General features: G+C 66.3%; 55 protein-coding genes, 2 tRNA genes and 1 pseudogene (2 of these 58 running past the window's edge). 25 read left to right on the plus strand and 33 right to left on the minus strand.

Features of this window, described 5'->3' with window-relative positions; translation table 11 throughout:
* A protein-coding gene (locus ACSQ3M_RS19075; RefSeq protein WP_436151653.1) for an ABC transporter substrate-binding protein crosses the window boundary here: on the plus strand, positions 1-727 show its end. The gene continues 917 nt to the left of window position 1, outside the view; the window shows 727 of its 1,644 coding nt (coding positions 918-1,644); its start codon lies off the left edge, out of view; its stop codon occupies positions 725-727.
* Positions 728-775: 48 nt separating this feature from the next.
* On the opposite strand, the gene ACSQ3M_RS19080 is transcribed toward ACSQ3M_RS19075, so the two are convergent.
* Complete coding sequence (locus ACSQ3M_RS19080; protein WP_436151654.1) at positions 776-1,045, minus strand: hypothetical protein; 270 nt, start codon at positions 1,043-1,045, stop codon at positions 776-778.
* A gap of 298 nt (positions 1,046-1,343) precedes the next feature.
* A tRNA-Gly gene (locus tag ACSQ3M_RS19085) sits at positions 1,344-1,418 on the minus strand.
* A 179-nt stretch (positions 1,419-1,597) separates the two neighbouring features.
* On the opposite strand from ACSQ3M_RS19085, the gene ACSQ3M_RS19090 reads away from it, so the two are divergent.
* From ACSQ3M_RS19090 to ACSQ3M_RS19115, 6 genes are all read left to right on the plus strand, one after another.
* Positions 1,598-2,317, plus strand: coding sequence for a TIGR02117 family protein (locus ACSQ3M_RS19090; protein WP_436151655.1), 720 nt, complete (start codon positions 1,598-1,600; stop codon positions 2,315-2,317).
* Between the two features lie 22 nt (positions 2,318-2,339).
* Positions 2,340-2,891 (plus strand): prolyl-tRNA synthetase associated domain-containing protein, encoded by a 552-nt coding sequence (locus ACSQ3M_RS19095; protein ID WP_436151656.1) that lies wholly within the window; start codon positions 2,340-2,342, stop codon positions 2,889-2,891.
* Positions 2,892-2,970: 79 nt separating this feature from the next.
* Positions 2,971-3,870: a thioredoxin gene (gene trxA, locus ACSQ3M_RS19100; RefSeq protein WP_436151657.1), complete on the plus strand. Its 900-nt coding sequence runs from the start codon at positions 2,971-2,973 to the stop codon at positions 3,868-3,870.
* Between the two features lie 22 nt (positions 3,871-3,892).
* Positions 3,893-4,564, plus strand: a complete 672-nt coding sequence (locus tag ACSQ3M_RS19105; RefSeq protein WP_436151658.1) for an LON peptidase substrate-binding domain-containing protein — start codon at positions 3,893-3,895, stop codon at positions 4,562-4,564.
* Positions 4,561-5,958: an MFS transporter gene (locus ACSQ3M_RS19110; RefSeq protein WP_436151659.1), complete on the plus strand. Its 1,398-nt coding sequence runs from the start codon at positions 4,561-4,563 to the stop codon at positions 5,956-5,958. The genes ACSQ3M_RS19105 and ACSQ3M_RS19110 overlap by 4 nt, the downstream gene beginning before the upstream one ends.
* A 126-nt stretch (positions 5,959-6,084) precedes the next feature.
* Positions 6,085-6,546 (plus strand): hypothetical protein, encoded by a 462-nt coding sequence (locus ACSQ3M_RS19115; RefSeq protein ID WP_436151660.1) that lies wholly within the window; start codon positions 6,085-6,087, stop codon positions 6,544-6,546.
* Positions 6,547-6,562: 16 nt separating this feature from the next.
* On the opposite strand, the gene ACSQ3M_RS19120 is transcribed toward ACSQ3M_RS19115, so the two are convergent.
* Positions 6,563-8,956, minus strand: a complete 2,394-nt coding sequence (locus ACSQ3M_RS19120; protein WP_436151661.1) for a transketolase-like TK C-terminal-containing protein — start codon at positions 8,954-8,956, stop codon at positions 6,563-6,565.
* A 121-nt stretch (positions 8,957-9,077) separates the two neighbouring features.
* Here ACSQ3M_RS19120 and ACSQ3M_RS19125 point away from each other — a divergent pair, with 121 nt between their 5' ends.
* Positions 9,078-9,560: an Lrp/AsnC family transcriptional regulator gene (locus ACSQ3M_RS19125; RefSeq protein ID WP_057191519.1), complete on the plus strand. Its 483-nt coding sequence runs from the start codon at positions 9,078-9,080 to the stop codon at positions 9,558-9,560.
* A 96-nt stretch (positions 9,561-9,656) separates the two neighbouring features.
* On the opposite strand, the gene ACSQ3M_RS19130 is transcribed toward ACSQ3M_RS19125, so the two are convergent.
* Positions 9,657-10,700, minus strand: a complete 1,044-nt coding sequence (locus ACSQ3M_RS19130; protein ID WP_436151662.1) for a GlxA family transcriptional regulator — start codon at positions 10,698-10,700, stop codon at positions 9,657-9,659.
* Positions 10,701-10,761: 61 nt separating this feature from the next.
* On the opposite strand from ACSQ3M_RS19130, the gene ACSQ3M_RS19135 reads away from it, so the two are divergent.
* The gene (locus ACSQ3M_RS19135; RefSeq protein ID WP_436151663.1) at positions 10,762-11,073 is read left to right on the plus strand and encodes a DUF1272 domain-containing protein; all 312 of its coding nucleotides are present in this window, start codon (positions 10,762-10,764) and stop codon (positions 11,071-11,073) included.
* Between the two features lie 15 nt (positions 11,074-11,088).
* Here the strand turns inward: ACSQ3M_RS19135 and ACSQ3M_RS19140 are convergent, their stop codons facing one another.
* A complete protein-coding gene (locus tag ACSQ3M_RS19140; protein ID WP_436151664.1) occupies positions 11,089-12,258 on the minus strand; it encodes a patatin-like phospholipase family protein in 1,170 nt (389 codons plus the stop codon).
* A gap of 218 nt (positions 12,259-12,476) precedes the next feature.
* On the opposite strand from ACSQ3M_RS19140, the gene ACSQ3M_RS19145 reads away from it, so the two are divergent.
* Together ACSQ3M_RS19145 and ACSQ3M_RS19150 are read left to right on the plus strand one after the other, a co-directional pair.
* Positions 12,477-13,259 (plus strand): 3-hydroxybutyrate dehydrogenase, encoded by a 783-nt coding sequence (locus tag ACSQ3M_RS19145; protein WP_436151665.1) that lies wholly within the window; start codon positions 12,477-12,479, stop codon positions 13,257-13,259.
* A gap of 10 nt (positions 13,260-13,269) precedes the next feature.
* On the plus strand, positions 13,270-14,016 hold the full coding sequence (locus tag ACSQ3M_RS19150; protein ID WP_436151666.1) for an acetoacetate decarboxylase: 747 nt from the start codon (positions 13,270-13,272) through the stop codon (positions 14,014-14,016).
* A gap of 113 nt (positions 14,017-14,129) precedes the next feature.
* Here the strand turns inward: ACSQ3M_RS19150 and ACSQ3M_RS19155 are convergent, their stop codons facing one another.
* The 14 genes from ACSQ3M_RS19155 to ACSQ3M_RS19220 form a co-directional block, all read right to left on the minus strand.
* Entirely contained in the window at positions 14,130-15,170 is a 1,041-nt protein-coding gene (locus ACSQ3M_RS19155) for an amino acid ABC transporter permease (protein ID WP_436151667.1), read from the minus strand.
* Positions 15,167-16,330 (minus strand): amino acid ABC transporter permease, encoded by a 1,164-nt coding sequence (locus tag ACSQ3M_RS19160; RefSeq protein ID WP_436151668.1) that lies wholly within the window; start codon positions 16,328-16,330, stop codon positions 15,167-15,169. The genes ACSQ3M_RS19155 and ACSQ3M_RS19160 overlap by 4 nt, the downstream gene beginning before the upstream one ends.
* 200 nt (positions 16,331-16,530) lie before the next feature.
* A complete protein-coding gene (locus ACSQ3M_RS19165) occupies positions 16,531-17,559 on the minus strand; it encodes an amino acid ABC transporter substrate-binding protein (protein ID WP_436151669.1) in 1,029 nt (342 codons plus the stop codon).
* A 127-nt stretch (positions 17,560-17,686) separates the two neighbouring features.
* Entirely contained in the window at positions 17,687-18,013 is a 327-nt protein-coding gene (locus tag ACSQ3M_RS19170; RefSeq protein WP_436151670.1) for a hypothetical protein, read from the minus strand.
* A gap of 17 nt (positions 18,014-18,030) precedes the next feature.
* Positions 18,031-19,569 (minus strand): serine hydrolase, encoded by a 1,539-nt coding sequence (locus tag ACSQ3M_RS19175; protein WP_436151671.1) that lies wholly within the window; start codon positions 19,567-19,569, stop codon positions 18,031-18,033.
* 168 nt (positions 19,570-19,737) lie between these two features.
* The gene (locus tag ACSQ3M_RS19180; protein WP_436151672.1) at positions 19,738-20,502 is read right to left on the minus strand and encodes an ABC transporter ATP-binding protein; all 765 of its coding nucleotides are present in this window, start codon (positions 20,500-20,502) and stop codon (positions 19,738-19,740) included.
* A complete protein-coding gene (locus ACSQ3M_RS19185) occupies positions 20,499-21,509 on the minus strand; it encodes a FecCD family ABC transporter permease (RefSeq protein WP_436151673.1) in 1,011 nt (336 codons plus the stop codon). Before ACSQ3M_RS19185 ends, ACSQ3M_RS19180 begins: the two co-directional genes overlap by 4 nt.
* Before the next feature lie 51 nt (positions 21,510-21,560).
* Positions 21,561-22,595 (minus strand): iron ABC transporter substrate-binding protein, encoded by a 1,035-nt coding sequence (locus ACSQ3M_RS19190; RefSeq protein ID WP_436151674.1) that lies wholly within the window; start codon positions 22,593-22,595, stop codon positions 21,561-21,563.
* Positions 22,582-23,058, minus strand: a complete 477-nt coding sequence (tsaA, locus tag ACSQ3M_RS19195; protein ID WP_436151675.1) for a tRNA (N6-threonylcarbamoyladenosine(37)-N6)-methyltransferase TrmO — start codon at positions 23,056-23,058, stop codon at positions 22,582-22,584. The genes ACSQ3M_RS19190 and tsaA overlap by 14 nt, the downstream gene beginning before the upstream one ends.
* A gap of 15 nt (positions 23,059-23,073) precedes the next feature.
* On the minus strand, positions 23,074-23,832 hold the full coding sequence (locus tag ACSQ3M_RS19200; protein ID WP_436151676.1) for a molybdate ABC transporter substrate-binding protein: 759 nt from the start codon (positions 23,830-23,832) through the stop codon (positions 23,074-23,076).
* A 4-nt stretch (positions 23,833-23,836) separates the two neighbouring features.
* The gene (locus tag ACSQ3M_RS19205; RefSeq protein WP_436151677.1) at positions 23,837-24,658 is read right to left on the minus strand and encodes a molybdate ABC transporter substrate-binding protein; all 822 of its coding nucleotides are present in this window, start codon (positions 24,656-24,658) and stop codon (positions 23,837-23,839) included.
* Between the two features lies 1 nt (position 24,659).
* Positions 24,660-25,514 (minus strand): extracellular solute-binding protein, encoded by an 855-nt coding sequence (locus ACSQ3M_RS19210; protein ID WP_436151678.1) that lies wholly within the window; start codon positions 25,512-25,514, stop codon positions 24,660-24,662.
* Between the two features lie 31 nt (positions 25,515-25,545).
* Positions 25,546-26,268, minus strand: coding sequence for an ATP-binding cassette domain-containing protein (locus ACSQ3M_RS19215; protein WP_436151679.1), 723 nt, complete (start codon positions 26,266-26,268; stop codon positions 25,546-25,548).
* Positions 26,269-26,274: 6 nt separating this feature from the next.
* On the minus strand, positions 26,275-26,976 hold the full coding sequence (locus tag ACSQ3M_RS19220; RefSeq protein ID WP_436151680.1) for an ABC transporter permease: 702 nt from the start codon (positions 26,974-26,976) through the stop codon (positions 26,275-26,277).
* Positions 26,977-27,193: 217 nt separating this feature from the next.
* Between ACSQ3M_RS19220 and ACSQ3M_RS19225 the strand changes: the two genes are divergently transcribed.
* The 3 genes from ACSQ3M_RS19225 (at position 27,194) to ACSQ3M_RS19235 (ending at position 30,077) form a co-directional block, all read left to right on the plus strand.
* A complete protein-coding gene (locus tag ACSQ3M_RS19225; protein WP_436151681.1) occupies positions 27,194-28,084 on the plus strand; it encodes a substrate-binding domain-containing protein in 891 nt (296 codons plus the stop codon).
* Positions 28,085-28,226: 142 nt separating this feature from the next.
* Positions 28,227-28,625, plus strand: coding sequence for a cyclic nucleotide-binding domain-containing protein (locus ACSQ3M_RS19230; protein WP_436151682.1), 399 nt, complete (start codon positions 28,227-28,229; stop codon positions 28,623-28,625).
* A 294-nt stretch (positions 28,626-28,919) separates the two neighbouring features.
* A complete protein-coding gene (locus ACSQ3M_RS19235; protein ID WP_436151683.1) occupies positions 28,920-30,077 on the plus strand; it encodes an amidohydrolase in 1,158 nt (385 codons plus the stop codon).
* Between the two features lie 627 nt (positions 30,078-30,704).
* Here the strand turns inward: ACSQ3M_RS19235 and ACSQ3M_RS19240 are convergent.
* On the minus strand, positions 30,705-31,442 hold the full coding sequence (locus tag ACSQ3M_RS19240) for a hypothetical protein (RefSeq protein WP_436151684.1): 738 nt from the start codon (positions 31,440-31,442) through the stop codon (positions 30,705-30,707).
* A gap of 103 nt (positions 31,443-31,545) precedes the next feature.
* Positions 31,546-32,682 (minus strand): DSD1 family PLP-dependent enzyme, encoded by a 1,137-nt coding sequence (locus ACSQ3M_RS19245; protein WP_436151685.1) that lies wholly within the window; start codon positions 32,680-32,682, stop codon positions 31,546-31,548.
* A 107-nt stretch (positions 32,683-32,789) separates the two neighbouring features.
* Between ACSQ3M_RS19245 and ACSQ3M_RS19250 the strand changes: the two genes are divergently transcribed.
* The 3 genes from ACSQ3M_RS19250 (at position 32,790) to ACSQ3M_RS19260 (ending at position 36,787) form a co-directional block, all read left to right on the plus strand.
* Complete coding sequence (locus tag ACSQ3M_RS19250) at positions 32,790-34,610, plus strand: ABC transporter ATP-binding protein (protein WP_436151686.1); 1,821 nt, start codon at positions 32,790-32,792, stop codon at positions 34,608-34,610.
* Positions 34,573-35,130 (plus strand): GNAT family N-acetyltransferase, encoded by a 558-nt coding sequence (locus ACSQ3M_RS19255; protein WP_436151687.1) that lies wholly within the window; start codon positions 34,573-34,575, stop codon positions 35,128-35,130. The genes ACSQ3M_RS19250 and ACSQ3M_RS19255 overlap by 38 nt, the downstream gene beginning before the upstream one ends.
* A gap of 112 nt (positions 35,131-35,242) precedes the next feature.
* On the plus strand, positions 35,243-36,787 hold the full coding sequence (locus ACSQ3M_RS19260) for an MFS transporter (protein WP_436151688.1): 1,545 nt from the start codon (positions 35,243-35,245) through the stop codon (positions 36,785-36,787).
* 119 nt (positions 36,788-36,906) lie between these two features.
* On the opposite strand, the gene ACSQ3M_RS19265 is transcribed toward ACSQ3M_RS19260, so the two are convergent.
* Both ACSQ3M_RS19265 and obgE read right to left on the minus strand, forming a co-directional pair.
* Positions 36,907-37,509, minus strand: coding sequence for an invasion associated locus B family protein (locus ACSQ3M_RS19265; RefSeq protein WP_436151689.1), 603 nt, complete (start codon positions 37,507-37,509; stop codon positions 36,907-36,909).
* Between the two features lie 82 nt (positions 37,510-37,591).
* Entirely contained in the window at positions 37,592-38,635 is a 1,044-nt protein-coding gene (obgE, locus tag ACSQ3M_RS19270; RefSeq protein WP_436151944.1) for a GTPase ObgE, read from the minus strand.
* A 173-nt stretch (positions 38,636-38,808) separates the two neighbouring features.
* Here obgE and ACSQ3M_RS19275 point away from each other — a divergent pair, with 173 nt between their 5' ends.
* Positions 38,809-39,960, plus strand: coding sequence for an extracellular catalytic domain type 1 short-chain-length polyhydroxyalkanoate depolymerase (locus tag ACSQ3M_RS19275; protein ID WP_436151690.1), 1,152 nt, complete (start codon positions 38,809-38,811; stop codon positions 39,958-39,960).
* 30 nt (positions 39,961-39,990) lie between these two features.
* Here ACSQ3M_RS19275 and ACSQ3M_RS19280 read toward each other — a convergent pair whose 3' ends face one another.
* The 3 genes from ACSQ3M_RS19280 to ACSQ3M_RS19290 all read right to left on the minus strand — a co-directional run bounded on the left by ACSQ3M_RS19280 (position 39,991) and on the right by ACSQ3M_RS19290 (position 41,865).
* A complete protein-coding gene (locus tag ACSQ3M_RS19280) occupies positions 39,991-40,647 on the minus strand; it encodes a GNAT family N-acetyltransferase (protein WP_436151691.1) in 657 nt (218 codons plus the stop codon).
* A 156-nt stretch (positions 40,648-40,803) separates the two neighbouring features.
* Positions 40,804-41,070, minus strand: coding sequence for a 50S ribosomal protein L27 (rpmA, locus tag ACSQ3M_RS19285; RefSeq protein WP_436151692.1), 267 nt, complete (start codon positions 41,068-41,070; stop codon positions 40,804-40,806).
* 99 nt (positions 41,071-41,169) lie between these two features.
* Complete coding sequence (locus tag ACSQ3M_RS19290) at positions 41,170-41,865, minus strand: 50S ribosomal protein L21 (RefSeq protein WP_436151693.1); 696 nt, start codon at positions 41,863-41,865, stop codon at positions 41,170-41,172.
* A gap of 345 nt (positions 41,866-42,210) precedes the next feature.
* Between ACSQ3M_RS19290 and ACSQ3M_RS19295 the strand changes: the two genes are divergently transcribed.
* Together ACSQ3M_RS19295 and ACSQ3M_RS19300 are read left to right on the plus strand one after the other, a co-directional pair.
* Positions 42,211-42,300, plus strand: a tRNA-Ser gene (locus ACSQ3M_RS19295).
* Positions 42,301-42,454: 154 nt separating this feature from the next.
* A pseudogene (locus ACSQ3M_RS19300) lies at positions 42,455-42,700 on the plus strand (exodeoxyribonuclease III); the annotation flags it as partial.
* Between the two features lie 391 nt (positions 42,701-43,091).
* On the opposite strand, the gene ACSQ3M_RS19305 reads toward ACSQ3M_RS19300, so the two are convergent.
* A complete protein-coding gene (locus ACSQ3M_RS19305; RefSeq protein WP_436151694.1) occupies positions 43,092-44,348 on the minus strand; it encodes an NAD(P)/FAD-dependent oxidoreductase in 1,257 nt (418 codons plus the stop codon).
* Positions 44,349-44,489: 141 nt separating this feature from the next.
* On the opposite strand from ACSQ3M_RS19305, the gene ACSQ3M_RS19310 reads away from it, so the two are divergent.
* The 5 genes from ACSQ3M_RS19310 to ACSQ3M_RS19330 are packed head-to-tail and all read left to right on the plus strand — an operon-like array spanning position 44,490 to position 50,306.
* The gene (locus ACSQ3M_RS19310; protein WP_436151695.1) at positions 44,490-45,368 is read left to right on the plus strand and encodes a MurR/RpiR family transcriptional regulator; all 879 of its coding nucleotides are present in this window, start codon (positions 44,490-44,492) and stop codon (positions 45,366-45,368) included.
* A 47-nt stretch (positions 45,369-45,415) separates the two neighbouring features.
* On the plus strand, positions 45,416-46,984 hold the full coding sequence (locus tag ACSQ3M_RS19315; RefSeq protein WP_436151696.1) for an ABC transporter substrate-binding protein: 1,569 nt from the start codon (positions 45,416-45,418) through the stop codon (positions 46,982-46,984).
* Between the two features lie 30 nt (positions 46,985-47,014).
* Entirely contained in the window at positions 47,015-47,947 is a 933-nt protein-coding gene (locus ACSQ3M_RS19320) for an ABC transporter permease (protein WP_436151697.1), read from the plus strand.
* Positions 47,944-48,789, plus strand: coding sequence for an ABC transporter permease (locus ACSQ3M_RS19325; protein ID WP_436151698.1), 846 nt, complete (start codon positions 47,944-47,946; stop codon positions 48,787-48,789). Before ACSQ3M_RS19320 ends, ACSQ3M_RS19325 begins: the two co-directional genes overlap by 4 nt.
* Before the next feature lie 35 nt (positions 48,790-48,824).
* Entirely contained in the window at positions 48,825-50,306 is a 1,482-nt protein-coding gene (locus tag ACSQ3M_RS19330) for a M81 family metallopeptidase (RefSeq protein WP_436151699.1), read from the plus strand.
* 184 nt (positions 50,307-50,490) lie between these two features.
* On the opposite strand, the gene ACSQ3M_RS19335 is transcribed toward ACSQ3M_RS19330, so the two are convergent.
* The 6 genes from ACSQ3M_RS19335 to ACSQ3M_RS19360 all read right to left on the minus strand — a co-directional run.
* Positions 50,491-50,757 carry a hypothetical protein gene (locus ACSQ3M_RS19335; RefSeq protein WP_436151700.1) on the minus strand — a complete coding sequence of 89 codons (267 nt, stop codon included), beginning with the start codon at positions 50,755-50,757 and terminating at the stop codon, positions 50,491-50,493.
* Positions 50,758-50,848: 91 nt separating this feature from the next.
* Positions 50,849-51,409 carry a PRC-barrel domain-containing protein gene (locus tag ACSQ3M_RS19340; RefSeq protein ID WP_436151701.1) on the minus strand — a complete coding sequence of 187 codons (561 nt, stop codon included), beginning with the start codon at positions 51,407-51,409 and terminating at the stop codon, positions 50,849-50,851.
* A 174-nt stretch (positions 51,410-51,583) separates the two neighbouring features.
* Complete coding sequence (locus tag ACSQ3M_RS19345) at positions 51,584-51,919, minus strand: cytochrome C oxidase subunit IV family protein (protein ID WP_436151702.1); 336 nt, start codon at positions 51,917-51,919, stop codon at positions 51,584-51,586.
* A gap of 11 nt (positions 51,920-51,930) precedes the next feature.
* Positions 51,931-52,653 (minus strand): heme-copper oxidase subunit III family protein, encoded by a 723-nt coding sequence (locus ACSQ3M_RS19350; protein WP_436151703.1) that lies wholly within the window; start codon positions 52,651-52,653, stop codon positions 51,931-51,933.
* 23 nt (positions 52,654-52,676) lie between these two features.
* A complete protein-coding gene (locus tag ACSQ3M_RS19355; protein WP_436151704.1) occupies positions 52,677-53,399 on the minus strand; it encodes a cytochrome c oxidase subunit 3 in 723 nt (240 codons plus the stop codon).
* Positions 53,400-53,411: 12 nt separating this feature from the next.
* On the minus strand, positions 53,412-54,655 hold the 3' portion of the coding sequence (locus ACSQ3M_RS19360; RefSeq protein WP_436151705.1) for a cbb3-type cytochrome c oxidase subunit I. It continues 517 nt past the right edge of the window; 1,244 of the gene's 1,761 nt are visible here — the last part of the coding sequence; its start codon lies off the right edge, out of view — the gene reads right to left on this strand; it ends in the stop codon at positions 53,412-53,414.

A 54,655-nucleotide genomic window follows, 5' to 3' on the forward strand; every position in this document is an offset into this window, starting at 1 on the left:
GCGCATGAACACTCTGCAAGCGCCATTCGACAATCCCGCCGTACGGCGTGCGGTCCTGATGGCGATCAAGCAGGAGGATTTTCTGCGCGGCTATGTTGGCGACGACAACAACATGCTCAAGGAATGTCTCAGTCTGTTTCCGTGCGGCACCCCCCTCGCCGACGAGACCGCCGGCAAGACGCTGATGCGTGGCGACATGGTGGAAGCTAAGCGCCTCCTGGCTGCCTCCGGTTACAAAGGCGAGAAGGCGGTGGTGTTGACCGCAAGCGACCTGCCAGTAGTCAATGCCTTCGCCCAGGTTGCCTTCGCCGTCCTCAAGGAACTCGGTATGAATGTCGACCTTGTCGCCAGCGATTGGGGCACGCTCGTGCAGCGCCGTGCCTCGCGCGAAACGGTCGAGAAAGGCGGCTGGAGCATCTTTACGACGGCAGGCCCGGCAGTCAGCTATGCCGATCCGGCGATCTCGCCATTGGTGCGCGGACAGGGCGACGCCGGCTGGTTTGGCTGGTGGAAGAACGCAGCGGTCGAAGAGAAGGTCCAAGCCTATCTCTACGCCTCGACCGAGGCCGAGCAGAAACGCTTGGCCGTCGAGATTAACGCGATCGCGCTGCAGGAGGTGGCGACCGTCCCGCTCGGCCAGTATTTCGTCAAAACTGCCTTCACCAAGCGGATCACCGGAGTTCTCGAAGGCATCTCGCCCTATCCTTGGAACGTGCGAGCGGCCTGAGAGCCCGACCCGAAAAGAATTGAGCGGTTTCGGTAGGTTGTGGTTCCATCAGGTTGCAAAACTTGATGGAGACCACGATGCCCTGGGCCGAAACCGCTCGGCGAGATCATGCACGCCGAGGGTTGCAGCAGCGTGGGTCTGCGAGATTGCAACCGCGAGGTAACTGCGGATTTCTCCGGTCTCACTCAAATCCGATTGCGGCGGCACCCTGCAGGCGACTCGTCTGCTGCCATCGGCATCGACATGACTTCCAACCTGACCCGCCGCCAGCTCTATGACCTGATCGGGTCGCATGAAATGCCGCAGGTTGCCGCGCATCTCGGCATCTCCGAATGGCAGATACGACAAATCTGCGAGAACTACCGCGTGCCTTTGCCGACAGCCGCGTTCTGGCGCGACGGAGCAGCTGGCCGACGGGCGAGCGGGCAATCTTCGCATCGACGATGGCGGGAGCACGCCCGAGAGGACCTATGTGCTCCCGAAGCGTCCCTGTAACCGCAATGTAACCACGGGCTTTCGGAGCCCTTCAGAAATCGCCCCCAATCGCTCAGGCCCAGAAAAGCAAAAAGCGCCGGGAAACCCGACGCTTACGTGCCTCTCAAGCCTTGAGATTGTCTGGAGCGGGCGAAGGGATTCGAACCCTCGACCCCAACCTTGGCAAGGTTGTGCTCTACCCCTGAGCTACACCCGCATCCGAGACAGTCGCGCCACCGGCGCGGCCGGGTTATTGCCCCAAAGCGGCGGGAAGCGCAAGCGCCTTGTTGCAGGAATTTCACACAGACCTGCCGGGCGGCCAATTCCGGCCGTTAAAACCTGGACTTCCCACCCCCTCTTTCCGATCCTCTGGCTTGAGCGAGAAGCAGGACCGGCATGGCGAAGGCAGCGGTGAGAAGCAGGATCGAGCGATTCGGGCGGGGGACGCTCCGCGTTGCGTTGAGTTTGGCGACACTAGTCCTCCTCTCCACGCTGGCGATTATCGCCGGTGCCGTCCCGCTCGGTTTCGGGCCGGCGCAGCCCGGCGAGCGAAGCGTCACGATCTATGTAGCGAGCAACGGCTTCCACAGCGACATCGTGCTGCCGACGGTGAGCGCGAGTAAGGATTGGCGGCCGCTGCTGGCGGCTTCGCCTTTGACCGAGCCCTATCGCGATGCGCCCTGGGTCGCCCTCGGCTGGGGGGCCGAGACGGCCTATACCGAGCTCGGCACCCTGGCCGATCTGTCGCTGGGCTTGATTCTGAAAGCCACCGCCTTCGATCGCTCGGTCGTGCATGTCCAGCCGGTGGCTGCGGTCCGGACGGGAACGGATTTGCGCAGCTTCACGGTGAGCGAGGCGGGATATCGCGCGCTCGTCGGTCATATCGAGGTCAGCCTCCAATTGGACGAGGCGGGCGGGCCGGTGATCCTGCCCGGGGTCAGCCATGGCGCGGGCGACGCTTTCTTACGCGGGCGCGATCGCTTCTGGCTGTTGCGCAGCTGCAATGTCTGGGTCGGGGAGGGCTTGCGCAGGGCCGGCCTGCCGATCGGGCTCTGGACGCCGCTGGCGCAATCGCTCATGTGGTCGCTCGGCCCCGGCGATGCTGGGGAGCGCTGACCAGAAAGCCTGAGTTGCCCGGATGAATTTCGCTCTGCCGATCGATGTACCAAAGCCGGCGACGCCCGCCGATCTGATCGCCACGCTCGAGGCGCTCGGTCTTGCGACCACGCGTATCGACCATGTCGCGGTCTTCACCGTCGCCGAATCGAAGGAGTTGCGCGGCAAGGTTCCCGGCCACCACACCAAGAACCTGTTCCTCAAGGACAAGAAGGGGAAGCTCTTCCTGGTCTCGGCACTGGAGAGCACGAGGATCGACCTGAAGCGGCTGCACGAGACGCTGGGCGCCAGCGGTCGGCTCTCCTTCGGCTCGGCCGAGCTCCTGATGGAGACGCTGGGCGTGACGCCGGGCTCGGTCACCGCCTTTGCCGTGATCAACGATCGCGGCGGGCGCGTCACCATGGTGCTCGACGCCGCCCTGATGAGCGGTGAGCGCATGAACTTCCATCCGCTGGTCAATACGGCGACGCTCGGCATCGCGCGCGACGACATGCTCGCCTTCCTGCGGGCCGTTGGGCACGAGCCGCGGATCGTTGAACTTCCAGTACCGCCGGACGATGGACAGAACGGCTGAAGCCACCCATCTATGGGACGGCCCGCTACGGTGGGCATCCGGATTTCAAGTCGACAGATTGCTAAGCGAAGGACGAGCCATGCTGATCAATGGCGATGCCGCCCCGGACAAGGGGCTGATCAAGGATACGACGACACAGGGCTTCCGCCAGGATGTCATCGCCGAATCGATGAACCAGCCGGTGCTGGTCGACTTCTGGGCGCCGTGGTGCGGGCCCTGCAAGCAACTCACTCCGGTGATCGAGAAGGTGGTCAACGAGGCCGGCGGCAAGGTCAAGCTGGTCAAGATGAACATCGATGAGCACCCGGCCATCTCCGGCCAGCTCGGCATCCAGTCAATTCCGGCGGTGATCGCCTTCCAGCGCGGCCAACCGGTCGACGGCTTCATGGGCGCTCAGCCCGAGAGCCAGGTGAAGGCCTTCATCGAGAAGCTGGTGGGGCCGATGGGTCCCGGGCCGATCGAGGAGGTGCTGGCGGCTGCGGCGGAGGCTCTGGAGGCGGGAGACGCGGCGGGCGCAAGCGAGCTCTATGCCGAGGTCCTGGCCGCCGAACCGGATAACGTCGCGGCGATCGCCGGCCTGGCACGCCTGCATCTCGATGGCGGCGACATCGAGGGCGCCAAGGGCTTCCTTGCCATGGTTCCCGAAGCGAAGGCGCAGGATCCGGCGGTGGCTGCGGTCAGGGCTGCGATCGAGCTCGCCGAGCAGGCCGCCTCGCTCGGCGACACGGCCGAGCTCGAGGCCAGGCTTGCGGCGAACCCGAAAGATCATCAGGCGCGTTTCGACCTGGCGCTGGCGTTGAACGCCCGCGACAGGCGCGAGGAGGCGGTCGACCATCTGATCGCGCTCATCAAGGCCGACCGCAAATGGAACGATGACGGCGCCCGCAAGCAGTTGCTGCAGTTGTTCGAGGCCTGGGGGCCGATGGACGAGCACAGCGTCGCCGGCCGTCGCAAGCTGTCGGTCCTGCTGTTTTCGTGAGGTGGAAGAGGAGCGCGAGCCGATGGGCATGAACGCGGTCTATTCCGGGCCGGAAGACTGCCCGGCGGTGATCCCGCTGTTTCCGCTCGCCGGCGCGCTGCTGCTGCCGCGCGGCCAGATGCCGCTCAACATCTTCGAGCCGCGCTATCTTGCCATGATCGATGACGCGCTGCGCACGCACCGCGTCATCGGCATGATCCAGCCGGAGCCTGAAAACGGGCGGCAGTCGCAAGTGCCGGCGCTGCTCCAGGTCGGCTGCCTCGGGCGCATCACCCAGTTCGCCGAGACCGGGGACGACCGCTACGTGATCACGCTCACCGGCGTCGCGCGCTTCCGGCTGGAGGAGGAGCTTTCCGTCACCACGCCCTATCGCCAGGCCCGTATCGCCTATGATGGCTTTACGCTCGATTTTCAGGCGCGCGCCGGTGAGGAGGAGGTCGATCGCCCTGGTCTCATCAAGGCGCTGCGCCGCTTCGCCAAGGCGAACGAGCTCAAGATCGATTGGAAGGGCGTCAACGAGGCGCCGAACGAGGCGCTGGTCAACGCGCTCTCGATGATGTGCCCGTTCGGCCCGCCCGAGAAGCAGGCGCTGCTGGAGGCGCCGAGCCTGAAGAGCCGGGCCGAGGTGCTGGTCGCGATCACCGAGATCGAGCTGGCGCGGGGCGGTTCCGACCCGGAAACGACTCTGCAGTGAGCGTCGTTTCCCTGCCTGCTTCCGACGAAGTGCCGGCGGTCTACCCGCCGCGGCGCTCGATCGTTGCCTGGATCTTTTTCGACTGGTCGGCGCAGCCCTTTTTCACGCTGGTCACCACCTTCGTCTTCGCGCCTTTCTTCGCGTCGGCGCTGGCGAGCGATCCGGCCGAGGGCCAGGCACTCTGGGGCTATGCGACGGGTCTAGCCGGGCTCGCCATCGCACTGGTCTCGCCCCTGCTCGGCGGCATTGCCGACAAGACCGGGCCGCGCAAACCCTGGATCGCGGTGTTCGGCGCCATGCTCGTCATCGGTTCTGGGATGCTCTGGTTCGCCAGGCCCGGTTCGCCCTGGGCGGTGCCTATCGCACTCACCGGTTTTATCATCGGTACGATCGGCGCCGAGTTCGCGACGACCTTCAACAATGCGATGATGACGCGGCTGGTGCCGCCGGAGAAGCTCGGGCGGCTCTCGGGCACCGGCTGGGCGGTCGGTTATCTCGGCGGGCTGATCTCGCTGGCGCTGACGCTCGGATTTCTCGCCGCCGATCCGCAGACTGGCAAGACCCTGGTGGGCCTGTCGCCCCTGTTCGGGCTTGATGCCACAGCCCGCGAGGGCGATCGCTTCTCGGGGCCGCTGACGGCGCTCTGGTTCGTGATCTTCGTCACGCCGATGTTCCTGCTGACGCCGGATACGCCGCGCAGCGGCATCCCGCTGAAGGAAGCTGCGGCCGGTGGCTTTGCGCGGCTCAAGGCGACGGTGGCGGAACTGCCGTCGCTGCCCGGACTCGGCCGCTTCCTCCTCGCTAACATGATCTATCAGGACGGGCTGGTCGCGCTCTTCGCCTTCGGCGGCATCTACGGTGCCGGTGTGTTCGGCTGGCAGACGATCGAGCTCGGCGTCTTCGGTATCCTCCTGACCGTCACCGGCACGTTCGGCGCCTGGCTTGGCGGCAAGCTCGACGATCGCCTGGGCGGCAAGCCGGTGATCCTCGGCGCCATCGCCTGCCTGCTCTTCGCCTGTATCGGCATCCTCTCGCTCGGGCCGGGACAGGTCGCCTTCGTGATCGAGGCCGCGCCCGCGACACCCGGCGACGGCCTCTTCGCCTCGCTGCCGGAGAAGGTCTATCTTGGCTTGGGCCTGCTCATCGGCCTCGTCGCCGGCCCCTTGCAGGCTTCCTCGCGCAGCCTGCTCGCCCGGATCGCGCCGCCGGCCCGGATCGGCGAGTTCTTCGGCCTGTTCGCGCTGGCCGGCAAGGTGACCTCATTCCTGGGACCGACGCTGGTCGCACTGGCAACGACGATCTTCGCGAGCCAGCGCGCGGGCCTGGCAGTGCTGATCGCATTCTTCCTGCTCGGCGGCTGGCTGCTGGCCGGGGTGAAGGTCAGGCGGCCCTAGCCTAGCGCTGAGCGCAGGCCCAGCATCGCTACCGACTCCCGCTGGCAGCAGGCCCGCTATCGTGATCCGCAGGCAACTTCAAAGCCTGACTGCGCAGGAGGGAGGGTTGCGGTGCGGATCGTGGAAATGGACGCGCCCGCGGGGCAGGGCGCTCAGCCGAAGCAGGTCAAGGCCGGCGACAATCTCGTCGCTCCGCAGGCCGTGCTGAAATGGTACGAGATCGCCGAGGCCGGCATCGACGCCGCGACCGTCGTGCTGGCGCGGCAAGCGGCGGAGGGGTTTGCGGCCGGCCGGCACGGCGAGGTCGGCTTCGCCATCCTGCACCGCTGCGGCGAGCATTTCCATTTCCTGCTGCTCTGCACCTGGCGCGGCACCAACGAGCTCTGGGAAACCGTGCAGTTCATCGACGAGGGCATGGCGGCGTTCGCGCCGTTCGACGCCCCTCATGCCCATCGCGGCACGTTCTGCATCTGGGAGATGACCGCGGTCTCGCACGAGACCGCGGCATGGCGGAGATTCCTGCTCTCGCCGCGCCGCGACGCCGATCTCGAGGCCTATCTGAGCAGCGGCTACACCGGCGAGGCGTGAGCGATGACGGCGCGCCTTACGGCAGCGCCTTCAGGTACCTGACCGGCCGGCCTGGCGCGGCGGCGTTTGCCGCGTGCACGATCGCGTTCGCGTCGATGCCGAAATGGCGGTAGAGGTCGGCGACCGTGCCGGTCTGGCCGAAATGCTCGACGCCGAGCGCCTTCTGCCTGTGGCCGTGGACGCTGCCGAGCCAGGCGAGCGTCGCCGGATGTCCGTCCAGCACCGAGACGATGCCGCAGTCGCGCGAGAACTCGCCGAGCAGGCGCTCGACATGGCTGGTGGCGGCATGGTTGCCGCGCTGGCGCGCCCTCTCAGCCGCCTGCCAGCCGGCATTGAGCCGGTCGGCCGAGGTGATGGCGAGCAGGCCGACATCGCGGCGGTCCTCGCCGAGCAGGCCGACGGCCTCGATCGCTTCGGGCGCGACGGCGCCGGTATAGGCGATCACAACGGAGGCGTTTGGGCCGGGCTTACGCAGCCAGTAGGCGCCGTCGATGATGTCGCGCTCCAGCTCCGACGTCATGGCGCGCTTGGGCTGCTCGACCTGGCGGGTCGACAGGCGCAGATAGACCGAGCCGCCGGTCTCGTCGCGCAGCCAGGTGCGCTCGTCCGGATCGCCTTCGCCATCCTTCTGCAGGTACTCGAACGACCAGCGCATCATCACCGCAAGCTCGTCGACGAAGGCCGGCTCGAAGGCGCAAAGCCCGTCCTGGCTCATGCCGATCAATGGCGTCGCGATCGACTGGTGCGCGCCGCCCTCGGGCGCGAGCGTGACGCCGGCGGGCGTCGCGACGACCATGAAGCGGGCGTCCTGGTAGCAGGCATAGTTCAGCGCATCGAGCCCGCGCGAGATGAACGGGTCGTAGAGCGTGCCGATCGGGATCAGGCGCTCGCCGAAGATCGAATGCGACAGGCCGAGCGCCGAGAGGTTGATGAACAGGTTCATCTCGGCGATGCCGAGCTCGATATGCTGCCCCTTGGGAGAGAACTCCCATTTCTGCATCGAGGGGATGCGCTCGTCCTTGAAGGTGTCGGCCATCGAGGCCCGTGCGAACAGGCCGCGCCGGTTGACCCAGGGGCCGAGATTGGTCGAGACGGTGACGTCGGGCGCCGTCGTGACGATGCGGTCGGCGAGCGGCCCGCCGAGCTTGGCCAACTCGTCGAGCACCTTGCCGAAGCCCATCTGCGTCGACATCGTCGCCTGGATGCCAGCTTCCAGCTTGGCCGGGACAGGCAGGGCAGGGGACGAATGGCGCCGGCGGCCCTTGGCGAAGAACGGCACCTTGTCGAGGAAGGCGCGAATCTCTTTCTCCGGCAGCGCCAGCCCTTCGAACAAATCCCATTCATGGCCGGGGCGGATCTTGTTGGCCGTCTTGAAACCCTCCATCTGCTCCTTGGTCATCAGCCCGGAATGGTTGTCCTTGTGCCCCGCCAGCGGCAGGCCGAAGCCCTTGACCGTATAGGCCAGGAAGCAGACCGGCCGATCGTGATCGATCGCCTCGAAGGCTTCGAGGATCGAGGGCAGGTCATGCCCGCCGAGATTGCACATCAGCGCCGAGAGTTCGGCGTCGGAACGCTTCTCGATCAGCTTGGTCACCGGGCCCTGATCGCCGAGATCGTCCATCAGCCGCTTGCGCCAGGCTGCGCCGCCCTGGAAGGTCAGGGCCGAGTAGAGCTGGTTCGGGCAGGAATCGATCCAGGCCTTCAGCCGCTCGCCACCCTTTTCCTTGAAGGCGGCCTGCTGCAGCGAGCCGTATTTCAGCGTGACGACATCCCAGCCGAAATTCTTGAACATCTGCTCGAAACGGTCGTAGAGGCCCTCGCGGATGACCGCGTCGAGCGACTGGCGGTTATAGTCGATCACCCACCAGGTGTTGCGCAGGCCATGCTTCCAGCCCTCCATCAGGGCCTCGAAGATGTTGCCCTCGTCGAGCTCAGCATCGCCGATCAGCGCGACCATGCGGCCTTCGGGCGCGTCCTTGGCCCAGCCATGCGCCTTCACATAGTCCTGGACCAGCGAGGAGAAGAGCGTCTGCGCCACGCCGAGGCCGACCGAGCCGGTGGAGAAATCGACGTCGTCGATGTCCTTGGTGCGCGAGGGATAGCTCTGCGCGCCCTTGTAGCCGCGGAAATTCTCGAGTTTCTCCTGCGTCTGCAGGCCCATCAGATAGTTGATGGCGTGGAAGACCGGCGAGGCATGCGGCTTCACCGCGACGCGATCCTGCGGCTTCAGCGCGGCCATGTAGAGCGCCGTCATGATCGTCGCCAGCGAGGCCGAGGAGGCCTGGTGGCCACCGACTTTCATGCCGTCGCCATTGTCGCGGAGATGATTGGCGTTGTGGATCGTCCACGACGCCAACCAGAGGATCTTCTTCTCAAGCTCGGCGAGGATGGGTAGACGGGGATCGGACATCGGGATGCTCCTTGGACCGGAGCATCATGCACAATTGCCTTGGGGAAGGCAGCTAAACACCATCTCGCCGGCTTCTCGAATTGGCGGTTTCCGCTAAGCTCGCCGGGCAGAGCGAGGGAAAATGCCAGAGTTCAAGCTCGACGATATCGATCGCCGCATCGTCCAGGCCTTGCAGGCGGATGGTCGCATCAGCGTGCAGGAGCTGGCGGGGAAGGTCGGGCTTTCGCCGAGCCCCTGCGCCAGGCGGGTGCGCCTCCTGGAAGAAGCCGGGATCATCGAGGGCTATGTCGCCATCGTGAACCAGGAGAAGCTCGGCCTGCCGGTCTCGGTCTTCGCATCGATCAAGCTGGAGCGGCAGCGCGAGGAGGAGCTCGACCGCTTTGCGGCGGCGGTCTCACGCTGGCCCGAGGTCGCCGACTGCTATCTGATGACCGGCCAGCGTGACTATCTGCTGCGCATCATCGTCAGCGACCTCGCCGCCTATGAGCGCTTCCTCAAGGACAAGCTGACGCGGCTCGACAATGTCGCCTCGATCGAATCGAGCTTCGCGCTCGGACGGGTGAAGCGCTCCTATTCGGTGCCGGTGGAACTCGGGCGGGGTTAGCACATCGTCTTTCCGGGGCAGGCCGAAGGCCTGAGCCCGGAATCCAGAACCGATGCCTTCTGGCGATGGGCGCATCGGGTGCCCTGACAATGCCCCTCATTGGTTCTGGATTCCGGGCTCGCCGCTATGCGGCGCCCCGGAATGACAGTCAGCGTTTCCGAACCGCGTCCGGTATTCGCCTGGCGCGACGCCATAGCGGCGCAGGAAGGCGCGGCGCAGGCGCTCATCGTCGCCGAAACCGGCGCGGACCGCGATCTGCTGGATGCCAAGCTCGCTTTCTTCCAGGAGGTCGCGGGCGAGATCGAGCCGGACCGCCTCGACGGCCTTGGCGGGGCTCACGCCGATCTCCTGCGCATAGACCCGGGCGAAATGGCGCGGGCTCATCGCCATGATGCGGGCGAGCTCCGGCACGGAGAGGTCGCCAGCGGCGTGATCGCGGATATGGGTGTGCAGGCGCTCGAAGCGGCCGGCGGCATCGCGCGACTGGCGCTGCAATTCGCCGCTGAACTGCGACTGGCCGCCAGGGCGCTTCAGATAGAGCACGAGGTCGCGCGCCAGATCGAGCGCGGCCTTGCGGCCGAGATCCTCCTCGACCATGGCGAGCGCCATGTCGATCCCGGTCGAGACGCCGGCCGAGGTCCAGATCCGGCCATTGCTGACGAAGATCGCGTCCGGCCTGACTGTCGTCGCCGGGTGCGCCGAGCCGAGCCGCTCGGTATATTCCCAATGCGTCGTCGCCTCGCAGCCGTCGAGGAGGCCGGCAGCGGCGAGGATGAAGGCGCCGAGGCAGATCGAGCCGAGGCGGCGGACCGTGCCGCTCTGATCGCGCAGGAAGTCGAGCAACACCGCCGAGCCGGCCGCTTCCAGGGCCGAGCGCCCGCCCGAGACCAGCAATGTGTCGATCGGCCGATTCATAGCCTCGCTCAGTGTGATACTCGGCAGGGGCACGCCAGCATCGGTTTCGACTGGCCCGCCATGCTCGGAGGCGAGGGTGATCTCGTAGACGCGGCTGCCATCTGGATGCTTGGCATCGTTGAAGACCTGCAGCGGCCCGGTCACGTCGAGCAGCTTGGTGCGCGGGAACAGCACGATGACGACGCGGATCGGCGCCGTAGCTGTGATGGCAGAAAACGAGGTCATCTTGTCATTTATGACATCGTCATGCCGTGGCATCCAGTCCCGTCACGAGAGGAACGACGCCATGCTGCAACTTCGGCCGAACTGCGAACTCTGCGACTGCGACCTGCCTCCGGCCTCGCTGCAAGCGCGCATCTGCAGCTATGAGTGCACCTACTGCGCCGATTGCGCCGAGAAGACGCTCGATAACGTCTGCCCGAGTTGCGGCGGCGGCTTCGTGCAGCGGCCGATCCGGCCCGTCGGCGACTGGGGCGGGCTCGGCCTCGGGCTCGCCAACCGACCAGCCTCGACCGAGCGCCATCATTCGCAATGGACCCAGGAGCAGCGGCGCGAGCGGACCGAATTGCTGCGTAGCGTGCCGCCCGAGAACCGCTGACGGAAGCGCTGAGCCTCAGCGGCGCTCGAAGTCGCGGTGGACGTCGTGGGTGACGATTCCCGCGCCGTCCGGCGGGATCGTCAGCCAGTCCTTGCGGGTCAGCGTCTGCTTGGTGTCCTCATAGCCGGAATGCCAGTGATCCGTCATCGAGGTCCGCGAGAACTCGTGGTCCTTGGCGTGGCTCTCATAGCTTTTCTGCTGGTAGATCAGCTGCAGGATGGTGTGCTCGGGGATCAAGGCGAGCTCGTCGCGGAGCTTGCGATCCTCCTCGCTCAGGGCGTCCTCGGGGATGTGGGTGAGGGCCTCATGGGTCTTCTTCTTCCAGCCTTGCAGGGTCTGGAACAGGTCGGTGACCATGCGGGTGCGCGAGGAGTACATGATGTCCTTGTGGCGGCCCATCACGTCCTGCATCGTGCGCGGCATCGGGCCACGCGACGAGAACAGATCGACCTGGAAGATCAGCGAGTTCAGCGTGTCGTCCTGGTTGAGCAGGTGCGACAGCGGCGTGTTCGAGACGATGCCGCCGTCCCAGTAATGCTCGGTGCCGATCTGCACGGTCGGGAAGGCCGGCGGCAGCGCGCCCGAGGCCATGACATGCTCGGGCGTGATCTCTTCCTGCATGTTGTCGAAATAGACGAAGTTGCCCGAAAGCGCGTTGACGGCGCCGACCGAGAAATGCGTGCGCTTCGCGTTGATCAGGTCGAAATCGACCAGCTCCAGCAGGGTCTCGCGCAAGGGCGAGGTGTCGTAGAAGCTCGTCGCGTCAGTGGCGCCGGCTGGCGCGAGCCAGGCGCTGGTGCGCCGCGGCTCGAAGAAGCCGGGCTGGCCGAGCACCGTGGTCATGAAGGACGAGGTCGCGTTGCGGGCCTGGCGGAAGACGTCGCCTTCGGGCGTGAACCACCAGACCTTGCGGTCGGTGATGCGGTTCCAGAAGGTCTCCAACCGCTCGAGCCGGCGCTCGCGCGGGTTGCCGGCGATGAGCGCGGCATTGATCGCGCCGATCGAGACGCCCGAGACCCAGTCAGGGGCGATGTCGGCTTCGTGCAGCGCCTGATAGACGCCGGCCTGATAGGCCCCGAGCGCGCCACCGCCCTGAAGCACGAGCGCGACGCGGTCGCAACGCTCCGGGCGCCAGCCGAGATGGCGCTCGGAGGAGGACGGGGACGGCGCAAAAGGGGCGTTCATGGCGCGGATTCCGTTCGCTCGGTCTGTGGGGAGAGCTGGATTTCGCCCATGTCTGATGGGCAGGCGGTGACAGGCATGTGACGCGGGCAGGATTGGATATCGGTGTCACGTCCCCGTCAGACAAGCTTCATCGCCCCGTCAGCTTGCTCTTCCACCTCAGCGGCATGGAGTTTGCGACGCAGCATCGCGTCGTGCCCTCGCGGCTGGGAGATCGAAGCATGCTCAATGGCAAGACCGCCGTCGTCACCGGCTCGACCTCCGGCATCGGCCTCGCAATTGCCCGCGCCTATGCGGCCGAGGGCGCCAACATCGTCATCAACGGTTTCGGCGATCCCGGCGCGATCGAGCAGGAGCGAGCCGGGATCGAGGCCGATTTCGCGGTGAAGGCGCGCTATTCGCCGGCGGACATGGCCCATGGCGGCGCGATTGCGACGATGATCGCCGAGGCGGAGGCTGAGTTCGGCAGCGTCGACATCCTGGTCAACAATGCCGGCATCCAGTTCGTCTCGCCGGTCGAGGAGTTCCCGGTCGAGAAATGGGACGCGATCATCGCGATCAACCTCTCGGCCGCCTTCCACGCCATCCGCGCGGCGCTGCCGGGGATGAAGCAGCGTAAATGGGGCCGGATCATCAACACGGCCTCCGCCCATGCGCTGGTCGCCTCGCCGTTCAAGTCGGCCTATGTCGCCGCCAAGCACGGCATCGCCGGCCTGACCAAGACGGTCGCGCTGGAGGCGGCAACCTTCGGCATCACCGCCAACGCGATCTGCCCGGGCTATGTCTGGACGCCGCTGGTCGAGAAGCAGATCTCCGAGACCATGGCGGCGCGCGGCCTGACCAAGGAACAGGTGATCAACGACGTGCTGCTGCATGCCCAGCCGACCAAGCAGTTCGTCACCAGCGAGGAGGTGGCGGCACTCGCGGTCTTCCTCGCTTCCGATGCGGCAAAGTCGATCACCGGCGTTATCCTGCCGATCGATGGCGGCTGGACCGCCCAGTGAGGACATCGCCATGAACCGCCAGCAGATCCTCGACCTGCCCTCGATGCCGCTCGCCGGGCCGAGCTACCCGGCCGGGCCGTACCGCTTCATCGACCGCGAATACATGATCATCAGCTACGAGACCGATCCGGAGCTGATCCGCCATCATCTGCCCGAGCCGCTGATGCCGATCGCGCAGCCAGTGGTGCACTATGAATGGATCAAGATGCCGGATTCCTCCGGCTTCGGTACCTATACCGAGACCGGGATCGTCATCCCCTGCCTGTTCGGCGAGGAGGAGGTCAGCTTCGTCTCGCAGATGTATCTTGATATCGAGCCGCCGATCTCGGCCGGTCGCGAGATCTGGGGCTTCCCGAAGAAATACGCCCATCCCAAGCTCGAAGTGGTCAAGGACACGCTGACCGGAACGCTCGAATATGCTGGCCAGCAGGTCGCCATGGGCACGATGGGCTACAAGCACGAGAGCCTCGCCGGCAACGGCGTCAAGACCACCGCGATGCTGACCAAGACCCAGGTCAACCTGAAGATCATCCCCGGCGTCGACGGCGAGCCGGAGATCTGCCAGCTCGTGGCGCTGAACCTGACCGACATCACGGTGAAGGGCTCCTGGATCGGGCCCGGCCGGCTGCACCTGATCCCGCATGTGAATGCGCCGGTCGCCGACCTGCCGGTGCGCAAGGTGCTCGGTGCCCATCACTTCATCGCCGACTTGACCCTGCCCTTCGGCCGCAAGATCCATGATTACATGAAGGGGTAGGACAGAACGCCGTCATTCTCGGGCGCAGCGAAGCGTAGACCCGAGAATCTCAGGCAGAACGAGGCTCATGTTTATGAGATGCTCGGGTCAAGCCCGAGCATGACGTGCAGGTTCTACCGCCGCCGCTCCATACTCCGGCTCCAGCGCGACAGCGCAAAGCAGATCAGCCAGTAGATGCCGCCGGAGAAGACATAGGCCTCCATGCTCATGCCAACCCAGTTCGGGTCCGCGAGCGAGGCCTGGGCGATGCCGAGCAAATCGAGGATCGAAACGACGAGCACGAGCGTGGTGTTCTTGACCAGCGCGATGAACTCGTTGGTGATCGCCGGCAGCGAGATGCGCAGCGCCTGCGGCAGGATGATGAACCAGGTCGCCTTCCAGTAGTTCAGGCCGAGCGCGGTCGCAGCCTCGCGCTGGCCCTTCGGCAGCGCCTGCAGGCCGCCGCGCACGGCTTCCGCCATATAGGCGGCGATGCAGAAGCCGAGCCCGATCACGGCGCGCGCCAGCCGGTCGACGCCGATGCCCGCCGGCATGATCAAGGGCAGCAGCAGCGAAGCCAGGAAGATCACGGCGATGATCGGCACGCCGCGCCAGAACTCGATGAACAGCACCGAGATCAGCTTGACCACCTTCAGCTCGGACTGCCGGCCGAGCGCGAGCAGGATGCCGAGCGGGATTGCGATCAGGCTGGCATAGATCGAGATGAAGACGGTCAGCATCAGCCCGCCCCATTCGCGCGTCTCGATCGCGCGCAGGCCGAAGCCGCCAGCGAGGAGCCAGACGCCGAGGGGCGGCAGGATGACGAGCGCCGCGACGCCGAGGCGCAGTTTCAACTGCTTCGGCGCAAAGACGATCGCGGCCCCGGCAGCGAGGAAGAGCAATCCGGCGAGGTTCGGGCGCCAGCGCTCCTCGACAGGATAGAAGCCGTACATGAACTGGCCGAAGCGGGCCTTGATGAAGACCCAGCAGGCGCCGGTCGCCGTGCAGTCGTTGCGGGTCTGACCGCTCCAGGTCGCGTCGATCAGGGCCCAGCGGATAATCGGGACCGCGACCCAGGCGATGGCGGCGGCCAGCAGCAGCGTCACCACGGTTATGGTGGGAGTACCGAACAGGCGCTGGCGCCAGCTGGACGAGAGGGTTGCGGCGGCGCTCATCGTGTCACCAGCGCGATGCGGGCATTGTACCAGTTCATGAAGGCCGAGACGGCGAGGCCGATGACGAGATAGACGGCAAGCGTCATGGCGATGATCTCGATCGCCTGGCCGGTGTTGTTGAGCGCCGAGCCCATGAACAGGCTGACCACGTCGGGATAGGCGATGGCCGCGCCGAAGGACGAGTTCTTCAGCACGTTGAGATATTGGTTGGTCATGGGCGGCGTCATCACACGCAGCGCCTGCGGGATGGTGACGAGCCTGAGCGTCTGGCCGGGGCGCAGGCCGAGTGCGCTCGATGCCTCGATCTGGCCGTGCGGGACCGACTGGATGCCGCCGCGCACGATCTCGGCGATGAAGCCGGCGGTGTAGGTGACCAGCGCCGCCAGCAACGCGACGAATTCCGGGATGACGACGAAGCCGCCGCGATAGTTGAAGCCGCGCAGCACCGGGATGTCCCAGCGCGTCGCCAGGCTCGCCCAGGTGAGCGCCAGAACCGGCACGAGCAGGAGCAGGACGAGCCCGACACGCACGATCGGCGCGTCCTGGCCGGTCGCCTCCTTGCGCCGCTTCGCCCAGCGCAGGAACAGCCAGTGCAGCAGGCAGGACACGGCGATCGCGATGAAGGCATATTTGAAGTTCGCGCCGGCATCGGGCAGCGGGATGGTCAGGCCGCGATTATTGATGAAGGCGACGCCGAAGACCGAGAGGCTCTCGCGCGGCGCCGGCAAAGCGGCGATGACGCCGAAATACCAGAAGAGCACGAAGAACAGCAGCGGGATGTTGCGGACGAACTCGACATAGGCGCCGGCGATCGCCTGGACCAGCCAGATCGAGGAGAGCCGGGCTATACCGATCAGGAAGCCGAGTGCTGTCGAGAGTACGAGTGCGATCACGGTGACCAGCATCGTATTGGCGACGCCGGCCCAGAACAGCGACAGGATGTTGTCCGACTGGGTGTAGCTGGTCAGGACGAAGGGCACCTCGATGCCGGAGGTGCGCCAGAGGAAATCGAAGCCCGAGGCGATGCCGGCCTGGACCATGTTCTGCGAGGCGTTGCGGATGAAATAGACCAGCAGCGCCGCAAGGCCGATCAGCAGCGCCGCCTGGTAGAAGACGTCGCGGACGCGCTTGTCATTGATGAAGGCGAGGGCCTTGGCCACGGTCGCAGCGCCCTTCTGGTTCGATGAAGAGAGATCGGTCGTCCCGGGCGACCCATCGGGTCCGACCTTCGGTCGGCCCGACGGCAGGCTCCGGGAGACCCGGGACCCATGCCGGAACGGTTCAGGCATGGGTCCCGGATCGGTGCCGCTCACGCGGCTTGTCCGGGACGACCCGCGTCAGACGAGAATGGTACCCGCTCTCACTGGAACGGCGGGGTGAAGAGCAGGCCGCCCTTGGTCCAGAGCTGGTTCTGGCCGCGCTCGAGCTTCAGGGCTGACCCCATGCCGACGGTGCGCTCGAAGCTCTCGCCATAGTTCCCGACCTGCTTGATCGCCTTGTACATCCAGTCCTCAGGCAGGCCCATCATCGCGCCGAAGCCACCCTCGGCGCCGAGCAGGCGGCGGACCTCGGTGTTCTTCGAGTTGGCCTTCATCTCGTCGACGTTCTTGGAGGTGACGCCGAGCATTTCAGCGGCGATGGTGCCGTTCAGCACCCAGCGCACGATCAGCTGCCAGCGCTCGTCGCCATAGCGCGTCACCGGGCCTTGCGGGTCGTTCGAGATCGGCTTGGTCAGGATGGTGTGGTCGTCCGGGACCTTGAGCTTGGCGCGCTGGCCGGCGAGGGCGCCGACGCCGGCAGTGTAGGCGTCGCAGCGGCCGCTGTCATAGGCGGTGATGGCGTCGTCGTTCTTCTGGAAGTTGGTGATGGTGACCTTGAGGTTGCGCTCGCGGAACCAGTCGGCGGCGTTCTTCTCCTCGGTCGAGCCGGCGGCGACGCAGACCGAGGCGCCGTCGAGGTCCTCGGCCGACTTCACATTGGCCTTCTTGCGGACGATGAAGGTCTGGCCCTCGTAGAAGTTGATGCCCTGGAAATTCAGGCCGAGCGTGGCGTTGCGCGAGAAGGTGATGGTCGAGTTGCGCGAGAGCACGTCGACCTGGCCCGATTGCAGGATCGGCCAGCGCTGCTGCACCGAGGTCGGCGTGTACTTCACCTTGGTGGCGTCGCCGAGCACGGCCGCGGCGAGCGCCCGGCAATAATCGACGTCGAGACCGGTCCACTCGCCCTTGTCATTGGCGAAGGAGAAGCCGGGCAGGCCGAGATGCACACCGCATTCGATGTGGCCGCGCGCCTTGATGGCGTCGAGCGTCGGGCTGGGCGCGAGCTGCTGCGCGGAAGCGGCGAGGGTGCCGGCGGCGAAGAGCGCCGCGGCGAGAACAAAGGTCTTCATGTGCGTTCCCCAGTCTGCGTCGGCGTCGCGCCGCGTTGGGGCGACTATGCAACAGCCTGACCGGGGAAGGTAAGGGGGGTGTTCGCTGTTTCCTGCCATAGCCTGACGCCGCGGCAGCGCCGGCGGTCTACCAGCCGCGCTGGGCCTTGATCGCCTGCTTCTGCATGTCCTTCTGGGATCGCCAGTAGTCCTTCTGCGCGTCGGTCTGCATGCGCTGATAGTCGCGGATGCGGTCCTTGCGCGAGGTCGCGTCGCGATAGTCGTTCCAGTCGTAATGGTCGTCATGGACATCGTCGTCGCCCAGCGCATCGAAGAACTTGCGCAGCGCCGAGCGGGCGGGCTCGATCGGCAGGGCGGAGGCTACCTTCGGCAGCGGTGCGAGCGCCGGCGCGGCCGAGGCGTTGGAACCGGCGGCAAGGGCGATGGCGAGCGACAGGATAGCGGTACGGATCATGATGGTGCTCCTCCCTGTCACTGTGCCGACCGGCTGAAGGAATGCGGCAGTTCGGGGCTGAGCCAGCGCATCTGCGTGATCTTGCCGGCAGCATCGGTCTCGAAGCGCAGCCGGACGAAGGGCTCGCCGCCGGACATCTCAGCCGGCGCAACGAAGGCGCCGATCGGCGCCAGCCGCGCCTGGAACAGGTAAGGGTCGTCCTTGTTCGGCTCGAGCAGGATCTGCGCCTCGGTCTTCTCCAGCGTGAGGCCGAGCTTGCCCTCGGTGAGCGCGACGGTGGCGTCGCCGAGGATCGGCGAGGCGTAACTGCCGGCGAAGGCGGAGGCGATCGGCGACAGGGGGCCGGGGACGAAGCCCGCCGCCTCGGCCTGCGCCGCCTCGCGACGGCCTTTTGCACTGGCGGCCGCGAGCGCGATGTTGTCGACGGCCGGGTTGCCGAGGACGCGATCGTAGAACCACATCGCCAGTGCGTCGGGCATGCCGCCATTGTCGAGATTGGTCAGGATGACGATGCCGGTCTTGCCGTCCGGCAGGAAGCCGGCATGGGCGCCAAAGCCGGAGGTGCCGCCATTGTGCCAGATGATCCGGCCGCGCGGCGTCGCGGTCGCGACCCAGCCCACGGCATAGCTGGTGCGCTCGTTCATGGCGACGCGCGGCGTCCAGGTGACGTCGAGATTGCCTTCGGAGACCAGGACCTTGCCCTCGAAATGGCCGCGGCCGAGCTGCAGGCGCAGCCATTTGGCCATATCGGGGATGTTCGAATTGAGCGCGCCGGCCGGGCCGAGCGCATAGGGGAAGGACGGATGGAAGGGCACGGCGACCGGCTTGTCGGCGAGGCGATGGCCCTGCGCATGGTTGGGCGCCGCGGTGATCGCCCCGGCCGTCGCCGTCGTCGCGCCCATGCCGAGCGGGGTCAGCAGGCTCGCCTTCAGAGAGTCGAACCAGGACGGAGCGCCATTGACCTTGGCGACGATCTCGCCGCCGACGACATGCGGGATGTTGAGATAGCGGAAATCGGAGCGGAACAGCCCGAGCTGCGGCGCAACACGCAGCGAGCGGATCAGCGTCTGCTTGTCGTAGCCGAGCATGGTGAGCGCGTCGTTGACATAGGGCGTCAGGCCCGAGCGCTGGGCGGCGAGGTCGAGCACGCGGAAATCGCGGGTAACCCAGGGATCGGCGAGCTGAAACTCGGGGATATGGTCGATGACGGGATCGTTCCAGCTGAGCCGGCCGGCATCGACCGCCTGCGCCAGCGTGGTCGCGAGGAAGGCCTTGGTGGTCGAGCCGACCTGGAAGATCGTCTCGGGCGTGACCGGCTCCGGCTTACCGAGCGTGCGGGCGCCGAAGCCCTTGGCGTAGATCAGCTTGTCGTCATGGACGATGCCGATTGCGACGCCCGGCACCGAGAAGGCCTTCATCCCCTCGGCGACCTGCTTCTCGAACTCCGGCAGCAGCGCCTCGATCGAAGCTTGAGTGGGCTGCTGTGCTTCCGCTGTCGTTACGCTGGAGAGGGCCGCGATGCCGAACAGGAGCGCGGCTCCGATAAAGCGCTTCATTCAATATCCCCCGAGGCATCGACAAGGCCAACATCGACAAGGCCAACAGATCACGTGGCCGAAAGCGGGCTCGCCCGCCGGCGCGCGACGATCTCACGCCAAGCTCTGACTATAGGTAAATCGGATCAGGAGATTGTGACGGGATCGGAAATTCGACCGAGCTGCTGCTCAGCCGGGCAGGAAGGCGAGCCGCCCGTCATGGCCTCGGACGGTCTCGACCGCGCTACCATAGAGTGCGGTGAGCCGCTCGGGCGTCAGCAATTCGGCCGCGCCGCCGCTCGCCAGCGCCCGGCCATCGCGCAGGAGCAGCGCCCGGTCGGCATAGCGCAGCGCCTGGTTCGGATCGTGGGTGGTGAACAGCACGCCCAGCCCTTCCGCTGCCAGATGCCGGATCTGGCTCATCACCTTGCCCTGGTTGCCGAAGTCGAGGCTCGCCGTCGGCTCGTCGAGGATCACGTAGCGCGGCTCCTGGGCGAGAGCGCGGGCGATCATGACGAGCTGGCGCTCGCCGCCGGAGATCTCGGTGTAGGGACGCTCTGCCAAATGTTGGATGCCGAGCCGCTGCAGCATGGCGGAGACCACCTCGCGGTCATGCGTCGAGGGGGCTGCGAACAGGCTGGAGCGCGCGGTGCGTCCCATCAGCACCACCTCACTCACCGAGAAGGCGAAGGTGCCGGCATGGACCTGCGGCACATAGGCGAGCGCCCGCGCCCGCTCGCCTATGGAGAGCGTCGCCAGCGGCCTGCCATCGAGCGTGAGTGTGCCGCCTTTTGCCGGCAGCAGACCGAGCAGGGTCTTCAGCAGCGTCGTCTTGCCGTGGCCGTTCGGGCCAAGCAGGGCGAGCACTTGTCCGCCCGCGAGGTCGAGCGCGATGTCGCGGCCGATCTCGTGCTCGCGGTAGCCATAGGAGAGGGCGCTGGCGGAGAGGCTCACGACCAGCCTCCGCGCGCCGAGGCCAGCAGCCAGATGAAGAAGGGCGTGCCGATCACGGCCGTGAGGATGCCGAGCGGCGTCTCGACCGGGGCGGCGGTACGCGCCAGCGTGTCGATGGCGAGGAGATAGCCGCCGCCGAGCAGCGCTGCCGTCGGCATAAGCCGGCCGAAATCGGGTCCGACGAGGAAGCGGGCGAGATGCGGCACGACGAGCCCGACCCAGCCGATGATGCCGGCGGCTGCGACGCTCGCCGCCGTCACCAGCGTCGCGGCGGCGATGATAGCAATGCGCAACGGGCCGGTGGCAAGGCCGAGGGCACGCGCCTCTTCCTCCGGCAGCGACATCACGTTCATCCGCCAGCGCAATGCCAGCAGGATGATGGCGCCGATCAGGACCGGGCCTAGCAGGGGGATCAGGTCGGGTTTGGCCGTGCCGGCGAGGCTGCCGAGCAGCCAGAAAGTCATGGCCGGGAGCTGGTTGTACGGGTCGGCCCAGTACTTCACCAGCCCGATGCCGGCGCCGAGCAGCGAGCCGATGACGACGCCGGTCAATACCAGTACCAGCACGGGATCGCCGCGCCGGATCGTGGAGCCGACAGCATAGACGGCGCCGACCGCGACAAGCCCGCCGACGAAGGCGGCGAGCTGGATGCCGAACAGGCCGAGCGAGAGATAGATGCCGATGACGGCGCCGAGCGCCGCCCCCGAGGACGCCCCGAGGATATCGGGCGAGACCAGCGGGTTGCGGAACAGGCCCTGGAAGGCGCAGCCGGCGATAGCGAGCGCCGCCCCGCACAGGATCGCTGCGAGGATGCGCGGGCCGCGGATATTCCAGACCACGGTCTCGACCTGCGCCGGCAGGCCGGAGGGATCGCCCGAGACGAGCGACCAGACGAGGCGGCCGAGATCGCCCGGCGCGACCGGATAGCGGCCGAGCGCAAAGGCGGTGAGCACGGCCAGCGCGAGCAGGACGAGGGCGATCAGATTGCCGCGCAGGGAGGAGGTCATTGCGGGCGCAGCGAAGCAGGCGAGGCGACCTGCAGCAAGATCATCATCCCATCACCCCCGCCCTGCCAGCACGCGGTCGAGCTGCGCCTCGCTCGGCGTGACCTGGTAGAACAGCGTGTGGAAGTCGCGGGCGAGCTTGCGGATGTTCTCCGGGAACTGCGCGGGGTAGAGCAACTGCGCCAACCACCACAGGCCGATCGCGCGGTTGACCGAGGGCGGGAAGTCGACCCAGCCGAAGGGCAGCTTCGGCGAGAGATGGACGCGGCTCTCGCGTACCGCCTTCACGCCGGCCCAGTTCGGATCGCTGCGCACGCTGTCGGCGAAGGCGAGGTCGATCGTGACGATGACATCGGGGTTCCAGGCCAGAACCTGTTCGAGCGAGACCTGGGCGAGGCCGCTGCCCTGCTGTTCAGCGGCGGCATTGCGGGCGCCGAGGAAGCTCAGCGTCTCGACATTGATCGAGCCGCCGAGCCCGGTCTCGAGGCCACGCGGGCCGCGGGCATAGTAGACGCTCGGGCGCTTCTCGGCAGGGATCGAACCGACGCGTCCGCGAATCGTGGCGAAGCTGTCCTCGCACCAGCGCGCCAGCGTCTCGGCACGCTCGCTGCGGCCAGTGAGCTGGCCGAGGATGCGATAGCTCGCCGGGGTCTGGTCAAAGCGGCCGTCGAGCAGGGCATAGGGGATGCCGGTCTGCTGCTGCACGCGCTCGGCGAGCTCGACATAGGTGCGGCCGGTCGAGCCGGAATCGATGATCAGGTCCGGCTTGGCCTGGAGCACGGCTTCGAGATTGGCGCTGTTGCCGCGACCGGTGATGCGGCCGACCTCCGGCCGATCGCCGATGCCGCGCAGCAGGAATTCGCGCTCCTCCGGCCGGTTGGCGCGCGGCCAGCCGAGCAGCAGGTCGGGCGCGAGGGTGTAGATCAGGATCGCCGCCGGTGGCCCCGCCGGGAAGATGCGCTCGACCTTGCCGGGAACCGGTACCTCGCGGCCGGCGCCGTCGCGCAGCGACGCGGCGCGGGCGAGGCGCGGGGCAGCGAGCGTCGCGCCGAGGCCGGCCAGGACGCTGCGGCGGTCAGGATGCGGCATGCCGGGGCTCCGAGACGCGCGAATGGCTGCAGCGAAACGGCTTGATGTCGAGGAGCGGCGTGCCGTCGAGACAGTCGAGCCCGCGCACCAGTAACACGCCTTCTTCGATGCCTTCGAGCTTCACCCGCGACAATGCGATCGGGTTCGGCCGGACCGGCGAGCGCAGTGCGAAGGTGCCGAGCGTGCCGCCGCCGCGTGGTGTCTGCGTCAGCAGATCGCGCCGCGCCTCATGCATCCAGTAGAGCAGGTCGAGCTCAGCGAAGGCTTCGATGCCCTTGAGCGCCGGCTGCCAGGGCGCGTCGATCTCCACCCGGCATAGCGGCCCGTCTTGCCGGCCCTGGCGCGGACAGTCATCGCGCGTCGCAAACGGCGTGCGGATGCGGCCGATGAAGACGAGTCGGGCGTCGGCCCGCTCGGGCAGGGGCGCTTCGGTCTCGCCTGGCCGGGTCGCTTGCCAATCCATGATGTCGCCTTTCCGCTATCCCGCGCGTGGCCGACCCGGCGCCAAGAAGCCATGCCGTGTCAGGATCGACTGGCCCTGCGGCGACAGGATGTACATGGCGAGCCGGTAGCCGCCCGGCGAGGCCTTGTTCAGCACCGTCAGCCCATAATCGGCGCCGACGGCGAGCTGGTCCGGCAGGCGCAGCATCGCGATCCCCGGCTGTTCCTTCGCCAGCTGCTGGGCATTGGTGCAATAGGCCAGGAAGATGTCGGCCTCGCCGCTTGCCAGCTTGTGACCGTAGACGTTGAGGCCTTCCGGTGCTGGCAGGCATTCAGGCCCGCCGGTGAGCTTCAGGGCTTTGGCTTCAAGCGCCGCCTTGGCGCCGGGCTTAACCGCCTCGGCTCTGGCGAAGACGGCGAAGGCGTAGTCGCCGGATGGATCGGCCTTCGGCGTCGAGGTGCCGAGCCTGACCTTGGGATCGAGCATCAGATCGAGCAGGTTGGCGCTTGTCGCTACCAGTCCCGGCCGCAGGAAGGCGCAGAGTTCGTTGCGGGCGAAGAGCACGGCCGGCCCTGCGAGGCCGGCGCGTGCCAGCGCCTGCGGATGCTCCAGATTGGCCGAGGCGAAGACCGCACCGGTCTCGCCTCTGGCGAGCCGGTCCCTGAGCAGTCCGGAGGCGCCGAACTGCGCGGAAACGAGGACTCCGGTCTCGCTTTGGAACGTTTCAGCGATATCGAGCAGGGCGCCGCGCAGGCTGCCGGCGGCGTGCAGGCTCACCGAGGCTGGCGCAGTCAAGATCTCACTTCCCCTCGCGAGGCAGGCTAGGCGCGACGAAACCGTGCCTCGCCAGGATGCGCTGCCCCTCCGGCGAGAGGATATACATGGCCAGCCGATAGGCGTTCGGCGAGGCGCCGTTCATCACCGTCAGCCCGTAATCGGCGCCGACCAGCAGTTTCTGCGGCAGCCGGACCATGCGGATGCCCGGCTGCTCGCGGGCGATCGGGTCGGCATTGGTGCAATAACCGAGGAAGAGATCGGCGGCGCCGGTCACCAGCAGATGGCCGGTGCCGTTGCGGTCGGGCGGCGTCGGGGCGCTATTGGGACCACCGACAAGCTGCAGCGCCTTGGCCTCCAGCGCCGCCTTCGCGCCGGATTTCAGCCCGTCGGCCTTGGCGAAGACCTGCCAGGCATAGTCGCCGGACGGGTCGGCCCTGGGCGTCGAGGTGCCGAGCTTCACCTTGGGATCGAGCATATGCGTGAGCAGCGTGGCGCTGGTCACGTCCAGTCCGGGGCGCGCGAAGGCGCAGGTCTCGTTGCGGACGAAGAGCACGACCGGGCCGGCCTTGCCGTCCTTCGCCAGTGCGAGCGGATGGTCCATGTTGGCGGAGGCGAAGACCTCGGCCGGCTCGCCTTTGGATAGCGCCTCACGGAGCAGTCCGGAGGGGCGGAAGCTGGTCTTGACCGGAATGCCCGCGGAGGCCTCGAAAGCCTTGGAGACCTCGGTCAGCGCATTCTTCAGGCTGCCGGCGGCGTGCAGCAGCACCGGCTTCTGCGCCTGTTGAGCCGGCGCGAGCGCCGGCCACAGGCCGATCAGGGCGGTGAGAGCGAGCCTGCGCAGCATGTCAGGCGCCCGCCTGCCCGGCATTGGGGAAGAAGAGCTGCTGGCCGTCGATCTTGTAGTCGGCGATCGCCTTCTGGCCTTCCGGGCTGGTCAGCCAGTCGGCGAAGAGCTTGCCGTCGGCGACCTTCACATGCGGGTGCTTGGCGGGGTTCACTGACATGACGCCGTACTGGTTGTACAGGCGCTGATCGCCCTCGACCGAGATGACGAGATCGCCGCGGTTCTTGAACGAGATCCAGGTGGCGCGGTCGGAGAGCACATAGGCGCCCATCGCTCCGGAGGTGTTGAGCGCCGCGCCCATGCCCTGGCCGATCTCGCGATACCAGGGGCCCTTCTGCGCGGCGATGTCGATGCCCGCGACCTTCCAGAGATTGAGCTCGGCGGCATGGGTGCCCGACTTGTCGCCGCGCGAGACGAAGGGCGCTGCCTTCTCCTGGATTGTCTTCAGCGCCGCGACGATGTCCTTGGTGCCGGCGACGCCGGCCGGGTCGGCCTTGGGGCCGATCAGGACGAAGTCGTTGTACATCACCGGCCGGCGCTCGGTCGAAAAGCCCTCCTCGACGAATTTCAGCTCCTGCGCCCTGGCGTGGACGAAGACGACGTCGGCATCGCCGCGACGGGCGGTGTCGAGGGCCTGGCCGGTGCCCTGCGAGATGACGCGGACCTCGATGCCGGTCTTGGCCTTGAACAGCGGCAGGATGTGGTTGAACAGGCCGGAATCCTGGGTCGAGGTGGTCGAGGCCACAGTGATGAAGCGCTCGCCGCTCGGGGCGGCGGGCGCCTGGGCAAGGGCGACGCCGGTCAGGCCGAGGAACAGGCCGGCGGCGAGGACGGAACGACGGGGCAGGGCGGTCATGGGCGTTTCTCCTGTCTTTAGTTTTTGTGGATCACCAGAGCAGTTCACCGGCAAGGAAGGCGCGCGCTTCGGCTGATTGCGGGCTGGCGAAGAAGTCTTTTCCGGGCGCGTCCTCGACCAGCCGGCCGCGATGCAGGAAGAGCACGCGGTCGGCCAGGCGCCGGGCCTGGCCGAGATCATGGGTCGACATCATCACGGTGATGCCCTCGGCGACGAGGCCGGAGAGCAATTCCTCGATCTGGCGCGTCGCGGCAGGGTCGAGCTGCGAGGTAGGCTCGTCGAGGAAGAGCAGTTCGGGCCGGAGAGCCCAGGCGCGGGCGATGGCGAGGCGCTGCTGCTCGCCACCGGAAAGCAGACGGGCTGGCTGGCTGGCGCGCTCGGCGAGGCCGAAGCGCTGCAGCGCCTGTGCCGCGCGTGCCTTGCGCTCGGCTCCGCTAGCGCCGGCGGCAGCAAGCGCGTGGGTGATGTTGGCCTCGACCGAGCGGCGCAGCATGATCGGCTTCTGGAAGACCATGGCGTGGCGCTTGGCTCTTCCCTCGGCCCCGGCGGCCCAGCGTACGGCACCGCGGCTCGGTGTCAGCAGGCCATGGCATAGGCGGAGCGTCAGCGATTTGCCGGCGCCGTTCGGCCCGAGCAGCACGGTGATGCCACCGGCCGGGATGATGAAGCTGTTGGGCTCGACCAAAAGCTTGCCGTCGCCGGAGAAGGCGGCGGCCTCAACGGTCAGCGGCAGGATCGAGGTTACGCTCAGCATGATCGCTTACCCGGCATAGCGCGCGCCGATGCGGCTGGCACCGAAGGCGATGGCGTTGATGGCGAGCGTCAGCGAGAGCAGGACAAGGCCGAGGCCCAAAGCGAGCGGCAAGTCGCCCTTCGAGGTCTCGAGCGTGATCGCCGTGGTCATGGTGCGGGTGTAGCCGGCGATATTGCCGCCGACGATCAGGACGGCGCCGACCTCGGCGCTGGCCCGGCCGAAGCCGGCGAGCAGCGCCGTCGCCAGCGCAAAGCGCCCGTCGAAGAGCAGGGTCGGGATGGCGCGCAGGCCGTCGAGGCCGACCGACCGCAGATGGTCGCGATACTCGCTCCAGAGATCCTCGATCACCTGCCTCGTCAGTGCGATCACGATCGGCAGGACGAGGATCACCTGCGCGATGATCATCGCGGTCGGGGTAAACAGCAGGCCGAGCGGGCCGAGCGGACCTGAGCGCGAGAGCAGCAGGAAGACGGCGAGGCCGGCCACGACCGGAGGCAAGCCCATCAGCGCGTTCAGGCAGACGATGATGGCAGAGCGGCCGGGAAAGCGGGCCAGCGCCAGGGCCGCGCCGAGCGGCAGACCGATCAGCGCCGCAATCAGCACGGCGGTCAGGGTCACGCGCAGCGACAGGAAGACGATGCCGAGAAAGCCGGGATCGAGCCCGACCACCAGGGCAAATGCCGCCTGAAAGATCGCGCCGACGTCCAAAGCCTACTCCCGCGCGCTCGCCTTCGAGCCGGATCCGATCAGGTTGGTTCAACCTGATCGGTGAATCCGTCTCTCACTTTTAGTTAGAGACCGTTTTACCGATCAGCTTGCCCAGCAAGCCGATCGGAACGGGCTCTGGATTGCAAGCATTTGCAATTGGTAGAGTTCAATGCGACCAAATGCCAACGCCGTAACCAACGCAGGCAAACGCAGGCTGATGCAGGACCAAGTCTGGCTGACGACTGAAGAAGCGGCGCGCTATCTGCGGCTGAAGGATCGCAAGCTCTACGAGCTCGTCGGGCAGGGCGCGGTGCCCTGCACCAAGGTTTCCGGCAAATGGCTGTTCCCACGCGCCGGGCTCGACCGCTGGCTCGAGGCCGGGCTGTCGCGACCGGCCGGGTTCGACGCGGTCCCGCCGCCACCGATCGTCGGCGGCAGTCAGGATTCTTTGCTGGAACTCGCCATCCGCGAATCCGGTTGCGGCTTGGCGCTGCTCGCAGAGGGCTCGCAGGCCGGGCTCGACCGGCTCGTCCGCAATGAGGTCTCAATCGCGGCCCTGCATCTGCATGCGACGCCGGATGACGACGCCGCCAACCTCGCCGCGATCCGCGCCGAGCCTTCCCTGCACGACGCCGTGGTGATCAATTTCGCCCGGCGCGAGCAGGGATTGCTGATCGCGCCTGACAACCCGCTCGGGATCGATGAACTCAGTGCGGCGATTATGAAGGGCGCCCGCTTTGCCCAACGCCAGCGCGGCGCCGGGGCGCACTTGCTGCTGATGAGCCTGCTGGAGCGGACCGGCGTCCCCTCCGGCCGCATGATCGTCGCCGACGGCATCTGCGCCACCGGCCAGGATCTGGCGCTGGCGATCCGCTCCGGGCGGGCCGATTGTGGCATCGCGGCGCGCGCCATCGCCATGGCCTTCGGCCTCGCCTTCCTGCCGCTGGTCTGGGAGCACGTCGATCTGGTGCTGCGCCGGCGGAGCTATTTCGAGCCGGCGACGCAGAAGCTGCTCGCCTGGATGCGTGGCCCCGATATGGCGGCGCGGGCGAGCGAGTTCGGTGGCTACGACCTCTCGATCAGCGGAGCAGTGCGGCTGAATCGGTAGGGAGCTGGAACCACACGGGCAGAACCCGCGCGCCTCGGGAGGCGGTCGCATGCGGCGGCGGCTCCTGTAAGGCCCATTTTCAATTGGAACAGCCCGGTTACTGCGTTACAGTAATCGTCCCCAGTCTGGGCGAGTATGGCCAATGAACGAGCTTTCCTCGACGACTAGGCCTGCCGCCCACACAATCGATTTTCGCCAGCTCGCGCGCGGGCTAGGGACGGTGTTAAACTATGCCTCCGGGGATGTAGTCTTTCGGGAGGGCGATGAACCCGCCTATGCCTATATCGTTCTCACCGGCAAGATCGAAGTCAGCAGCCACGGAAAGCTGATCGAGCAGGTCAGCGAGGGGCGCGCTTTCGGTATTATTTCACTGATCGACAGGAAGAAGCGTTCAGCCACAGCAAAAGCTCTAGAACAATCCGAGATTGCCCTGGTTGATTCAAAGCAGTTTCGCTTCATGGTCGAGACAACGCCCAATTTCGTCTGGTATGTGCTGTCGGAGGTCGTGGACCGACTGCGAGCGACGAATTCTGCTTTGTGATCGCGTGATGCCGAAGGCGGGCTCGGGCCGAAAGCCACGCGCAGACCACATCGTCGAGCGACAAATCCGGACGCTGCGGCAGATGCGACGATGAGGCGGTCAAGAGGCATAGACCCGAGTGGGTCGTTCCAGTCGTGCTCCACTTCGCCAAACGGCGGCCGGCCAGCCGTCTCTCGCCGGGTTCCCGTGTGCCGCATCCGCGAAACTATCGTGCAAATCGGCCGGGCAATTGCAGCGCCTCTTGCGCCGTCATCGACATAGTCTTTCGGCCGTTGCAGCAGGCAGGGACGGCCCGTGACGATCGATCTCGACACACTCGTGCAGGAGATGACCGCCTGGCGGCGCGACCTGCACGCCCATCCGGAATTCGGCTTCGAGGAAAAGCGCACCAGCGCCTTCGTCGCCGGCAAGCTGCGAGAGTTCGGCTTCGACGACGTCGCCGAGGGCGTCGGCGGCACCGGTGTCGTCGGGACGCTGAGGCGCGGCAGCGGTAACCGGGCAATCGCGCTGCGGGCCGACATGGACGCCTTGCGCATCCCCGAACAGGGTGAATTGCAGTATCGTTCGCAGAACCCCGGCGTCATGCACGCCTGCGGTCATGACGGACACACCGCCATGCTGCTCGGGGCGGCGAAGCTCCTGGCTGCGGATGGCGGCTTCGACGGCACCGTGCGCTTCGTCTTCCAGCCGGCCGAGGAATGGGGTCGCGGTGCTCTCGCCATGCTCGATGACGGGTTGCTGAAGCGCTTCCCGTTCGAGGAGATCTACGGGCTGCACAATGCGCCGGGACTGCCGGTCGGCACGTTCCAGACGCGGACCGGGCCGATCATGTCGGCGGAGGATAATTTCGAGATCGTCCTCACCGGCGTCGGCGGCCATGCCGCCCGGCCCCATGTCGGCAACGAGACCCTGGTCGCGGCCTGCGCTCTGGTCACCAGCCTGCAGACCATCGTCTCGCGCCGCCTGAGTCCGGCGCAGATCGCCGTGGTCTCGGTGACGGAGCTGATCACCGACGGCACCCGCAACGCCCTGCCGGGGCAGGCGCGCATCCTCGGTGATGCTCGCAGCTTCCACCCCGAGGTCAGCGCCGAGATCGAGGCGCAGATGCGCGTGATCAGCGACGGCATTGCCCGCGCCTACAATGTCGAGCAATCGGTGAGCTATACGCGCGAATTCGTGCCGCTGCTCAACCAGCCGGTCCAGACGGAAGCGGCGCTGGAGGCGGCGCAGGCAGTGCTCGGTTCCGAGAACGTCTCCGTCGTCTCCGAGCCCTTTACCGGCTCGGAGGATTTCGCGCGCTTCCTCGCACATGTGCCGGGCTGCTTCTCTTTCGTCGGCAATGGCGACAGCGCTCCGCTGCACAACCCACGCTACGACTTCGACGACGGAGGGCTGATCCACGGCGCGCGCTTCCACGCTGAGATCGTCAGGCGGCGGCTGGCGGTGGGGTGAGGTCGGATTGGGGAGAGGACGGCGCGGACGTTTACGGTGCGCTGCTGTGCGATCCTGAGCTGACCTTGGTAAAAGCCGCTTCCGACCATGTGGTCACTCATTGCTGCACTCAAGGCGGCGTTGATCTCTGTCAGTAATGTACTGCGGAGCAGAATCGTCCATACATTGGCTAATATGCTCGTTTGCTGAGTGTAGAGCAGCAAAAAAGAGAAGGTAACCGGTGTAGACAACGACTAAAACCGTTGCCGATAGGATGAATAATCCACGCCAACTCCGCATGCAATGCCCGCTCCCGGTCCCGCTCAACGGCCCAGCACAGGCCGCATCGAGAGCCTCACTTCCACTCGTAGCCGACATTGCGTTGGCGACATTCAATCGCCTCTTGTGCCGAGCATTCGACACCAAGCTCGCCAGGCGATCTCGCAAATGTAACCAGCAACAAAAATCCCGGCTATGCATAAGACAGCATACAAGCCGACCCAGAAAGGATTGGCGAGAAATTGGTCCCAGAGTTCGCGCATTTGCACCGCCCGTAGCCGAAGCGGACAAGAGTAACATAGCTTTCCAGCTACCGCGGACCCACTGAGTGGGGCTGCAAATTGCAGCTCCCACTCGAAAAGACAGCGCTCACTCTCGCCCAAACCTCCGCCACGCACAGACCCGATGCACATACTCCCGGTCACGCTGCGCCTCGCCGAAGGGCGCGACTGGCCAGAGCCAGCTCTCGTCCTCCTTTGGCAGCGCGACGCCATAGGTCAGATCGAGCCGGTCGTGGATCGCGCCATCGCGGTCGCGTTCGACCATCTCGACATCACTGATCAGGCAGATATGGCCCTTGAAGCGGGCGAGGTCAGCGAGATGCCAGGCGATGCAGCGGGCCGGCAGGTTCTCGGGGAGGGCGGCGGCGCGGGCGGGATTGGCCTCGAGCCAGTCGGCGAGCGGCCAGGCGAGCTGCGAGAGCAGGTTGGCGGAGATGACGAGATCGACGCTGTCGTCGGCGATGAGATCGGCCAGCGGGTCCTGCCGGTCGTCCGCCTCGCCGGCGAGCCAGGCCATCGCGCCGGTGAGGTCGCGGCTGAGGAGGCTGACCTTGGCCTGCCGCCAGAGCTTCAGGCGCACGAGTGGCAAATGGACGATGTCGACCAGCACAACCTCGTCGAAGCTCGCGCAAAGCGCCTCCAGCGGGATGTCGCGGACAGGGCCGGAGCCGAGCACCACCGCCCTACGGCGTCGTGGCAGCGCGGCCGCGACCTCGGCGATGATGGCGCGACAGCGGGTGTGATGCGGCTCCCAGGCCTTGCGCTGGCGCCAGCCGCGCGACCAGAGCGCGACGCCCTCCCGCAGCAGTCCGAGCTTGCGCGCCATCGGTGCCGCTGGAGTCAGGGCACGCAGAGCGAGCTCGGCTAGCATCAGGGCATGATGCCGAAAAGTGGATGCCGGTTTTCGGGCGACATCATGCCCCCAGGAATCAGTTGAGCGCCCCGCGCCCTGCGACAGGCCAGACCGCCTCGACATGAGCGTCAGGGCCGGAAAGCCCGCGTACGCAGACATACCAGTCATGCAGGTTGACGGTCGGGTCGCAATGGCCGGGCACGAGCAGGACGCGGTCGCCGCGATGCGGCACGGTGACGGGGTCGCCGGTCAGGATGCCGTGCTCGTCCGAAGGCTTTGTGTAGATCACGCCGTCGCGCTGCCACGGCACCGGCATGCCGGAATCGACTGCGGCCGCCTTGTGGCCGGCATCGACGATGGCGCGGTCCGGCACCGGCTTGCTCATCACCCCGGCAAGCACGAAGAGCGCATGCTGGAAGGTTTGGAAGGGCGAGCCGTCGGCGGTGCGGTTGCGGGCGTAATCAGCGTCCATGAAGATATAGGAGCCGCATTGCAGCTCGTTCCAGATGCCGGAGCGGCTTTCCAATTCGAACGTGCCGGTGCCGGCGCCGCCGACGGTTTCGCAGGCGAGTCCGGCCTGGGCGAGGCGCTCGATCGCGTTGCGGGTAAGCAGGCCGGCGCGCTCGATCGCCTCGCTGCGCTCGTCGATCGAGCGCATGTGCTGGGCCGAGCCGTGATAAGCCTGCACGCCGCGGAAGCGCAGCGTGTTGCTGCGCGCCACCGCCTCGGCGAGCCGGACCGCCGCCTCGCCCGGCGCGACGCCGCAGCGGCGTCCGCCGATGTCGAGCTCGACCAGGACGTCGAGGACAACGTCGTTGCGGGCCGCCGCCTCGGCTGCCTCGCGCACCCCGTCGATATGGTCGACGCAGAGCCCGATGCGGGCGTCGCGAGCGAGCTTGGCCAGCCGGTCGAGCTTATGGGCTCCGGCGATCTCGTTGGTGACGAGCACGTCGGTGACGCCGCCGGCGACCAGGATCTCGGCCTCGCTGACCTTCTGGCAGCACTGCCCGACCGCGCCATGGGCGATCTGGCGCATCGCGATCTCGGGGCTCTTATGCGTCTTGGCATGCGGACGCAGGCGCACGCCGCTCGCCTCGGCGAAAGCCGCCATGGTGACGAGATTCCGCTCGAAGGCGTCGAGATCGAGGATCAGGGCAGGGGTGTCGATCTCGGCGAAGGACTGTCCGGGCCGAGCCGGCGGGGTAAGGGGCATGGGCGCTCATATCTGGGGAATCAACTCATGGCCATCGGACGTCAGGTTCGTGTCCGGAGCAAGACCGGCAGTGGCGCTCGCATGGCGGCCATGTTAGGCCGCGCCCCATGAAGATCGGCCGCGTCACCGACGATACCCTTGCGCTCTTTGCCCGAGTCTGGCGCGAGCGCGGGCGGCAATACCTGCCGCAAATGCTCACCATCCTCGCACTCGTCGTGGTCATCGCCGCGACGACGAGCTTCTATCCGCTCTTGATCAAGGCGGCCTTCGACGCCTTCGCCGACCCGATCGGGGCCGAGGCAACCGGCTTCGTGCGCCGCGCCGAAAGACTGGTCTCGAAATCGCTCGGCATCGAGATCGGCGTCGTCAATGCCGTCGCGATCGTCGTGGTCATCGTCACCGCGATCAAGGGCTTCTCGCTGCTGACCCAGACGGTGATGACCAACAGCGTCGTCAGCCGGATCGAGGCGGACATGCAGAGCGCGCTCTACGACCATTTGATCGACGCCGATCTGGCGCAGCTGCAGCGGGAGAATCCTGCCTCGCTCACCCAGCGCTTCACCACCGACTTCACCTTCGTCAAGGAGGCGCTGACGCGGCTGGTCAATATTGCGATCCGCGACGTGATGACGGCGATCGCGCTGGTCGGCGCCATGCTCTGGATCGACTGGAAGATGACGGCCGTCGTGCTCTTGATCGCGCCGATCGTCGCACGGCCGATCGGCCGGATCGGCAAGAAGCTGCGCCGGATGGCGGCCTCGCAGCAGGAGCAGACCGGCCTCATGGCGAGCCTGGTCACCGAGAGCCTGCAGGGCGCGCGTGTCGCCAAGACCGATTCGCTCGAACCCTATCTGAAGGGGCGTGCTGCCGCCGCCTTCGAGACGATCCGGGCATTGAAGATGAAGGCGGCGAATGCGCGCGGCCGGCTCGACCCGCTGCTCGAGGTCGCCGGCGGCATCGCGGTCGCCGGCGTCCTCGCTGCGATCGGCGTGCGCATCACCTCGGGCGGCTCCACCGTCGGCGACTTCACCGGCTATGTCTCGGCGCTCTTGCTCGCGGCGCAGCCGATGCGCTCGCTCGGCAATCTCAACGCCATCGTGCAGGAGGCCGGCGCCTCGCTGAAGCGCTACTACGCGCTGATCGACGAGAAATCGCTGATCACCGATCGCCCGGATGCCAAGCCTCTGGCGGTGACCGGTGGCGAGGTCGCCTTCCGCGACCTGCGGTTCCGTTATCGCGACGACCAGCGCGGGCTCGAGGGTATCGACCTCGTGGCCGAGGCCGGCAAGACCACGGCGCTGGTCGGCCGCTCGGGCTCGGGCAAGTCGACCATGCTGGCGCTGGTGCCGCGGCTCTACGATCCGAGCGAGGGCAAGGTCGAGATCGACGGGCAGGACACCCGCGACGTGACCCTGCACAGCCTGCGCAGCCAGATCGGCGTGGTCAGCCAGGACGTGGTGCTGTTCGACGACACGGTGCGCGCCAATATCGGCTTCGGCCGCCCTGGCGCAAGCGAGGCGGAGATCGTCGCCGCGGCCAAGGGAGCCGCGGCGCATGACTTCATCATTGCGATGCCCGATGGCTATGAGACGCGGGTCGGCGAACGCGGTTCGCGGCTCTCCGGCGGCGAGCGCCAGCGCCTCGCCATCGCCCGCGCCATCCTCAAGGACGCACCGATCCTGCTGCTCGACGAGGCGACGTCAGCGCTCGACACCCAGTCGGAGCGGCTGGTGCAGCAGGCGCTGGCGGAGCTGATGAAGGGCCGGACCACGCTCGTCATCGCGCACCGGCTCTCGACCGTGCGCGAGGCCGACCAGATTGTCGTGCTCGACGAGGGCAGGGTGGTCGAAACCGGCGATCATGACGGGCTGATCGCGCGCGACGGCGCCTATGCGCGGCTCTACCGGCTGCAATTCGCGGAGGGCTAGAGCCATTCGCCTGGAGACTGAACGCCTCGTCCTCGATTTGCATGGCACCGAGCATTTCGAGCCGCTTTGCCAGATGTGGGGCGATGCAGCGGTGGTGCATCATATCGGCCAGCCCTCGACGGTCCAGGAAGCGTGGATGCGGCTGCTGCGCTATCGTGGGCTCTGGCCGCTGCTCGGCTATGGCTATTGGGCACTCACCGAGAAGGCCAGCGGGCGCTTCGTCGGCGATCTCGGCTTCGCCGATTTCCACCGGGCGGTCGAGCCGCCGATCCGCGGCATACCCGAGGCCGGCTGGGTGCTCGCGAGCTGGGCGCATGGCCGCGGTTTCGCCAAGGAAGCGCTGACGGCCGCGCTCGCCTGGCTCGATGGAGAGACCGCGCATCAAAGCTGCGTCTGCCTGATCGCGCCGGGGAACGAGCCCTCGCTTCGGCTTGCGCGGGGCGCCGGCTTCCGCGACGAGCGCACCGTCGGCTTCCTGGGGCATGATACGGTGCTGCTGCGGCGCGAACGTCCGGCATAGCGCCAAGGTGGCGCCAGGGCGCTCGCACAAGCATACCGGACATGCGCAAGCGACAGGCGGCTGCTGACAGGAGCCGCCACATTCGGCTGGCAGTGTCGCCACTCAAAAAATGATGGGATTGATTGTGACTGCTGCTTCGACCGCAGAGGCGCCTGTGCGCAAGGCGACACGCCGCGAATGGCTGGGCCTGATCGCCATCGCCTTCCCGTGCATGATCTATTCGATGGACCTGACGGTCCTGAACCTTGCCGTGCCGACGCTGATACGCGAGCTGAATCCATCGGCGGGGCAGCTGCTCTGGATAATCGACATCTACGGATTCATGGTCGCCGGCTTCCTGATGACGATGGGCACGCTCGGCGACCGGATCGGCCGGCGCAAGCTCCTGCTGATCGGCGCGGCCGCCTTCGGCGCGGCCTCGACCGTTGCCGCCTTCTCGACCAGCACCGAGATGCTGATCGTGACGCGGGCGCTGCTCGGCATCGCCGGCGCGACGCTGGCGCCCTCGACCCTTTCGCTGATCGCGGTGATGTTCGAGGACGAGACCGAGCGCACTTTCGCCATCTCGATGTGGATCGCCAGCTTCTCGGCCGGCGCGGTCATCGGCCCGCTGATCGGCGGCGCGTTGATCGAGTATTTCTGGTGGGGTTCGGTCTTCCTGATCGCGGTGCCGCCGATGCTGATCCTGCTCGTGATCGGCCCGATCCTGCTGCCCGAGTACAAGGCGCCACAAGCGGGTCGGCTCGACATAGCCAGCGCGCTGCTCTCGCTGGCGGCGATCCTACCGGTGATCTACGGGGTGAAGCACTGGGCCGAGTTCGGGCTTTCGGCCTATGCCGTCGCCTTCATCCTCGCCGGGCTCGCGCTGGGCGTGGTGTTCGCGCGTCGGCAGAAGCAGCTGGCCGATCCGATGGTCGACCTCACCTTGTTCGGGATTCGCGCTTTCCGCGCGGCGCTGGCGATCAATCTCGCCGGGATCATGGTGATGTTCGGCAGCTTCATCTTCGTGGCGCAGTACCTGCAGCTGGTGGCCGGGCTGACGCCGCTTGAGGCGGGCATCTGGTCTCTGCCGTCGGCGATCGCCTTCACGCTCGCCTCCTTCGCGGTCACGCCGCTGTCCGTGCGCTTCAAGCCGGCGACGCTGATGGCTGGCGGTATGATCCCGTCGGCGCTTGGCTTCGTCTGGTTGGCCTTTGCGCCGAACCTTGTCCAGATCGTTGCTGCCTCGGTCATGTTCTCGATCGGCTTCACGCCGGTGATCGCGCTGACGACCGGGATCGTCGTCGGTTCGGCGCCGCAGGAGCGGGCCGGCGCGGCATCGGCCATGTCGGAGACCAGTATCGAGCTTGGTGGCGCGCTCGGCATCGCCGTGTTCGGCAGTCTCGGCACGGCGCTCTATCGCCAAAGCATGGCGGATATTTCGGTTGCCGGCGTCGACGGCGCGACGCTGGCACCGGCGCGTTCGACCTTGGGCGGCGCGCTTGCTGCGGCGGAGCGGCTGGCACCCGACCAGTCGGCGCATCTGCTCCAGGTGGCACGCGAGGCCTTCATGACGGGCTTCCACGCGGTCGCGCTGATCGCCATCGCCGGCATGATCTTCTGTATCGCCGTGGCGTTGACCACCCTGCGCGATGCGCGGCCGACGGGAGCGCATTGAAGCGGGGTGTCATTCTCGGGCGAAGCGAAGCGCAGACCCGAGAATCTCGTGACGAGAAGGCGCTGACGACAGCCCTTCCTGGCCTGAGATGCTCGGGTCAAGCCCGAGCATGACGCCACTTAGGGCTCGCGCTGCAAGGCCTCGGCGGCGGCGGGGAAGCCGCGGAAGGAGAGCGGCAGCGTGACCTCGCGCTTGGCGGCGTCGAGATAGCGCATCTGGCCGGCCTCGGCGAAACCGCGCCAGCGCTTGAAGACCTCGTCGCTCAGACTGGCTTCGGCGAAGCAGCCGCCGGGCAGGCAGCGCTGGAACACGGCGAGCGCTTCGTCCTTGTCGGCGACCGTGACGCGCACACTGGCCTTGTCACCGAGCGAAAGGTTAGGTGGGACCTGGATCACGAGCTTGATCGGCTCGTCCTTGACCGGCCGGCCAATTGCGACCAGCGCGATCGGGCCGCGCTGGCCTTGCTGCTCGAGCGTCTGGACGATCTCGCAGACACGGGCCGCGACGCTCGCCTGGCAGCGCATCACCCAGTCGCCATAGGTCGCGGTGGTGTTGTCGGGTTGGGAGACGGCGCCGGGAGCTGGTGCCGTCTGAGCCTGAGCCGGTGCCGTCTGCGCCTGGGCCGGCCGTTGCGAGGCAGGGCGCTGCGCCGGGGCCTGGGCCAAAGCAGCGCCGGCCGCCAGGACGGACATGGAGAGGGTAAGGATGGTCGGTCGGCTCATGGCGGGGCGTGTCCGGTCGCAGCGATAAATCGAGTTCAAGACCAGGATCGGTCGTTGCGCAAGCCGGAGTTGTGAACGCGCATCAAGGATGCCAGCCGGTTTCCTGCGCCGGAGCATCATCCTGCACTTCTTGCGCGCGTGCTTCCTCGACCACCGCGAAGACGGCGCGCAGCGCAGCCTCGACGCCCTCGCCCGAGGCGGCCGAGAGCGCGATCGGGGTGCGTCCGGCGGCGCGCTTCAGGCGGGCAAGCTGCTCCTTGCGCACCTCCGGCGTCAGCGCATCGACCTTGGAGAGTGCGACGATCTCCGGCTTCTCGTCGAGATCGGCGCCATAGGCGGCGAGCTCCTTGCGCACCGTCTTGTAGGCCTTGCCGGCATGTTCGGTGGTGCCCTCGACGAGATGCAGCAGCACGCGGCAGCGCTCGATATGGCCGAGGAAACGATCGCCGAGGCCATGGCCCTCATGCGCGCCTTCGATCAGCCCGGGAATATCGGCGAGCACCATCTCGCGGGCATCGACGCGAACGACGCCGAGGCCGGGATGCAGCGTGGTGAAGGGATAGTCGGCGATCTTCGGCTTAGCCGCGGTGACGGTGGCGAGGAAGGTCGACTTGCCGGCATTGGGCAGCCCGACGAGGCCGGCATCGGCGATCAGCTTGAGGCGCAGCCAGACCCAGCGCTCCTCGCCCGGCAGGCCAGGATTGGCGTGGCGCGGCGCCTGGTTGGTCGCAGTCTTGAAATAGGCGTTGCCGAAGCCGCCATTGCCGCCCTTGCACAGGACGAAGCGCTGGCCGGGCTCGGTCAGGTCGGCGACCAGCGTCTCGCCATCCTCGTCGAGCACCTCGGTTCCCGGCGGCACCTTGAGCACGATCGCGGTGCCATTGGCGCCGTGCCGGTCCTTGCCCATACCGTGCTCGCCGATCCTGGCCTTGAAATGCTGCTGGAAACGGAAGTCGATCAGCGTGTTCAGCCCCTGCACGCATTCGATCACGACGTCGCCGCCACGTCCGCCATCGCCGCCATTGGGCCCGCCGAACTCGATGAACTTCTCGCGCCGGAACGAGACGCAGCCGGCGCCGCCGTCGCCGGCCTTCACATAGATTTTGGCTTGGTCGAGGAATTTCATGGAGGAGTAGGTAGTCGCATGAGCGCTGGAGAGCAATGCATCGCGACGCTTCTCCAGGTTGACGCCGGCGTGCTTCACGCAGAATTATGTTGCAGTGCAGCAACGAATGCCCATCTCGGAGGTTGTCACCCGCCAGCGCCACTCCGGCGGCTGACGAAGCAAGGGCCCTGACGATGCGAAAGCTCTCCGACACGATCGCCCGACTATCGGCCTATCGCACCCAGCTGGGGGCCGGGACGGGTATCGATGCGTCCGGCCGCCTCGGCACCCTGCCGGAGTTCGGCAACAATCCCGGCGCGCTGCTCGCCCGGACATATGTGCCGCGGGAGCTTCCTGCCGGCGCGCCCCTGGTCGTGGTGCTCCATGGCTGCACCCAGACCGCTTCCGGCTACGATCTCGGCTCCGGCTGGTCGACACTGGCCGATCGCGACGGCTTTGCGCTGCTGTTTCCCGAGCAGCAGCGCGCCAACAACGCCAATCTCTGCTTCAACTGGTTCGAGCCGGGTGATACCGGCCGCGGCAAGGGCGAGGCGCTGTCGATCAGCCAGATGATCGAAGCCATGATCGCGCGCCATGGCCTCGATCGGGGCCGTGTCTTCATCACCGGATTGTCGGCGGGCGGAGCCATGGTCGGCGTCATGCTCGCGACCTATCCGGAACTCTTCGCCGGCGGCGCGATCATCGCCGGACTGCCCTACGGGGTCGCGGCGACCATTCCCGAAGCTTTCGATCGCATGCGCGCCCATGGGCTGCCCGGCGAGCAAAGGTTGCAGGATCTGGTGCGCTCCGCCTCGCGGCACGGTGGACCCTGGCCGACGATTTCGATCTGGCAAGGCAGTGCCGACCGCACGGTGAGCCCTGCCAATGCCGCAGCACTCATCACGCAATGGCGGGGCGTCCACGACCTGCCTGCCGAACCGTCGGCGAGCGAATCGGTGGACGGCCATCGGCGCCGGGTCTGGCGTGACGCTGATGGCCGCGACCTGATCGAGGAGTACAGCATTGCCGGAATGGGCCATGGCACGCCGATCGCCGGCGACGGCATCGGCCGACCGGGGCCGTATATGCTGGCGGCCGGGATTCCCTCGACGCAGCGGATCGCCGGCTTCTGGGGACTGGCGGTCGATGAGGCCGAGAAGGTCAAGCCAGCCGTGAAAACGCCGACCGCTTCCCTCCCGGTGCAAACGCCTGCCATGGCCGCCGGTCCGGCGCGCCCGGCGCCTGAACCGCCGCGCGAGACTGACCGGTGGGCCGCGCCGCCTGCAGCCGCCGGCGTGCGCAAGATCATCGAGGATGCGCTGCGTTCGGCCGGGCTGATGCGGTGACGGTCCCGCCGATACACGGGACCGTCCCTGTCAGGCGAGGCAGGGCTCCTCGCTGACGCTTTCAGCCTGCTGCTGCTGTTCATCCGCTGGCAGCGGAGCCCAGCCCGAGACGCTCCAGCTCTTGAGCGCCGCCCAGGTCGAGCGGTCGAGCCGGAACTGCTCGCAAGGGAAGAGCCCGCCGCGCGCTGGCAGCGACTTGAGGAAGGACCCCTCCTGCCGAAAGCCGCTCTTCTCCAGCACCCGGCGCGAGGCCGGGTTGATGACGCGGGTGTCGGCCTCGATCGCGTCGATCTCGACCAGCGAGAACATGGTGTCGATCAGCGCCTGCACCGCTTCGGTGGCGTAGCCCTTGTTCCAGTGCGGTGTGCCGAGCCAGTAGCCGATGAAGGGCCGCCCGGTCGCCTGCTTGTGCGCACCGATCATACCGATCAGCTCGTTGGGCTTCTCGCGCGGGGTGATCGCCAGCACGAGGTGCTCGCCCAGCGCATTGCCCTTGCGCGTCGCAAAGACGAAGGGATCGGCCGCCTGTGTCGGGTAAGGATGCGGGATCGAGGCCGTCATTTCCGCGACCGCCTTCTCGCCGGCGAGGCGCAGGATGGCGGTGGCGTCGGCGATCCGCGGCCAGCGCAGCCATAGCCGCCTGGTCTCGAGCCTGAAGACGTCGTCTCTCGTCAATTCGGGGAACATCAGGGTCTCTCCGTCGGCGCAAACGAGAAAGGGAGATGAGACTTCTGGTCCCATCTCCCCCTCGTTGACCTTCGGGAAACCCGTTTTCGGGCTTTTATCCCTTGATCCGTCCGGTTCGATGGAACCGGCGGATCGAGGAAATTCCCTATCCGCCGTTTATTCTGCGGCCACTTGGGCCGGGACTACGTTCACGAAAGCTCGGCCGAGCTTCGTCGTGAATCGGACGCGACCGTTGGCGGTAGCAAAGAGCGTATGGTCTTTGCCCATGCCGACATTCGCGCCGGCGTGCCATTTGGTGCCGCGTTGACGAATAATGATGTTGCCGGGAACGACCACCTGGTCGCCGAAGCGCTTCACGCCGAGGCGCCTGCCTTCGGAGTCGCGACCATTGCGGGACGAGCCGCCTGCCTTTTTGTGAGCCATAACGCCCTACCTCAAAAACTCTTCAGTCGATGTAACCCGAATCGGCGGCAAAAGCCACCCCGACCGGGCGTGAAGCTGCGCGGAGCCTGTCAGCCCCGGTCAGTAGTCCTCGCCGGACGCCTGCTCGGCCTGGTCGGCCTTGGCACGCGGCGGCTTGCCGGCGAGCAACTCCTTGGCCTGCTCGACCCACTCCTCGCGGGTGGCGCGGCCACGAAGCTTGAGCTCCTCGTCCCACTTGGCGACGTCGGCCTCGGTCCAGGCGGCGATGTCGTTCCAGGAGGTGATGCCGGCGGCGCGCAGCTTCTTCTCAATGGTCGGGCCGACGCCCGAGATCAGCGAGAGGTTGGAGGCGTCGAGGCCCTCGGCCTTGGCTTCCGCCTTGGCCTTGGCAGGCTTGGCCGAAGCCTTGCCCTTGACGGTCTCGCTGCCGGCCTTGAGCGCGACGGGAGCGGCTTCGCCCTTCTTCATCTCCGGCTTCTTGCCGCCGGTGAGGATATCGGTGATGCGCACCACGGTCAGCTCGGCGCGGAAGCCGCGCTTGCGCTTCGAATTCTGGCGGCGGCGCTTCTTGAAGGCGATGACCTTCTCGCCGCGGGTCTGCTCGACGATCTCGCCCGCGACGGTGATGTCACCGAGGAAGGGGGCGCCGACCGTCGACTTCTCGCCATCGGTCAGCATCAGCACGGAGCCGAAGGCGACGGTATCGCCCGGGTTGCCCTCGAGCTTGGCGATCGTAATGCGGTCATTGGCGGCGACGCGGAACTGCTTGCCGCCGGTCTTGATGACTGCGAACATCTTAGTGTTCTCCATGTTGAGCCCCGCCCTGTCATGAGCCCTTAAAAGGGGCGCACGCGGGACGGCTTTTTGGCAGTCGGTTGCGTGGTCGGGTTGCTCTTAAGAACTCGCTGCGGCGACTGCATCGAAGCGTCGCTGTCGGCGCTAGCCAAAAGAGATCAGGCGCGGGTTTCCCCACGCCGGACGCGGCTTCCTAGTCGCGCACGGGCTGGCCGTCAAGGAAAAGCAGCATGGCGGCGAAGGATTTCAGGGCTGTGACAGGCTCGTTGCCGCATCACATCGGAAAGGCTTGTGCACGACGTACGCAATGTGTAGTAACCAGCCCGCTTCGACCAGAGCGACCGCGGACAGGTGGCAGAGTGGTTGAATGCACCGCACTCGAAATGCGGCATACCCGCAAGGGTATCGGGGGTTCAAATCCCTCCCTGTCCGCCACTCCTTTTATCTCACGCCAGTTCGCTTCGCTCACGGCTCCGATGGGGTGGCCTTCCGGCCGGTCGCGCAGTCGCGCTCCCGGCTCCGAGTTCGAACTTTCGTTCTCATTCTCCGCCACTGCTATTTGCGCAATCTATTGATTCAATTATGATATTTGACAGACTCGTCTGACCATCCCCCAACGGGTGGTGTCGGAGAGATCGCGCTGTTCGGCGTGCTCATCGGCTGCCTCTATTTGCCAAACGGCAATCCGGCGCCGGGGCCGAAATTCGGTTACAAGCTCGACCGGTTCAAACGTTTGGCGGCCTACGCCGCCGTGCTGCTCGACCACGACATTCCCGTTGCTTTGATTGGCGACTTCAACGTGATGCCGACGGAACTCGACGTCTGGCGCTCAGAAGGGTGCCAGGCCTCTCCATAATTGCCACTAGTGCCGATAGCTCGATCGCTTACGTTCGAAACAGGCCGATGGAACCGGCGCGATCGAGCAAGCCGCGGATGTAACGGTCTCGATGGCGCCGGCCGGAGGCCGAGGGAACGGTGAAACAGAAAAACGCGGTCGTCCCTCGGCGATCTATGGCCCGGCCAGACAGAGGCCGGGCCATTTCAGCATCGCGGCACGCTCGCGCCGATAGAGCACGACGCGTGAGACGCCGATCATCTTCATCGCCGCCATCGCGTCACGGATGACCGCGAACGCTCCCGTTCGGACGAGAGTGCTTTCACCCGACATTTGAGACAGAGCCCGTGCTGACGATGTTGTCCGACGTCAACATCGTGCCGGCGCTGATCTAAAAGCGATCGGCTGCGAATGGCTTCAGGTCGCAGAAGGTCGGCGCGCCGGTCATCGCATCCGCCAAGAGCCGCCCGGTGACTGGCCCCAAGGTGAAGCCGTGATGGGCGTGGCCGAATGCAAACCACAGGCTGCGATGCCGGGGTGCCTGTCCGATGATCGGCAGCATGTCGGGCAGGCAAGGGCGTGCCCCGCGCCAGGGTTCGGCATCGAGACGCGGGCCGAGCGGCATGATGCGTCGCGCGACCCGCTCGGCCTGGTCGAGCTGCCAGGAATCCGAGGGTTCATCGCGGCCTGCGAGTTCGATCCCGGTGGTCAGGCGAATGCCGCGCTCCATCCGGCTGAGCACGAACCCGGCCTGCACGTCGCAGAGCGGGTGCTGCGGGACCGCTCCATCGGCGACCGCATAGTGCATGTGATAGCCGCGCTTGAAACTGAGCGGAAAGCGATAGCCGAACCGCTTGCACAGATCGTTCGACCAGGGTCCAAGGGCGACGACGGCCTCTGGCGCGCGCCATTCCTCGGCATCGACCGATAGTCGCCATCCCGCGTCGTCGTGCTGCAATGAGTCCGCGTCTGCGCGGAGCAGCCGGCCTCCGCGCTCAGTGAACAAGGTGGCATAGGCTCGCGTCACTGCGCCTGGATCACTGACGGTCACCGGGTCGCGCCAGTGTACGGCGCCGGCGACCGTGCCCGGCAGCAGGCCCGGCTCGCGCTCCCGAAGCGTTGCCTCGTCGAGAAGGTCGTAGGCGAGACCGTGAGGCGCGAGTTCCTTTGCGGCCCCCGCCGCTCGCTGAAGACCGCGATGGCTGCGGTAAAGCTCGATCCAGCCCTCGCCGCGCATCAGCGCTTCGGTTCCGGCCGCCTTGGCCCAGCGCTGGTGCTCGTCGATGCAGCGCTCGATGAGCGGCAGGATGGCGCGTCCGGATCTGTCGAGCCGGCCCGGAGCCGAATTCCACCAGTAGCGTGCGAGCCAGGGCGCCATTCGCAGCAATGCGCCAAGCCGGTAACGCACGGCGATCGAGCGGTTGGAGGCGAAAGCGGCGAGCGTCGGGAGGTCGCGCGGGAATGCATAGGGAACAACCGAGGAGCGCTCGATCAGTCCGGCGTTGCCATGGCTGGTCTCGGCTCCGGGTTCGCCACGGTCGATCAGCAGAACGCTGCGACCGCGCTCCTGCAAATGCAGGGCGACGCTGACGCCGACGATGCCGGCCCCCAGCACGATCACATCGGCTTGTCGTCCTGCGCTCGTCATCGCCTGGGCAAGCCCGTCTCCAAAGGCTCGAAACGAGCACATCGGCAGCGAGCCTCAAACTGGGTCATTTTGCAAGAAAATAAAAACAGATTGACATAATGACAGAAAACTTTCTCGATGCGGTTGCCGCAGAGAACCTCCATGTCGCTAACCCTTCGCCAGAGATTGCAGGCCTGCCTCGCTTCCGGCTCGAAGGCCGACAAGACGCTGGCAAGCTACATGCTGGCGCAGATGCCGAGCCTGCCCTTCGAGACGGCAGCAAGCCTGGCCGAGAAGGTCTCGGTCAGTGAGCCGACGGTCGGGCGCTTCTGCCGCACGCTCGGCTATAAGAGCCTGAAGGACCTCAAGGGCAGCCTCGCCGAGGAGATTGGCGACAGGCCCTGGCTGATCAGTGACCGGCTGCGCGATTTCCAGCAGCGCAGCCTCGCCGGCGATGACCAGCTCGCCCGCAGCCTCCAGCTCGAGATCGCCGGCCTCGTCCGGCTCTATGAGCTCGCCCAGAGCGAAGAGTGGAAACGTGTCGCGCGCCGGCTGGCGACGGCGTCCTCGGTCTATGTCACCGGCTTCCAGACCGAGCGCGGCCTTGCGCAATACCTCGCCAATCAGCTCCAGTACCTCCGTGACGGCGTGCATCTGGTCGATCTCGCCGCCGGCAACTTCTCGGAACTCCTGCTTTCGGACGAAGCCGGGCGCTGTCTCGTGATCTTCGAGGCGCGCCGCTATTCGCGCATGGCCAAGCTCCTGGCCCGGCAGACAAAGGAAGCCGGCATTCCTACCACTCTCGTCACCGACGCCTTCTGCGATTGGGGGCGGGAGCTGGTCGACGAGGTTCTGGTCGTCTCGACCGAATTCAACCTGTTCTGGGACTCGACCGCGCAGATGGCGAGCCTCAGCAACCTGCTGATCAATGCAGTCTTCGTCGAGCTCGGCCCGCAGGTCGAAGTGCGGCTGAACCGGATGGCCGAGCTCTACGGCCGCTTCACCGGCCATGTCGGAGACGCCTCCGGGCCGCTGGGCTGAGCCGACCCAAGCCTTTCGCAACATCTCAAAACAAAAGGGGAAGCGAGATGAGGACCATATTGAAGGGGAGCATACTGGCGCTGGGCCTCACCGCCCTGGCGGCGACGACGGCGCTCGCGCAGGAGGCGACGTTCGTGATGACCGCACGCCTCGTCGGCGCGCCGACCTACAATCCGATCAAGGCGACCAAGCTCAACACGGCGACCACGCTGATCTTCGATCGGCTCGTGGTGCAGGACGCCGACCAGAGTTTCCACGGCCAGCTTGCGAGCTCGTGGGAAGCGAGCCCCGACGGCATGCAATGGACCTTCAAGCTGAAGCCCGGCGTGAAGTTTCACAATGGCGAGCCATTCAACGCCAAGACCGTCGCCTGGTGGGTGCCGCAGTTCAAGGGCAGCGAGAACGCCTTTACCGTCGAGGCGATCGAGCGGGTCGAGGCTGTCGACGAGCTGACGGTGCGCTTCCACATGAAGCATCCCGACCCGAACCTACTGTTCAACCTCGCCAGTTCCTTCATGTGCATTCCCGAGCCCAAATCCTATGAGACACTCGGCGACAAGTTCGGCGTGACCGAGGCGATCGGCACCGGCCCCTACAAGATGCAGCAGTTCAGCGTCGGCCAGCAGACCGTGCTGGTGCGCAATGACGACTATGCCTGGGCCGCAAGCCTTTCGACGAACCAGGGCCCGGCCAAGTTCAAGAAGCTGACCTTCCGCGAGATCGGCGAGGAATCGACCGCCTATCTCGAACTGAAGACCGGCGGCGCCGACATGCTGGTCAATGTCCCGACCGACTTCCTGCCGCGAATCCAGGCCGACAAGGCGGTGAAGCTCGTGACCTTCCCGGGCAACGAGCTGGTCTATATGCCGATCAACACCAGCGTCGAACCCTTCACCGACATCAAGGTCCGTGAGGCTACCGCCTTCGCCGTCAACCAGAAGGAAATCCTCGCCAGCCTCTATGGCGGCAACGGCGCCGCCGCCGACACCTTCCTGATCTCCTCGCTGAAGGAGGCGCAGGTCGAGCCGAAGTTCAGGATCGCCTACGATCCCGAGCGCGCGAAGAAGCTCTTCGACGAAGCCGGCTGGAAGCCCGGCGCGGACGGCATTCGCGTCAAGGACGGCAAGCGCCTTGCGGTCAAGCTCTGGACCCAGAACGGCACCGAGTTCAAGCGCCTCGTCGAGATCGTCCAGGCCCAGCTCAAGGCGGTCGGCATGCAGGCCGAGATCAGCATCATCGATGCCGGTTCGATCAACGCGCAGTACCGGAAGAAGACCGAGCACCAGCTCGCGATCCGCGCCTATCAGTGGACCAATGCCGACATCGTCGACTGGTTCTTCGCCGCCAAGCGGGCCGGCTATCCGAACGTCTCGATGTTCAACGATCCCGAGGCCGAGCGCCTGAACGACATCGCCATGAACAAGTCGAAGACCTGGGATGAGCGCGTCGCGAACTTCACCAGATATCATGAGTACGTGCTGTCGCAGTACCCGCTCGCGCCGATCTACCAGCCGGTGCAGAGCCTCGCCTACGGCAAGCGCATCGCGATGCCGGACAAAATCCGCGGCATGGGGCTCTACAGCTCGACCATGCTGGACATTGCGCCGGCGAACTGAGCGCTTCACGCACGTACCCGGGAGGGGCCCTTGCTGCGCTTCGCGATCCGGCGGCTCGCCATGCTCGTGCCGGTTTTCCTCGCCGTCTCGCTGGTGATCTTCATGATCGTCCACCTCGTGCCGGGCGATCCGCTGGAGCATCTGATCCAGGTCGGCTCATCGCCCGAGCAGCAGGCGCAGATGATCGCCCGCTACGGCCTCGACCAGCCGTTGCTCGTGCAATACGGGCGCTGGCTCGCCAAGGTCGTCGGCGGCGATCTCGGCGATGCCATCGTGATGCGCCAGCCGGTGGCGCGGTTGATCGCGGAGAACCTGCCGCACAGCCTCGCGCTCGGCGGCGCGGCGCTGGTCTTCTCCACCACGGTCGGGATCGTCACCGGCGTGCTCGCGGCCTCCTTTCGCGACAGCCTGTTCGACCGGGTGGTGATGGGCTTCATCCTGCTCGGCTCGACGCTGCCGAGCTTCTGGCTGGCGCTGCTGATGATCCTCGTCTTCGCCGTCCAGTTCGAATGGTTTCCGGTCTCGGGCGCGCGCAGCTGGGATGCGCTGGTGCTGCCGGCCCTGACGATCGGCATCGGCGGCACGGCGCTGATCGCCCGCGTCACCCGCGCCGCCATGGTCGAGATCGCCGGGCGCGATTTCGTCCGCGTCCTCCAGGCCAAGGGCCTGTCGTTCTGGCGCATCCAGCTTCGCCATGTCCTGCAGCAGGCGATGCTGCCGGTGATGACCATCCTCGGCCTGCGCATCGGCTGGATCCTCGGCGGGGCGGTCACCGTCGAATACGTCTTCGCCCGGCCGGGACTCGGTTCGCTGCTGATAACGGCGCTCGGGCAGCGCGATTACCCGCTCGTGCAGGGCTGCCTGCTCATGCTCGCCATCGCCGTCATGCTCGGCACGCTTCTCGGCGACCTCGCCCAGGCGGCGCTCGATCCACGGCTGCGCGAAACCATGGGGGCAAGATGAGCCGCTCCTCGCTCGCCGCCCGCCTGGTGCGTTCGCCGCGCGGCGTGCTCTGCGCCCTGTTTCTGGTCGCGCTGGTCTTCTGCGCGCTCTTCGCGCCCTGGATCGCGCCTTATGACTATGCGGCCCAGAAGCTCAGCCTTGCCAACACTCCGCCCTCGGCAGCGCACTGGCTCGGCACCGACGAATTCGGGCGCGACCTGCTCTCGCGCATCATCCAGGGCGCCCGCACGTCGCTGAGCGTCAGCGTGCTCTCGATCGCAATCTCGATGCTCGCGGGCGCAACGCTCGGCGCCGCCGCCGGCTATTTCGGCGGGGTCTTCGACCGTATCGTCACCGTCGTCGTCGACCTGACCTGGTCCTTTCCCGAGATCCTGCTGGCGCTGATCCTGATCGCGATCCTCGGGCCAGGACTGCATTCGACCGCGATCGCCATCGCCATCGCCTATCTCGCCCAGTTCACCCGATTGACGCGGGCGCAGGTCATGGCGCTCAGGGGCGAGCTCTTCGTCGACGCCGCGGTTACGGCCGGTGCGAGCCCGGCGCGCATCGTCTTCCTGCATCTCCTGCCCAACGCGATGACCCCGGTCATCGTCGCCGGAATGCTGGCGACGGGCGATGCCATCGTGCTCGAGGCGACGCTCGGCTTCTTTGGCCTCGGCGCCCAGCCGCCGACTCCGTCCTGGGGCGCGATGATGAGTTCGGGCACCGCCCAGATCTTCATCGCCCCCTGGATCATCATCTTCCCCGGCCTCGTCATCGCGACCACCGTGATCGCCATCAACCTGTTCGGTGATGCGTTGATCGAAGCCCTCGATATCCGCCGGCCGCTGCGCGACGGCTGATCGCCCTTGTCCGAGAATTTGCCGAGAGGAACGCCATGAGCTTCACCGTGCTGACCGCCGAGTTCGCGCATGAGAGCAACACCTTCAGCCGTTGCCCGGCCGACTATGCCGCCTTCCAGGATCGCGGTTTCGCCCTCGGCGAGGCCGCGATCGCGGCGCGCGGAGAGGCCAACACGTCGATCGCCGGCTTTCTCGATATCGGCCGCCCGGCCGGCTGGCAGGTGATCCATGCGATCAGCGCCTCCGCCCAGCCATCGGGTCCGGTGACGCGCGACGCTTATGACCGCATCGCCGGCGTGATCGTCGAGGCGGCGAAGGCCCATGCCGGATCGATCGACGGCGTCCTGCTCGGCCTGCACGGCGCCATGGTCACCGAGTTCTGCGAGGACGGCGAGGGCGAGTTGCTGGAGCGGCTGCGCGCCGTGCTCGGCAAGGACGTGCCGATCGGGATCACGCTCGATCCGCACGCCAACGTCACCCGCAAGATGACCGACCTCGCCGACATCGTCGTCTCCTACAAGACCTATCCGCATGTCGATGTCCGCGAGACCGGCCGGCTGGCGGCAGACATCATGCAGCGCACGCTCGCCGGCGAAATCAGGCCGGTGACGCTGCGCGTCGAGCGGCCGATGCTCGAGGAAGTCAATGGCGGGCGCACGGATATCGGCCCGATGGTCGAGCGCATCGCCAAGGCCAAGGCCTATGAGCAGGAGCCGGACGTCTTCGCCGTCAGCGTCAATGGCGGTTTCGGCAATGCCGATATTGCCGAGGTCGGCCCAACCGTGCTCGTCACCTGCCAGGGCGATCACGAGCGCCATCGCGCCTTCGCCGATGGTCTGGCCGAAGATATGTGGCAACGTCGCTTCGAGATGATCACGCCCTTCCTCTCGGTCGAGGACGCCGTCGCGGAGGCCGCGTCCTATGCCGGGAGTTCGGGGCCGCTGATCATCGCCGACTATGCCGACAACCCCGGCGGTGGCGGCTATGGCGACGCGACCGAATTGCTGCGCGGCATGATCGCCGCTGACCTCCAGGACGCCTGCTTCGGCCCGATCGTCGACCCGGAGGCGGCGGCCGAGCTGCATCGGGGCAAGCCTGGCACGACGGTCTCTGTCAGGCTCGGCGGCAAGGTCGATCCGGAGATCGGCGGTGGCCCGCTGTCGCTTACGGGCACGCTCGTCAGCGTCAGCGACGGCGACTATGTCGGCGATGGCCCGATGCTCGGCGGCCTGCATGCCAGCTGGGGGCCTTGTGCGGTGCTGCGCGTCGGCGGGATCGAGATCCTCGTCACCACCCTTCGCGCCCAGATGAACGACCTGCAGCAATTTCGCGCCTTCGGCATCGACCCGGCCGCCAAGCGCGTGGTCGGCCTGAAGTCGATGCAGCATTTCCGAGCCGCCTTCGAGCCGATCGCCGGCAAGGTGATCGTCTGTGACAGCGGGGCACTCTGCACGCCGGATCTGAGCAAGCTGCCGTATCGGCGGGCCAGGCGTCCGATCTTCCCGCTCGACAGATGACAACGGGCTAGCCGACCACTCCAGCCCTTCAAGGGCTGGAGTGCCTCGGCCGCCAGCCGCAAGCGCCGTCAGCCCAGCGTCAGAAACGCTTGTCTTTCGTCCGGGCGCAATGCGCCGAGAACGGACGTTAAATCATCGCTCAGGACGTCGGCCTTACGCCCCACGGCGGCAGTGTGAAAACGGCCTAACGGAGCTTGGCGATCCCGATGCCATCGAGTTTGGCGCGATCTTTGATGGATTCCTCGCTGCGCGTCATCGCTTTCGAAATCGCCTTCAGCGCCATGCCCTTCCTGGCGAGCAACTTTAGCTTCTCGAGTTCCTCATGTGTCCAGGGTTGGCGATGTCGTTCAAATCGTTCGGCCACAATCTGCTCCTGCTCTGCCCGGGCATCTCCGGCATTCGCACCATCAATAGCAGTGATGGCGACGAACTTGGCGACACGTGAATGCATGCCGAGCCCATCCGGCCGCTCGGCGCCCGGCAGCGGACGTTGATGCTGCAGCGAGAACTCCGAGGGCAGCCTCGGAGCACGTTCGGGTTGGTCAGTTGGGAACGTTGTTCCAGTAGTCACTCATTTCCTGCTGACGTGTCTGGTCTGGCAAAACGCCTTTGTCCCCATACAGGGTCGCGGCACCTCGGACCTGAGCCTCGGTGAGATCAGTGCGATAGCCCTCGAGTTCCTTGTCGTAGGTGAGCTTTTCCCATGGAATTGTAACGTGGTGGCTGCCGATACCGAGAAATCCTCCAAACGTCACGTCGACGAAGAAAACACGGCCGCTGACCTTCTCAATCAACAGCCGCTTGATGGTGCCGATCTGATCATACTTGCGGTCGAATACGGCGGTTCCTTCGACCCGATCACTTTCGATGATCAGGTGCGATGCCGGTCGCTCGGCGGGCCCCCAAAGATAAAAACCGTTCTCGATGATGCCGGCCGCGACGACTGCTCTGCTGATCGGGGATGTCCATTCCTCATTGGGCCGGATCTCTCGCACGAGGGTCCATGGCCCAAGATCCCGAGGCAAGCTGCCGCCGGTAGGCTCCTCGCTGAAGGCGCGAAGGTCAGGGGAGTTTACGGCTTGGAACAAGCAATAGGTTCTCATGAGCGCCTCCCTTTGCCGGATCACAGCCTAATGGGCTGCTGCTTCATCCCAGATCTCGTCCCGAGGCCTTGGCCGCATGGGTGTAAGGCCTATGGCCTATCGAGCGAGCCATTTCCTCCTCGAAAACCGCCCCGGACGACGGCATGCATCGTGATCGAGACTCCAGGTCGCGCATCAGGAACCGGCCACGAAATAGGCCACCCGGGTGAAGAGCGTGTATTCCGACTCGAAGACCATGATCCCGACGAAGACCAGCAGCGCCAGCGGCGGCACGAGGATCGCATAGGTCAGCGCCAGCCGCTCCCAGGCCATGTGCATGAAGACGGCGACGATCAGCCCGGCCTTGAGCGCCATGAAGATCAGGATCAGCGACCACCGGAGATAGCCGGCGACGTGGAAAAAATCGACCAGGTAGGAGCAGGCGCTGAGGACGAACAGCCACACCCAGACCACGAGATAAAGCCTGATCGGATGGTGCTGCCCCTCGTTCTGGGTTGTCGGTTGCGACATGGCGGCCTCTCTCACCAGAGATAGAACAGCGCGAAGATGAAGACCCAGACGAGATCGACGAAATGCCAGTAGAGCCCGGTGATCTCGACGATCTCGTAATGCCCCTTGCGGCTCGTGAAGAAGCCGCGCCGCCCATCGTCGAAGTCGCCGCGCCAGACCTTGCGGGCGATGATGACCAGGAAGATCACGCCGATCGTGACATGGGTGCCGTGGAAGCCGGTGATCATGAAGAAGCTGGAGCCGAACTGCTCCGCACCCCAGGGATTGCCCCAGGGGCGGACGCCTTCCGAGATCAGCTTCGTCCATTCGAAGGCCTGCATGCCGACGAAAGTCGCGCCGAGCACCGCGGTCAGCAGCATCAGGATCGCCGTCTTCCTGCGGTCGCGGCGGTAACCGAAATTGACCGCCATCGCCATCGTGCCGCTGCTGCTGATCAGGACGAAGGTCATGATCGCGATCAGGATGAGCGGCAGGTGGTGGCCGCCGATCTCGAGCGCGAAGACCTCGCTCGGATTGGGCCAGGGTACGGTCGTCGACATCCTGACCGTCATGTAGGAAATCAGGAACGTGCCGAAGATGAAGGTGTCGCTGAGCAGGAAGATCCACATCATGGCCTTCCCCCAGGACACATTCTTGAAGGCCCGCTGATCGGACGACCAATCCGCCACGATCCCTTGCCAGCCGGGCGCGCGACCGATCTTTGGGTTCAGGGTGTGCGGCGCGACCTCATTCATCGTTCCGACCTCGCTTGGAGCCTCTAAGTCAGCAGTCCGCGGCAGATCGCGATGAGATCATCCGTCCAGCGCATGAGGAGGCTGAACAGGATGAGCCAGACCAGCAGCAGGAAGTGCCAGTAAAGGGCACAGAGCTCGACGCTGAGCCTGAGCTTGCCAACTGCCCGCGGAGGGCTCGTCGCCGATAGGGCGAACGCTCTGGCGCTGGTTCGGCAAAGCGCCACGAGCCCACCCAGCATATGCGCGCCGTGAATCGCCGTGACCAGATAGAAGAAGGCGCTGGCGGGATTGGCAGCGGTGAAATAGCCGGAGTCGGCAAGCTCGCGCCATGCCAGCACCTGAGTTGTGAGGAAGGCGAGCGAGCACACGCCCGCTGCAAGGATGCTGGAGCGGACGTGGCTGAGTTCGTCGCAGCGCGCAGCGATCACCGCCATGTGCAGGGCGATGCTTGCGAGGATCAGCAGGCCTGTACTGAACCACAGGACCGTCGGCATCGGCAGCGCGCGCCAGTCCCCCATGTCCATCCGCATGGAATAGGCGCTGACCAGAAGCGAGAACAGCGAGCCGGCCACGACGAGGAAGGCGCCGAGGCCGACCTTCGCCGTCGGGGAAGACGGCAGCTTCGCACCGCCAGCCTCGACGCCCACCCCGACCTCGAGCCACGGCTTGTCGGCCAGCCCCTGGCGCGACAGCCACCAGCCGGCGAGGATTGCCATCAGGACCATGAAGAGGACGGTCACGACCATGGCGGCACCTCGTCACGCGGTCCGTGGGATCGGCGGCTGGTTCTGCGGCAGGAAATCCTCCGCAGCGCCGGGCACGCTGTAGTCATAGGCCCAGCGGTAGACCACCGGCAGGGTCTTGCCCCAGTTGCCATGCGCGGGCGGTGTCTGCGGCGTCTGCCATTCCAGCGTGGTCGCGCGCCAAGGATTGCCGCCGGCCGGCCGGCCGTGCCTGACACTCCAGATGAGGTTGAACAGGAAGACGAGCTGGGCGGCGCCGACGATCAGGGCGACGATCGTGATGAACTCGTTCAGCGTCGCCGCCGAGGGCGGGACGAAGGCCATCCCGCTGATCTCGTGATAGCGGCGGGGCACACCCATCAGTCCGATATAGTGCATCGGGAAGAAGATCAGGTAGGCCCCGAGGAAGGTCACCCAGAAATGCAGCTTCCCGAGCACGTCGCCGAGCATCCGCCCGGTGACCTTCGGATACCAATGGTAGATCGCCCCGAAGATCACGAGGATCGGCGCGACGCCCATCACCATGTGGAAATGAGCGACGACGAACATCGTGTCGGAGAGCGGCACGTCGACGACGACATTGCCGAGAAACAGGCCGGTGAGCCCGCCGTTCACGAAGGTGACGATGAAGCCGAGCGCGAACAGCATCGGCACGGTCAAATGGATGTCGCCGCGCCAGAGCGTCAGCACCCAGTTATAGACCTTGATGGCGGTGGGGATCGCGATGATCAGCGTCGTTGTGGCGAAGAAGAACCCGAAGGCGGGGTGCATGCCGCTGACATACATGTGGTGCGCCCAGACGACGAAGCTGAGCGCGCCGATCGCCACCAGCGCCCACACCATCATGCGGTAGCCGAAGATGTTCTTGCGGGCATGGGTGCTGATCAGGTCGGAGACGATGCCGAAGGCCGGCAGCGCCACGATGTAGACCTCGGGATGGCCGAAGAACCAGAACAGGTGCTGAAACAGGATCGGGCTGCCGCCCTTGTGGGCCAGCCGCTCCCCCATCGCGACGATGGCCGGCATGAAGAAGCTCGTGCCGATCAGCCGGTCGAGCAGCATCATCACGGCGCCGACGAAGAGCGCCGGGAAGGCGAGCAGCGCCATGACGGTGGCGGTGAAGATGCCCCAGATCGTCAACGGCATGCGCATCAGCGTCATGCCTCTGGCCCGCCCTTGCAGCACGGTCACGACATAGTTCAGCCCGCCCATGGTGAAGCCGATGATGAACAGGATCAGCGAGACGAGCATCACGAGGA

The sequence above is a fragment of the Allobosea sp. LjRoot90 genome (genome assembly GCF_964254315.1).
In the GTDB taxonomy this organism is placed as follows: Bacteria; Pseudomonadota; Alphaproteobacteria; order Rhizobiales; family Beijerinckiaceae; genus Allobosea.

Bases quoted from the DNA above. Each gene is read 5' to 3' on its own strand.
- ACSQ3M_RS19080 (WP_436151654.1), bottom strand. From the start codon at position 1,045: ATGCGCGGCAACCTGCGGCATTTCATGCGACCCGATCAGGTCATAGAG.
- ACSQ3M_RS19090 (WP_436151655.1), top strand. From the start codon at position 1,598: ATGGCGAAGGCAGCGGTGAGAAGCAGGATCGAGCGATTCGGGCGGGGG.
- ACSQ3M_RS19095 (WP_436151656.1), top strand. From the start codon at position 2,340: ATGAATTTCGCTCTGCCGATCGATGTACCAAAGCCGGCGACGCCCGCC.
- trxA (WP_436151657.1), top strand. From the start codon at position 2,971: ATGCTGATCAATGGCGATGCCGCCCCGGACAAGGGGCTGATCAAGGAT.
- ACSQ3M_RS19105 (WP_436151658.1), top strand. From the start codon at position 3,893: ATGGGCATGAACGCGGTCTATTCCGGGCCGGAAGACTGCCCGGCGGTG.
- ACSQ3M_RS19115 (WP_436151660.1), top strand. From the start codon at position 6,085: ATGGACGCGCCCGCGGGGCAGGGCGCTCAGCCGAAGCAGGTCAAGGCC.
- ACSQ3M_RS19120 (WP_436151661.1), bottom strand. From the start codon at position 8,956: ATGTCCGATCCCCGTCTACCCATCCTCGCCGAGCTTGAGAAGAAGATC.
- ACSQ3M_RS19125 (WP_057191519.1), top strand. From the start codon at position 9,078: ATGCCAGAGTTCAAGCTCGACGATATCGATCGCCGCATCGTCCAGGCC.
- ACSQ3M_RS19130 (WP_436151662.1), bottom strand. From the start codon at position 10,700: ATGACCTCGTTTTCTGCCATCACAGCTACGGCGCCGATCCGCGTCGTC.
- ACSQ3M_RS19135 (WP_436151663.1), top strand. From the start codon at position 10,762: ATGCTGCAACTTCGGCCGAACTGCGAACTCTGCGACTGCGACCTGCCT.
- ACSQ3M_RS19140 (WP_436151664.1), bottom strand. From the start codon at position 12,258: ATGAACGCCCCTTTTGCGCCGTCCCCGTCCTCCTCCGAGCGCCATCTC.
- ACSQ3M_RS19145 (WP_436151665.1), top strand. From the start codon at position 12,477: ATGCTCAATGGCAAGACCGCCGTCGTCACCGGCTCGACCTCCGGCATC.
- ACSQ3M_RS19150 (WP_436151666.1), top strand. From the start codon at position 13,270: ATGAACCGCCAGCAGATCCTCGACCTGCCCTCGATGCCGCTCGCCGGG.
- ACSQ3M_RS19155 (WP_436151667.1), bottom strand. From the start codon at position 15,170: ATGAGCGCCGCCGCAACCCTCTCGTCCAGCTGGCGCCAGCGCCTGTTC.
- ACSQ3M_RS19165 (WP_436151669.1), bottom strand. From the start codon at position 17,559: ATGAAGACCTTTGTTCTCGCCGCGGCGCTCTTCGCCGCCGGCACCCTC.
- ACSQ3M_RS19170 (WP_436151670.1), bottom strand. From the start codon at position 18,013: ATGATCCGTACCGCTATCCTGTCGCTCGCCATCGCCCTTGCCGCCGGT.
- ACSQ3M_RS19175 (WP_436151671.1), bottom strand. From the start codon at position 19,569: ATGAAGCGCTTTATCGGAGCCGCGCTCCTGTTCGGCATCGCGGCCCTC.
- ACSQ3M_RS19185 (WP_436151673.1), bottom strand. From the start codon at position 21,509: ATGACCTCCTCCCTGCGCGGCAATCTGATCGCCCTCGTCCTGCTCGCG.
- ACSQ3M_RS19190 (WP_436151674.1), bottom strand. From the start codon at position 22,595: ATGCCGCATCCTGACCGCCGCAGCGTCCTGGCCGGCCTCGGCGCGACG.
- tsaA (WP_436151675.1), bottom strand. From the start codon at position 23,058: ATGGATTGGCAAGCGACCCGGCCAGGCGAGACCGAAGCGCCCCTGCCC.
- ACSQ3M_RS19205 (WP_436151677.1), bottom strand. From the start codon at position 24,658: ATGCTGCGCAGGCTCGCTCTCACCGCCCTGATCGGCCTGTGGCCGGCG.
- ACSQ3M_RS19210 (WP_436151678.1), bottom strand. From the start codon at position 25,514: ATGACCGCCCTGCCCCGTCGTTCCGTCCTCGCCGCCGGCCTGTTCCTC.
- ACSQ3M_RS19215 (WP_436151679.1), bottom strand. From the start codon at position 26,268: ATGCTGAGCGTAACCTCGATCCTGCCGCTGACCGTTGAGGCCGCCGCC.
- ACSQ3M_RS19225 (WP_436151681.1), top strand. From the start codon at position 27,194: ATGCAGGACCAAGTCTGGCTGACGACTGAAGAAGCGGCGCGCTATCTG.
- ACSQ3M_RS19230 (WP_436151682.1), top strand. From the start codon at position 28,227: ATGAACGAGCTTTCCTCGACGACTAGGCCTGCCGCCCACACAATCGAT.
- ACSQ3M_RS19240 (WP_436151684.1), bottom strand. From the start codon at position 31,442: ATGGCGCGCAAGCTCGGACTGCTGCGGGAGGGCGTCGCGCTCTGGTCG.
- ACSQ3M_RS19245 (WP_436151685.1), bottom strand. From the start codon at position 32,682: ATGCCCCTTACCCCGCCGGCTCGGCCCGGACAGTCCTTCGCCGAGATC.
- ACSQ3M_RS19250 (WP_436151686.1), top strand. From the start codon at position 32,790: ATGAAGATCGGCCGCGTCACCGACGATACCCTTGCGCTCTTTGCCCGA.
- ACSQ3M_RS19255 (WP_436151687.1), top strand. From the start codon at position 34,573: ATGCGCGGCTCTACCGGCTGCAATTCGCGGAGGGCTAGAGCCATTCGC.
- ACSQ3M_RS19260 (WP_436151688.1), top strand. From the start codon at position 35,243: ATGGGATTGATTGTGACTGCTGCTTCGACCGCAGAGGCGCCTGTGCGC.
- ACSQ3M_RS19265 (WP_436151689.1), bottom strand. From the start codon at position 37,509: ATGAGCCGACCGACCATCCTTACCCTCTCCATGTCCGTCCTGGCGGCC.
- obgE (WP_436151944.1), bottom strand. From the start codon at position 38,635: ATGAAATTCCTCGACCAAGCCAAAATCTATGTGAAGGCCGGCGACGGC.
- ACSQ3M_RS19275 (WP_436151690.1), top strand. From the start codon at position 38,809: ATGCGAAAGCTCTCCGACACGATCGCCCGACTATCGGCCTATCGCACC.
- ACSQ3M_RS19280 (WP_436151691.1), bottom strand. From the start codon at position 40,647: ATGTTCCCCGAATTGACGAGAGACGACGTCTTCAGGCTCGAGACCAGG.
- rpmA (WP_436151692.1), bottom strand. From the start codon at position 41,070: ATGGCTCACAAAAAGGCAGGCGGCTCGTCCCGCAATGGTCGCGACTCC.
- ACSQ3M_RS19290 (WP_436151693.1), bottom strand. From the start codon at position 41,865: ATGTTCGCAGTCATCAAGACCGGCGGCAAGCAGTTCCGCGTCGCCGCC.
- ACSQ3M_RS19305 (WP_436151694.1), bottom strand. From the start codon at position 44,348: ATGACGAGCGCAGGACGACAAGCCGATGTGATCGTGCTGGGGGCCGGC.
- ACSQ3M_RS19310 (WP_436151695.1), top strand. From the start codon at position 44,490: ATGTCGCTAACCCTTCGCCAGAGATTGCAGGCCTGCCTCGCTTCCGGC.
- ACSQ3M_RS19315 (WP_436151696.1), top strand. From the start codon at position 45,416: ATGAGGACCATATTGAAGGGGAGCATACTGGCGCTGGGCCTCACCGCC.
- ACSQ3M_RS19325 (WP_436151698.1), top strand. From the start codon at position 47,944: ATGAGCCGCTCCTCGCTCGCCGCCCGCCTGGTGCGTTCGCCGCGCGGC.
- ACSQ3M_RS19330 (WP_436151699.1), top strand. From the start codon at position 48,825: ATGAGCTTCACCGTGCTGACCGCCGAGTTCGCGCATGAGAGCAACACC.
- ACSQ3M_RS19335 (WP_436151700.1), bottom strand. From the start codon at position 50,757: ATGCATTCACGTGTCGCCAAGTTCGTCGCCATCACTGCTATTGATGGT.
- ACSQ3M_RS19340 (WP_436151701.1), bottom strand. From the start codon at position 51,409: ATGAGAACCTATTGCTTGTTCCAAGCCGTAAACTCCCCTGACCTTCGC.
- ACSQ3M_RS19345 (WP_436151702.1), bottom strand. From the start codon at position 51,919: ATGTCGCAACCGACAACCCAGAACGAGGGGCAGCACCATCCGATCAGG.
- ACSQ3M_RS19350 (WP_436151703.1), bottom strand. From the start codon at position 52,653: ATGAATGAGGTCGCGCCGCACACCCTGAACCCAAAGATCGGTCGCGCG.
- ACSQ3M_RS19355 (WP_436151704.1), bottom strand. From the start codon at position 53,399: ATGGTCGTGACCGTCCTCTTCATGGTCCTGATGGCAATCCTCGCCGGC.